The sequence below is a fragment of the Dysosmobacter sp. Sow4_B12 genome (assembly GCF_052116665.1).
Lineage (GTDB): Bacteria > Bacillota > Clostridia > Oscillospirales > Oscillospiraceae > Oscillibacter.
On record NZ_JBQKKR010000015.1, the window covers coordinates 1 to 52,417 of the forward strand.

General features: G+C 63.7%; 56 protein-coding genes, 1 pseudogene and 1 riboswitch. Of the genes and pseudogenes, 17 read left to right on the forward strand and 40 right to left on the reverse strand.

The window, feature by feature from the left end:
* Nucleotides 1-57: 57 nt before the first annotated feature.
* A complete protein-coding gene (locus ACTQ4R_RS11250) occupies nt 58-261 on the reverse strand; it encodes a hypothetical protein (protein WP_441628715.1) in 204 nt (67 codons plus the stop codon).
* Between the two features lie 3 nt (nt 262-264).
* Complete coding sequence (spoVAC, locus tag ACTQ4R_RS11255) at nt 265-702, reverse strand: stage V sporulation protein AC (RefSeq protein ID WP_441628823.1); 438 nt, start codon at nt 700-702, stop codon at nt 265-267.
* A gap of 125 nt (nt 703-827) precedes the next feature.
* Between spoVAC and hemW the strand changes: the two genes are divergently transcribed.
* Nucleotides 828-2,039 carry a radical SAM family heme chaperone HemW gene (hemW, locus tag ACTQ4R_RS11260; protein WP_441628717.1) on the forward strand — a complete coding sequence of 404 codons (1,212 nt, stop codon included), beginning with the start codon at nt 828-830 and terminating at the stop codon, nt 2,037-2,039.
* A 42-nt stretch (nt 2,040-2,081) separates the two neighbouring features.
* Here the strand turns inward: hemW and ACTQ4R_RS11265 are convergent, their stop codons facing one another.
* Nucleotides 2,082-2,267, reverse strand: a complete 186-nt coding sequence (locus tag ACTQ4R_RS11265; RefSeq protein WP_441628719.1) for a ferredoxin — start codon at nt 2,265-2,267, stop codon at nt 2,082-2,084.
* Between the two features lie 231 nt (nt 2,268-2,498).
* Between ACTQ4R_RS11265 and ACTQ4R_RS11270 the strand changes: the two genes are divergently transcribed.
* Both ACTQ4R_RS11270 and ACTQ4R_RS11275 read left to right on the forward strand, forming a co-directional pair.
* Entirely contained in the window at nt 2,499-5,570 is a 3,072-nt protein-coding gene (locus ACTQ4R_RS11270) for an S-layer homology domain-containing protein (protein WP_441628721.1), read from the forward strand.
* A 140-nt stretch (nt 5,571-5,710) separates the two neighbouring features.
* The gene (locus ACTQ4R_RS11275; protein WP_441628723.1) at nt 5,711-6,742 is read left to right on the forward strand and encodes a putative ABC transporter permease; all 1,032 of its coding nucleotides are present in this window, start codon (nt 5,711-5,713) and stop codon (nt 6,740-6,742) included.
* A gap of 60 nt (nt 6,743-6,802) precedes the next feature.
* Here ACTQ4R_RS11275 and ACTQ4R_RS11280 read toward each other — a convergent pair whose 3' ends face one another.
* Genes ACTQ4R_RS11280 through mutY form a run of 7 tightly spaced genes read right to left on the reverse strand, consistent with a single transcriptional unit; the run spans nt 6,803 to nt 11,002 of the window.
* Complete coding sequence (locus tag ACTQ4R_RS11280) at nt 6,803-7,249, reverse strand: hypothetical protein (protein WP_441628725.1); 447 nt, start codon at nt 7,247-7,249, stop codon at nt 6,803-6,805.
* 3 nt (nt 7,250-7,252) lie between these two features.
* Complete coding sequence (locus tag ACTQ4R_RS11285) at nt 7,253-8,125, reverse strand: radical SAM protein (protein WP_441628726.1); 873 nt, start codon at nt 8,123-8,125, stop codon at nt 7,253-7,255.
* Nucleotides 8,122-8,709 carry a thymidine kinase gene (locus ACTQ4R_RS11290; RefSeq protein ID WP_441628728.1) on the reverse strand — a complete coding sequence of 196 codons (588 nt, stop codon included), beginning with the start codon at nt 8,707-8,709 and terminating at the stop codon, nt 8,122-8,124. Before ACTQ4R_RS11290 ends, ACTQ4R_RS11285 begins: the two co-directional genes overlap by 4 nt.
* 15 nt (nt 8,710-8,724) lie before the next feature.
* The gene (locus ACTQ4R_RS11295) at nt 8,725-8,934 is read right to left on the reverse strand and encodes a hypothetical protein (protein ID WP_441628730.1); all 210 of its coding nucleotides are present in this window, start codon (nt 8,932-8,934) and stop codon (nt 8,725-8,727) included.
* Nucleotide 8,935: 1 nt separating this feature from the next.
* On the reverse strand, nt 8,936-9,175 hold the full coding sequence (locus ACTQ4R_RS11300) for a hypothetical protein (protein WP_441628732.1): 240 nt from the start codon (nt 9,173-9,175) through the stop codon (nt 8,936-8,938).
* Between the two features lie 12 nt (nt 9,176-9,187).
* The gene (locus ACTQ4R_RS11305) at nt 9,188-9,919 is read right to left on the reverse strand and encodes a hypothetical protein (protein WP_441628734.1); all 732 of its coding nucleotides are present in this window, start codon (nt 9,917-9,919) and stop codon (nt 9,188-9,190) included.
* A gap of 3 nt (nt 9,920-9,922) precedes the next feature.
* Entirely contained in the window at nt 9,923-11,002 is a 1,080-nt protein-coding gene (mutY, locus tag ACTQ4R_RS11310; protein WP_441628736.1) for an A/G-specific adenine glycosylase, read from the reverse strand.
* A 110-nt stretch (nt 11,003-11,112) separates the two neighbouring features.
* Between mutY and ACTQ4R_RS11315 the strand changes: the two genes are divergently transcribed.
* From ACTQ4R_RS11315 to ACTQ4R_RS11330, 4 genes are read left to right on the forward strand one after another with little or no spacing between them, the layout of a single operon-like run.
* Entirely contained in the window at nt 11,113-11,775 is a 663-nt protein-coding gene (locus tag ACTQ4R_RS11315) for a MerR family transcriptional regulator (protein ID WP_441628738.1), read from the forward strand.
* Between the two features lie 29 nt (nt 11,776-11,804).
* Nucleotides 11,805-12,116 (forward strand): YbjQ family protein, encoded by a 312-nt coding sequence (locus ACTQ4R_RS11320; RefSeq protein WP_441628740.1) that lies wholly within the window; start codon nt 11,805-11,807, stop codon nt 12,114-12,116.
* Entirely contained in the window at nt 12,116-12,832 is a 717-nt protein-coding gene (locus ACTQ4R_RS11325; protein ID WP_441628742.1) for an MBL fold metallo-hydrolase, read from the forward strand. Before ACTQ4R_RS11320 ends, ACTQ4R_RS11325 begins: the two co-directional genes overlap by 1 nt.
* A complete protein-coding gene (locus tag ACTQ4R_RS11330) occupies nt 12,829-13,128 on the forward strand; it encodes an LPS biosynthesis protein (RefSeq protein WP_441628744.1) in 300 nt (99 codons plus the stop codon). Before ACTQ4R_RS11325 ends, ACTQ4R_RS11330 begins: the two co-directional genes overlap by 4 nt.
* Before the next feature lie 38 nt (nt 13,129-13,166).
* Here ACTQ4R_RS11330 and ACTQ4R_RS11335 read toward each other — a convergent pair whose 3' ends face one another.
* The 14 genes from ACTQ4R_RS11335 to rsxC form a co-directional block, all read right to left on the reverse strand.
* Complete coding sequence (locus ACTQ4R_RS11335) at nt 13,167-14,210, reverse strand: putative glycoside hydrolase (protein ID WP_441628746.1); 1,044 nt, start codon at nt 14,208-14,210, stop codon at nt 13,167-13,169.
* Nucleotides 14,211-14,244: 34 nt separating this feature from the next.
* Nucleotides 14,245-14,682, reverse strand: a complete 438-nt coding sequence (rpiB, locus tag ACTQ4R_RS11340) for a ribose 5-phosphate isomerase B (RefSeq protein ID WP_441628748.1) — start codon at nt 14,680-14,682, stop codon at nt 14,245-14,247.
* Between the two features lie 60 nt (nt 14,683-14,742).
* Nucleotides 14,743-15,555: a histidinol-phosphatase HisJ family protein gene (locus tag ACTQ4R_RS11345; protein ID WP_441628750.1), complete on the reverse strand. Its 813-nt coding sequence runs from the start codon at nt 15,553-15,555 to the stop codon at nt 14,743-14,745.
* Nucleotides 15,556-15,563: 8 nt separating this feature from the next.
* Nucleotides 15,564-16,700: a molecular chaperone DnaJ gene (dnaJ, locus tag ACTQ4R_RS11350; RefSeq protein WP_441628751.1), complete on the reverse strand. Its 1,137-nt coding sequence runs from the start codon at nt 16,698-16,700 to the stop codon at nt 15,564-15,566.
* 83 nt (nt 16,701-16,783) lie between these two features.
* Nucleotides 16,784-18,637, reverse strand: a complete 1,854-nt coding sequence (gene dnaK / locus ACTQ4R_RS11355) for a molecular chaperone DnaK (RefSeq protein WP_441628753.1) — start codon at nt 18,635-18,637, stop codon at nt 16,784-16,786.
* Nucleotides 18,638-18,685: 48 nt separating this feature from the next.
* On the reverse strand, nt 18,686-19,291 hold the full coding sequence (locus ACTQ4R_RS11360; RefSeq protein WP_441628755.1) for a nucleotide exchange factor GrpE: 606 nt from the start codon (nt 19,289-19,291) through the stop codon (nt 18,686-18,688).
* Nucleotides 19,288-20,334, reverse strand: a complete 1,047-nt coding sequence (gene hrcA / locus ACTQ4R_RS11365) for a heat-inducible transcriptional repressor HrcA (protein ID WP_441628757.1) — start codon at nt 20,332-20,334, stop codon at nt 19,288-19,290. Before hrcA ends, ACTQ4R_RS11360 begins: the two co-directional genes overlap by 4 nt.
* Before the next feature lie 226 nt (nt 20,335-20,560).
* The gene (locus tag ACTQ4R_RS11370) at nt 20,561-21,160 is read right to left on the reverse strand and encodes a folate family ECF transporter S component (RefSeq protein WP_441628759.1); all 600 of its coding nucleotides are present in this window, start codon (nt 21,158-21,160) and stop codon (nt 20,561-20,563) included.
* 82 nt (nt 21,161-21,242) lie between these two features.
* A riboswitch (THF riboswitch) is annotated at nt 21,243-21,351 on the reverse strand.
* A gap of 95 nt (nt 21,352-21,446) precedes the next feature.
* On the reverse strand, nt 21,447-22,355 hold the full coding sequence (locus ACTQ4R_RS11375; RefSeq protein WP_441628761.1) for an RnfABCDGE type electron transport complex subunit B: 909 nt from the start codon (nt 22,353-22,355) through the stop codon (nt 21,447-21,449).
* 13 nt (nt 22,356-22,368) lie between these two features.
* Nucleotides 22,369-22,959, reverse strand: coding sequence for an electron transport complex subunit RsxA (rsxA, locus tag ACTQ4R_RS11380; protein WP_441628763.1), 591 nt, complete (start codon nt 22,957-22,959; stop codon nt 22,369-22,371).
* Between the two features lie 15 nt (nt 22,960-22,974).
* Nucleotides 22,975-23,595: an electron transport complex subunit RsxE gene (gene rsxE, locus ACTQ4R_RS11385; protein ID WP_441628765.1), complete on the reverse strand. Its 621-nt coding sequence runs from the start codon at nt 23,593-23,595 to the stop codon at nt 22,975-22,977.
* 20 nt (nt 23,596-23,615) lie between these two features.
* A complete protein-coding gene (locus tag ACTQ4R_RS11390; RefSeq protein WP_441628767.1) occupies nt 23,616-24,233 on the reverse strand; it encodes an RnfABCDGE type electron transport complex subunit G in 618 nt (205 codons plus the stop codon).
* A complete protein-coding gene (locus ACTQ4R_RS11395) occupies nt 24,230-25,267 on the reverse strand; it encodes an RnfABCDGE type electron transport complex subunit D (RefSeq protein WP_441628769.1) in 1,038 nt (345 codons plus the stop codon). Before ACTQ4R_RS11395 ends, ACTQ4R_RS11390 begins: the two co-directional genes overlap by 4 nt.
* Complete coding sequence (gene rsxC, locus ACTQ4R_RS11400) at nt 25,264-26,637, reverse strand: electron transport complex subunit RsxC (RefSeq protein WP_441628771.1); 1,374 nt, start codon at nt 26,635-26,637, stop codon at nt 25,264-25,266. The genes ACTQ4R_RS11395 and rsxC overlap by 4 nt, the downstream gene beginning before the upstream one ends.
* A gap of 314 nt (nt 26,638-26,951) precedes the next feature.
* Between rsxC and ACTQ4R_RS11405 the strand changes: the two genes are divergently transcribed.
* The gene (locus ACTQ4R_RS11405; protein ID WP_441628773.1) at nt 26,952-27,800 is read left to right on the forward strand and encodes a DUF975 family protein; all 849 of its coding nucleotides are present in this window, start codon (nt 26,952-26,954) and stop codon (nt 27,798-27,800) included.
* A gap of 181 nt (nt 27,801-27,981) precedes the next feature.
* Here ACTQ4R_RS11405 and ACTQ4R_RS11410 read toward each other — a convergent pair whose 3' ends face one another.
* From ACTQ4R_RS11410 to ACTQ4R_RS11425, 4 genes are all read right to left on the reverse strand, one after another.
* The gene (locus tag ACTQ4R_RS11410; RefSeq protein WP_441628775.1) at nt 27,982-28,206 is read right to left on the reverse strand and encodes a hypothetical protein; all 225 of its coding nucleotides are present in this window, start codon (nt 28,204-28,206) and stop codon (nt 27,982-27,984) included.
* Nucleotides 28,207-28,554: 348 nt separating this feature from the next.
* The gene (locus ACTQ4R_RS11415; protein WP_441628777.1) at nt 28,555-28,881 is read right to left on the reverse strand and encodes an HNH endonuclease; all 327 of its coding nucleotides are present in this window, start codon (nt 28,879-28,881) and stop codon (nt 28,555-28,557) included.
* Nucleotides 28,882-29,052: 171 nt separating this feature from the next.
* Nucleotides 29,053-29,232, reverse strand: a complete 180-nt coding sequence (locus ACTQ4R_RS11420; protein ID WP_441628779.1) for a hypothetical protein — start codon at nt 29,230-29,232, stop codon at nt 29,053-29,055.
* A 299-nt stretch (nt 29,233-29,531) separates the two neighbouring features.
* On the reverse strand, nt 29,532-30,077 hold the full coding sequence (locus tag ACTQ4R_RS11425; protein ID WP_441628781.1) for an ECF transporter S component: 546 nt from the start codon (nt 30,075-30,077) through the stop codon (nt 29,532-29,534).
* 111 nt (nt 30,078-30,188) lie between these two features.
* Between ACTQ4R_RS11425 and pdxR the strand changes: the two genes are divergently transcribed.
* Nucleotides 30,189-31,577: a MocR-like pyridoxine biosynthesis transcription factor PdxR gene (pdxR, locus tag ACTQ4R_RS11430; RefSeq protein WP_441628783.1), complete on the forward strand. Its 1,389-nt coding sequence runs from the start codon at nt 30,189-30,191 to the stop codon at nt 31,575-31,577.
* 45 nt (nt 31,578-31,622) lie between these two features.
* Here the strand turns inward: pdxR and recR are convergent, their stop codons facing one another.
* The 3 genes from recR to rpe all read right to left on the reverse strand — a co-directional run bounded on the left by recR (nt 31,623) and on the right by rpe (nt 33,910).
* Nucleotides 31,623-32,222, reverse strand: a complete 600-nt coding sequence (recR, locus tag ACTQ4R_RS11435) for a recombination mediator RecR (RefSeq protein WP_441628785.1) — start codon at nt 32,220-32,222, stop codon at nt 31,623-31,625.
* A 77-nt stretch (nt 32,223-32,299) separates the two neighbouring features.
* Nucleotides 32,300-33,259, reverse strand: a complete 960-nt coding sequence (locus ACTQ4R_RS11440; protein WP_441628787.1) for a 1-aminocyclopropane-1-carboxylate deaminase/D-cysteine desulfhydrase — start codon at nt 33,257-33,259, stop codon at nt 32,300-32,302.
* Nucleotides 33,260-33,265: 6 nt separating this feature from the next.
* On the reverse strand, nt 33,266-33,910 hold the full coding sequence (rpe, locus tag ACTQ4R_RS11445) for a ribulose-phosphate 3-epimerase (protein WP_441628789.1): 645 nt from the start codon (nt 33,908-33,910) through the stop codon (nt 33,266-33,268).
* 354 nt (nt 33,911-34,264) lie between these two features.
* On the opposite strand from rpe, the gene ACTQ4R_RS11450 reads away from it, so the two are divergent.
* The 3 genes from ACTQ4R_RS11450 to trxA are packed head-to-tail and all read left to right on the forward strand — an operon-like array spanning nt 34,265 to nt 35,722.
* A complete protein-coding gene (locus tag ACTQ4R_RS11450) occupies nt 34,265-34,564 on the forward strand; it encodes an ArsR/SmtB family transcription factor (protein ID WP_441628791.1) in 300 nt (99 codons plus the stop codon).
* Complete coding sequence (locus ACTQ4R_RS11455) at nt 34,554-35,375, forward strand: NAD(P)/FAD-dependent oxidoreductase (RefSeq protein WP_441628793.1); 822 nt, start codon at nt 34,554-34,556, stop codon at nt 35,373-35,375. The genes ACTQ4R_RS11450 and ACTQ4R_RS11455 overlap by 11 nt, the downstream gene beginning before the upstream one ends.
* Before the next feature lie 29 nt (nt 35,376-35,404).
* Nucleotides 35,405-35,722 carry a thioredoxin gene (gene trxA / locus ACTQ4R_RS11460; RefSeq protein ID WP_441628795.1) on the forward strand — a complete coding sequence of 106 codons (318 nt, stop codon included), beginning with the start codon at nt 35,405-35,407 and terminating at the stop codon, nt 35,720-35,722.
* A gap of 113 nt (nt 35,723-35,835) precedes the next feature.
* Here trxA and ACTQ4R_RS11465 read toward each other — a convergent pair whose 3' ends face one another.
* The 7 genes from ACTQ4R_RS11465 to ACTQ4R_RS11495 form a co-directional block, all read right to left on the reverse strand.
* The gene (locus ACTQ4R_RS11465; RefSeq protein WP_441628797.1) at nt 35,836-37,092 is read right to left on the reverse strand and encodes an acetyl-CoA C-acetyltransferase; all 1,257 of its coding nucleotides are present in this window, start codon (nt 37,090-37,092) and stop codon (nt 35,836-35,838) included.
* A gap of 292 nt (nt 37,093-37,384) precedes the next feature.
* Nucleotides 37,385-38,398 carry a peptidyl-prolyl cis-trans isomerase gene (locus ACTQ4R_RS11470; RefSeq protein WP_441628799.1) on the reverse strand — a complete coding sequence of 338 codons (1,014 nt, stop codon included), beginning with the start codon at nt 38,396-38,398 and terminating at the stop codon, nt 37,385-37,387.
* A 52-nt stretch (nt 38,399-38,450) separates the two neighbouring features.
* A complete protein-coding gene (gene mfd / locus ACTQ4R_RS11475) occupies nt 38,451-41,960 on the reverse strand; it encodes a transcription-repair coupling factor (protein WP_441628801.1) in 3,510 nt (1,169 codons plus the stop codon).
* Nucleotides 41,961-42,109: 149 nt separating this feature from the next.
* The gene (gene pth, locus ACTQ4R_RS11480; protein WP_441628803.1) at nt 42,110-42,700 is read right to left on the reverse strand and encodes an aminoacyl-tRNA hydrolase; all 591 of its coding nucleotides are present in this window, start codon (nt 42,698-42,700) and stop codon (nt 42,110-42,112) included.
* Nucleotides 42,701-42,786: 86 nt separating this feature from the next.
* Nucleotides 42,787-43,746: a ribose-phosphate pyrophosphokinase gene (locus ACTQ4R_RS11485; RefSeq protein ID WP_441628805.1), complete on the reverse strand. Its 960-nt coding sequence runs from the start codon at nt 43,744-43,746 to the stop codon at nt 42,787-42,789.
* A gap of 52 nt (nt 43,747-43,798) precedes the next feature.
* Nucleotides 43,799-44,923 (reverse strand): DapH/DapD/GlmU-related protein, encoded by a 1,125-nt coding sequence (locus ACTQ4R_RS11490; RefSeq protein WP_441628807.1) that lies wholly within the window; start codon nt 44,921-44,923, stop codon nt 43,799-43,801.
* Between the two features lie 108 nt (nt 44,924-45,031).
* The gene (locus tag ACTQ4R_RS11495; RefSeq protein WP_441628809.1) at nt 45,032-45,247 is read right to left on the reverse strand and encodes a hypothetical protein; all 216 of its coding nucleotides are present in this window, start codon (nt 45,245-45,247) and stop codon (nt 45,032-45,034) included.
* 25 nt (nt 45,248-45,272) lie between these two features.
* On the opposite strand from ACTQ4R_RS11495, the gene ACTQ4R_RS11500 reads away from it, so the two are divergent.
* The 5 genes from ACTQ4R_RS11500 (at nt 45,273) to ACTQ4R_RS11520 (ending at nt 50,774) form a co-directional block, all read left to right on the forward strand.
* Nucleotides 45,273-45,764, forward strand: coding sequence for a tRNA (cytidine(34)-2'-O)-methyltransferase (locus ACTQ4R_RS11500; RefSeq protein ID WP_441628811.1), 492 nt, complete (start codon nt 45,273-45,275; stop codon nt 45,762-45,764).
* Nucleotides 45,765-45,843: 79 nt separating this feature from the next.
* Entirely contained in the window at nt 45,844-47,112 is a 1,269-nt protein-coding gene (locus tag ACTQ4R_RS11505) for a phosphoglycerate kinase (protein WP_441628813.1), read from the forward strand.
* Between the two features lie 202 nt (nt 47,113-47,314).
* Nucleotides 47,315-48,088 carry a triose-phosphate isomerase gene (gene tpiA, locus ACTQ4R_RS11510; RefSeq protein WP_441628815.1) on the forward strand — a complete coding sequence of 258 codons (774 nt, stop codon included), beginning with the start codon at nt 47,315-47,317 and terminating at the stop codon, nt 48,086-48,088.
* A gap of 147 nt (nt 48,089-48,235) precedes the next feature.
* Nucleotides 48,236-49,753 (forward strand): 2,3-bisphosphoglycerate-independent phosphoglycerate mutase, encoded by a 1,518-nt coding sequence (gene gpmI, locus ACTQ4R_RS11515; RefSeq protein WP_441628817.1) that lies wholly within the window; start codon nt 48,236-48,238, stop codon nt 49,751-49,753.
* Between the two features lie 304 nt (nt 49,754-50,057).
* Nucleotides 50,058-50,774, forward strand: coding sequence for a peptidoglycan DD-metalloendopeptidase family protein (locus ACTQ4R_RS11520; protein ID WP_441628819.1), 717 nt, complete (start codon nt 50,058-50,060; stop codon nt 50,772-50,774).
* Nucleotides 50,775-50,826: 52 nt separating this feature from the next.
* On the opposite strand, the gene ACTQ4R_RS11525 is transcribed toward ACTQ4R_RS11520, so the two are convergent.
* Together ACTQ4R_RS11525 and prfB are read right to left on the reverse strand one after the other, a co-directional pair.
* Nucleotides 50,827-52,221, reverse strand: coding sequence for an MATE family efflux transporter (locus ACTQ4R_RS11525; protein WP_441628821.1), 1,395 nt, complete (start codon nt 52,219-52,221; stop codon nt 50,827-50,829).
* A 78-nt stretch (nt 52,222-52,299) separates the two neighbouring features.
* Nucleotides 52,300-52,417 (reverse strand): annotated as a pseudogene (prfB, locus tag ACTQ4R_RS11530) (peptide chain release factor 2); the annotation flags it as partial.

The following is a 52,417-nucleotide window of genomic DNA, read 5'->3' on the forward strand; positions in this document are numbered from 1 at the left end:
CCGGGTCCGCTTCGCTGGGGCCCGGTGGGGCTCCCCGCACCGTGTCCGGGCCACCTTCTATCCCACCAGCATCAAGATCACACCGTAGATCACCGACGCCAGCGTGCCGAACACAATGACCGGCCCGGCCTCGTCGTCGCAAAGTCCGCTTTGCTCCGTTTTGCCTTCGTCAAAACTTCTCCCGCTCCCTTGCTCCTCCTCTCCCCACCGGGTCCGCTTCGCTGGGGCCCGGTGGGGCTCCCCGCACCGTGTCCGGGCCACCTTCTATCCCACCAGCATCAAGATCACACCGTAGATCACCGACGCCAGCGTGCCGAATACAATGACCGGCCCGGCCACGGTGAACATCTTGGCGGCCATGCCGGTGATGAAGCCCTCGCTTTTGAAGTCGATGGCCGGGGACACCACGGAGTTTGCAAAGCCCGTGATGGGCACCAGGGTGCCGGCGCCGCCGAAGCGGCCCAGCTTGTTATAGAGGTTCAGCCCCGTCAGCAGGGCCGACAAAAACACCAGCGTGCAGGAGGTGGCGGTGCCCGCCGCCTCCTTGTCCAGTCCCGCGCCGGTCCAGCCGTCCTGGATGGCCTGGCCCAGCACACAGATGGCGCCGCCGATGACGAAGGCCAGCGCCGTGTCCTTCACAATGGGGGATTTTTTCGCCTTGCTCTTCACATATGCCTGGTACTCCTTGGGTGACATGTCCATATCCATTCCTCGCTTCCTAACGGTTTTCCCTAGGATTCCCCGAAAAGGGAAGATCATACGCCCTTGCAAAGGCGGCGCCGGCGGGGTACACTGATAGGGACATTCCACACAATGGAGGAACCGACATGAAAGCCCCCCTAAAGCCTCTGGGTCTATATATCCATATCCCCTTCTGCAAGCAAAAATGCGTCTACTGCGATTTTTACTCCCTGCCCCGGGAGGAGGGCCGCATGGATGACTACGTGGACGCCCTGTGCGCCCACCTCACCGAAACGGCCCCCTTCGCCGCCGGCCACCAAGTGGACACCGTCTACTTCGGCGGCGGCACCCCCAGCTACCTGGGGGAAAAGCGGCTTGTCAAGATTTTAAAGACCGTTTTAAAGCGTTACCAGGTGGCCCGGGACGCGGAGATCACCCTGGAGGCCAACCCGGACTCCGCCGGGGACTGGAAGGCCTTGAAAGTCCTGCGGAAGGCAGGCTTCAACCGCATCTCCCTGGGCATGCAGTCCGCTTGTGATGAGGAGCTGCAAAGCATCGGCCGGGTCCACACCATGGACCAGGTGCGCTTGGCGGTGGAGGCCGCCCGAAAGGCGAAGTTCGATAACCTCTCTCTGGACCTCATCTACGGCCTGCCCCGCCAGACTATCCAGCGCTGGGCGGAGAACCTGGCCGCCGCCGTGGACTTGGCGCCGGAGCATTTAAGCTGCTACGGGCTGAAGGTGGAGGAGGGCACGCCCCTTTTCGCCCAGAGGGACGAGGCGGACCTTCCCGGCGACGAGGAGCAGGCGGACATGTACCTGTTCACCGTGGATTACCTGCTGCGCCACGGCTACCGGCAGTACGAGATCTCCAACTTTGCCCGGACGGGCCGGGCATCCCGCCACAATCTGAAATACTGGACCCTGGGGGAGTACGCCGGCTTCGGTCCCGGCGCCCACTCGGACTTCGGCGGCGTCCGCTACGCCTACGAAAAGGACCTGGAGGGCTACATCCGGGGCGTCCGGGACCACACGCCCATGCTGTCGGAAAACGACCGCATCCCGGACCTGGACCGGGACACGGAGTGGGTGATGCTGGGCCTGCGTACCGTGCGGGGCCTGGACCCCAAGGAATTTGAGCGACGCTTCCGCCGCCGGTTCGACTGCTTTTTGCCCTTCCTGGGCCAGTGCGTCCAGGCGGGCTACGCCGTGGAGGAGGGTGGCCGCTGGCACTTGACGCCCCGGGGCTTCCTGGTATCCAACCAGATCATCGGCGGCATGCTGGACGCCCTGGCGGAGGACAAGCGCCGCCGGGCGGAGGCCGCCGCCCGGGGCGACTTCCGGGTGGACCTCCCTTGAGTTGTGAAAAACAGGCGCGTGCGGCTTGCACGCGCCTGTTTTTTACCGGGCGACCTGGATGGCGTTCACCGGGCAGCCATTGGCCGCGTCAAAGGCCCGGCTCTCCTGGGCCTTTGACGGCTGGGCGCACACGGTGGAGACCCCCTCCACCACCCGGAACACCCCCGGCACCGCCGCCTGGCACATGCCGCAGCCGATGCAGCGGCTGCCGTCCACGGAAACTCGCATGGCTCTCCCTCCTCACGGTCGTTGTTACGACACATTATAACTGTTCCGCCGCCAAAGCGCAAGGCGCCCGCCGGAGGGAACCTTTTCCCGCCCCGTGCCGTCTTTTCTCCGGGGCGGAAATTTCCTGTCCCGCCAGATTTTTGTTTCCGCTTTGGCATTTACTTTTTCAGCGCTTTGTGCTATTCTGGTAAGACGTTATGTAGACTACCCTTGGCTTTTTTGGAGGCAAACATGAAAAAATTCCTGCGCCGCACCCTGTCGCTCCTGCTGAGCTTGAGCCTGGTGTCCTCCCTGGCGGTGACCGCCGCCGCGTCGGAGGCCCTGGGCGAGGATCTCACCACCCAGGAGACCCTTTTGAACCAGGAGACCCAGCTCTCCACCAACGTGTTCTGGAGCACCGCCTATTCGGACCTCCGGACGGAAAACCTCATTACATACACCCCCAATGACGACGTGACGCCCATCGTCACCTACGGCGACACCCTCACCGCCTGCTCCACCCTCACCACCGCCGCCAAACGGCTGGAGGGGGAGGGCTACCGGGTGGTGGCCGGCATCAACGGGGACTTCTTCAACTTCGGCACGGGCCTGCCCATCGGCCTGGTGGTGACGGAGGGCCAGCTGCGCAGCAGCGACGGCGGCTATTACGCCATCGGCTTTCTGGAGGACGGCTCCGCCGTCCTGGGCAAGCCCGGGCTGAAGGTCACCGCGGACCTGGGCTACCAGGTGGACGACGGCTACGGCACCTTGACCAGGGTGGTCCGCCAGCTGTCCGGCGTCAACAAGGCCCGGGTGTCCTCCGGCGGCATCTACCTCTACACCTACGATTTCAACGCCAAGCACACCACCGGCAACACGGAGCCCGGCGTGGACGTGGTGTGCACCGTTGAGGACGGGGAGCTCGCCATCGGCGGGGCACTGACCCTCACCGTGGAGCAGGTGGTGGAAGCCACCGCCGCCACCGCCATCGCCCCGGACCAGGTGGTGCTGTCCGTGAACCTCCAGTCCAACAGCTTTTACATTGACGCCCTGCGGAACCTGCCGGTGGGCTCCACCGTCACCGTCTCCGCCGAGGCCGCAGACGAACGTTGGAACGAAGTGCGCTATGCCCTGGGCGCCCTGTACTCCCTGGTGGAGGACGGCGCCGTGGTGTCCGGCCTGCCCAGCGGCGCCGACCCCCGCACCGCCGTGGGCCAGAAGCGGGACGGCACGCTGGTGTTTTACACCATTGACGGCCGCAAGTCCGGCCACTCCATCGGCGCCACCCTGCAGCAGGTGGCCCAGCGGCTCATTGAACTGGGCTGCGAGACGGCGCTGTGCCTGGACGGCGGCGGCTCCACCACGCTGACGGTGACAGAACCCGACGACACCGCCGCCCAGACCATCAACACCCCCTCCGGCGGCAGCGAGCGCTCCGTCAGCAACCAGATCTTCCTGGTGGCGGACAGCGAGCCCTCCGGCAAGCTCAGCCACTTCTACGTGAAGGCCGACAGCCAGTATGTCCTGGCGGGCAGCAAGGTGAACATCTCCGCCGCCGCTGTGGACACCAACTTCATTCCCATGGAGGATGCGCGCTTCGACCTGGAGGCCGACGACGGCGATTTGGACGGGAACGTTCTGCTGACCCCGGATTACGGCTGTGACATCACCGTCACCGCCGACCACCGGGGCAAGACCGGCTCCACCGTGGTCCACGTCATTGAGACCCCTGACGACGTGGCTATCCGCGGCGGCGACAATTCCATTCTCACCGCCCTCACCGCCGTCCCCGGCTCCACCGTGCAGCTGCGGGCCACCGCCGCTTACCAGCACATGCCCCTAAAGGCGGACAATGCGGCCTTCCGCTGGTCTGTGGACGGCGGCGTCGGCACCATCACCGCCGACGGCCAGTTCACCGCTACCGCCCCCGGCACCGGCACCATCACCGTCTCCGCCGGCGGCAAGCGGGTCTCCATCCCCGTCACTGTTTCCAAGCTGGCCTTGAACGTGGTGGAGGACTTTGAATCCGCCCGTACCGTTTTTGACGGCAATGGCACTGGCGGCCTCACCTTCACTCGGACCACCGCCGCCGACGCCGTGAGGTACGGCCGCACCGCCGGCAGGCTGGATTACACCCTGGATGCCGGCACAGGCTACGCGGCGCAGTGGCTGTCCGATGCGTCCACGGACATTGACAACCGCATTTACACCAGCCTGAGCATGTGGGTCTATGGCGACGGCTCCGGCAACCAGCTGGAGCTGGTATACAGCGACAGCTTCGGCGACACCCTCACCCGGACCGTCACCACCCTGGACTTTAGCGGCTGGCGGCAGGTCTCCGTCTCCACCCAGGGCGACGGCTTTGCCCTCCTGGGCTTCCGGGTCAGCGCCGGCGAGAGCGTCACCTATGACGACGGCTTCGGCACCATCATCGTGGAGTATCCCAGCACCACCCGGACCGGCACCGTGTATATTGACCAGATCGTGGCCTCCTACAACGGCATCATGGACAGTGCGGTCCCCACCGTCACCCTCAGCACCAACGGCCTGACCCTGACCGCCGCCATCTCCGATGATGTGGACGGTGTGCTTCCCCGGGAGGCTGTCACCGTCACCTGGGACGGCAAGGCGCAGGACTTCACCTACAACACCTCTACCGGCACCCTCACCACCCCCCTCATCTCCGACGGCAATCCCCACCGCGTCACCATCACCGCCCGGGACGCCTCCGGCAACATTGGCCGGGCTTCCTACGATGTGCCTGTGGCGGCTGACTGGACCCCCGTGTTTACCGACACCCGGGATTACTGGGCAGCGGCCTACGTGGATTTCCTCTACCAGTCCGGCATCACCACCGGCTACGCTGACGGCACCTTCCGTCCCAACGACAACATCACCCGGGCCCAGTTCTCCGTGATGCTGTACCGCTACCTGGGATTGGAGGAGAGCAAGTACGCCGACGTGACGCTGCCCTTTGCGGACCTCAAGAGCATTCCCGATTACGCCCTGCCCGCCATCCGGGCGCTGTACACCGAGGGCGTCATCAACGGCTCCACCGGCAAGGACGGGCGGCTGTACTTCAACCCCGGCGCCAGCCTGACCCGCGCCCAGGCGGCCACCATGATCGGCCGCACCCAGGAAAAGGGCTACGCCGCCGCGGCGCTCACCTTCTCCGACAGCGCCAAGATCCCCGCCTACGCCGCCTATTACATCCAGACCATGGCGGCCCAGGGCATCATCGGCGGCTACGCCGACGGCACCTTCCGTCCCGGCAACAACATCACCCGGGGCCAGATGGCCAAGATCCTCTACAACCTGCTGTAACACGAACGCCCCCGGCGCGCCGCGCCGGGGGCGGTTTTCTGCAGCAGCAGGCTACTTTTTCGACACATTTCGCTGTTTGCCCGTTGTTCCGCCGGGAGGATGCTGGTATAATGAGCTTGTTTTTTCGAAAGGAGCTGCCTATGCACGTTTATACCACAGGCCAATGGGTCCTGCTGTTTTTCTTTTACTGCTTCTGCGGCTGGGTGTGGGAGAGCTGCTATGTCTCCCTCCGGCAGCGCCGGTGGGTGAACCGGGGCTTTCTCCACGGACCGCTGCTGCCCATTTACGGCTCCGGCGCCATCATCATCCTGTTCGTCACACTGCCGGTGGAGGAGGACCTCTTTCTGGTGTGGCTCATGGGCATGCTGGCCGCCACGGCGCTGGAATACGTCACCGGCGTCGTCATGGAGCGGCTGTTCCAGGTGCGCTACTGGGACTACTCCAGCCAAAAGTTCAACCTGAACGGCCACATCTGCCTGTCCAGCTCCATCGCCTGGGGCTTTTTCTCCATTCTTCTGGTGCGGTTCCTGCACCCGCCGGTGGGACGTCTGCTGGCGGATGTGCCCGCCTGGCTGGTGGACCCGGCGGCCATCGTTCTCACCGCCGTCTTTTCCGCCGATGTGGTCCGCTCCGTCCAGGACGCCTTGGACCTCAAGGAGATCCTCACCCGGGTGGCGGAGGAGAACGAGGACCTGCGGCGCCTGGCCAAGCGGGCCGAGGTGGCCGCCGCCTTTGCCGAGGACGACCTGCGAAAATTCCGGGAGCGCACGGAGGTGGAAAAGCTGCTGCTGCAAAAGCGTATTGAGGATGAGCTGGAGGAGCATCGCCAGGCCCGGCAGGACCGGAAGCTCCGCCGCCGGGAGGTGGCCGAAGCCGCTCTGCGCCGCCGTACCGCCGCCAAGCTGGAGGCCCTGCGGAACATCGCCCAGGTGCTGGAGGACGCCCGGGACAATCTGGAGGACGCCATGGACAGCAGTGAGGGCCTTGCCGCCGGGACCCGCCAGGAGTTGGAGGAGGCCATCGCGCGGCTCCACCGCTGGGAGAGCGCCATTCAGTCCCGGGGCACCCGGGTCTACCACCGCTCTTTGCGCATCCTGCGGGCCAACCCCTCCGCCCGCGTCCGGGAGGAGCTGGCCGAGGTGCTGGAGACCCTGCGAAAGCTGGGCGAGTGACCGTCAAAAAAACGCCGCTGCCAGGAATGGCAGCGGCGTCTTTTTCGCGTTTCGCCATTTTTATTCTCCCCGCAGGGCGGACAGGATGTCCCGGTTCAAAGCGGTGCCCCGCCGGGAGCCCAGATAGCCCACCCGGTACACCCGGCCGTCCACAAAGATGCGGGCGGTGCCGTTGGAAATGAGGCTCTGGGCGCTGACATTATACAGGTGTATGCTGTTGTCCGTGCCGCCCTTGCCGTCGATGGCGTTTTCCCCGGTCAGCGTATCCAGGCACAGGTGATAGGAATACTCCTCCAGCACCTCCCGCAAACGGGCGCAGCCCTCTTCCAGGTCGTACTGTTCGCTGGTGTCCATCCAGGACTTTCCGTCCCGGACGCCGGAGACCGTCACGCTGGCCGCCAGGCCCTGCTCCGCGTCAAAGGCCTTCGCCAAAGACCGGGGCCACAGCATCCAGGCGGCAAACACCGCCGCCACCGCCAAAAGTGCCGCCTTTTTCCGCTTCCCCATCGGTCACACTCCTCTCAGATCAAACGCCGGGGTGTACTCCTCCTTCGCCGAGGTCCGCTCCTGGGTGTACCCATCGGTGACACCGCAGTTTTCCATGTACTCCACCGCCGCCCGGTATTCCGCCTTCGTCACATGGCGTTTGAGGTTCCCCATGGCACCGCTCTGGGGGGTGTACTGGCTCATGAGAGAGAACAGAACGTCCCCGGGGCGGAAGGTGCGGGCCACGAAATCGATGACCGCCTTCGTGTTTTCCAGCTCTCCCGGCAGCAGCAGGTGCCGGATGAGGACGCCCCGTTTCAGAAGGCCGTTTTCCATTTGGTACGGTCCCGTCTGGCGGAACATCTCCAGCAGGGCGGGGCCTGCCCAATCGAAGTAATCCTCCGCCGCGGAATATTTTTTCGCCGGGCCCGGCAGGGCGTATTTCAGGTCCGGCAGGTATACCTGCACCTTCCCCTCCAAGCGCCGCAATGTCTCGGCTTTTTCATAACCGCCGCTGTTCCACACCACCGGCACCGGCCACATTTCCTCCCCCAGCGCCTCCAGAATGACAGGGGTAAAGTGGGTGGGGGTCACCAGGTCGATACAGGCGGCGCCTTGGTCGACGAGCTCATGAAAGATCTCCCGCAGCCGCGCCGCCGTGATGGGCCGTCCCAGGCCCTGCTGGGAGATGGGCGTATTCTGGCAGAAGCAGCAGCGGAGGTTGCAGCCGGTAAAAAACACGGTACCGGCACCCTTCTCCCCCACAAGACAGGGCTCCTCCCACTGGTGGAGCATGGCCCGGGCCGCCACGGGGACGGCAGGCTCCCGGCAAAAGCCGCCGGCTTTGCTGTCCGTCCGCTCCGCACGGCAGTTTCGCGGACAAAGTTCGCAAATCATAGGCGCTCCACATCAAAGTCCGGGCCCAGGTCGCCGCTGCGCCAGTGCTTGCGGCAAAGGCCGATGTACTGGTCGTTGGCTCCCAGCACCACCTGGGCGCCCTCCTTGAGGACCTTGCCGGAGGAATCGAACCGGGCGTTGAAAATGGCCTTTTTGCCGCACCAGCAGATGGTCTTGACCTCCTCCAGCTTGTCCGCCATGATAAGCAGGGCCTCGCTGCCGGGGAACAGGTCTCCCTTGAAGTCCGCCCGCAGGCCGTAGCAGATGACAGGGATGCCCAGGTCGTCCACGATGTACACCAGGTACATGACCTCCTCCCGGGTCAAGAACTGGGCCTCGTCCACGATGATGCAGGCGTTTTGCTGCAGCTCCATGATGGAGAGCTTCTGCAGCTCGTCAAAGTAGATGCAGGGGTATTTCAGCCCGATGCGGGAGACCACCATGTGGTCCCCGTCCCGGGTGTCCAGCCGGGGCTTCACCAGCAGCGTCTGCTGGCCCCGCTCCTCATAGTTGAAGCGGGTCATCAGGGCGTTGGCCGTTTTGCTGGAGCCCATGGCTCCGTATTTGAAATAAAGCTGTGCCATTGATCTTGTTCTCCCTCACTCTGATTTCGTATGGCGGGGCGCGGTCTCCTCCTTGTCCCGCCGGATGTGTCCTTCGAAGGTCTCCCCTGTGCGCCGCGGGAAAAGGGAAATAGGCGCCGGGGTCTCCCGGCCATGATAGTAGCACCACAGCCACTGGAAGCACCACACCAGCTTCCGCAGCAAAAGCAGCAGCAGCGCCGCCAAAAGCAGATTCAAAAGCTCCATATCATTCTCCTTCCTTCGGAGGGTCCTCATCTTTTACGTCCTCATAGTCCACAGTGTACACCGGGCCGTCGAACTCCGGCTCTTTCGGCGCTTCATGCACCGCGGGGCCCTCCTCCCGGCGGCGCCGCAGCGCCAGCAGAAGCCGCCGCGCCAGCCACAGCACCACCAGCGGCCACAAAAACCGCAGCAGCACGAATACGATGTGAAACAGCTTTAAAGGCAGTCCCACCAGCAGTCCCATGTTGTTCTCCTTTCATACGGTACAAAGCCACCCGGTGGAGGGCGGATACGTTGTTTTCTCAAACCGGGGGGACACGCCCCAGGCAGCGGCAATATTCAGCACGTCTTCCTCACAGGGATCGTTCTCACCGTCGTCCGCCTGTCCCGCTTTCGGAAAGCGGTCAAAGCCCAGGGCCAGTTCCTCCGGGGTCAGGGGGCCAATATCGGCGAACACAGTATCTTCCTCTTCCGCCTCGTAGGCGTACTTCCGTACCGTTTCACCGTTCATCTGCTTCATCCATCCATAGCTGTCAGAGAGCCGGTAATTACAAAACATCTGTACCTGCGTGTGCAGGTCTTCCCATGTTTCAGGCGGTACATAGGCGCCGATCACCAGCACAAATCCGTCCAGGCAGGGCGAAACAAACACACCGGAGGGCTCCGCGTATGCCGCGGCCAGACCCGTGGACCAGTTTGCGGCTTGACGGCTCCGGGGCTTCAGCGCCGCGATGACCCGCTCCGGGTCCTCGCAGCGGACCGCCGTCCAACAGGTCTTATAGCCAAAGGGCACCGGCCCGTCCGGCTCCGTGGAAATCTCCTTGGGCTCCGCCGGTTTTTTCCGCACTTTCCCGGTGTCCACTGTCCCGCCGTAAACGCCCAGCTCCTTCAGCTGGCCTACCAGCTTTCGGTGGTCTCTCCATGCCTGAAGCCTCTGCCACAGCTTGCTCAGCAGCCAGCCAAGGGCGACAAAAAACAGTATCCGCATATCCTACCGCTCCTTCAGCTGCCGCTGCGCCTCCGCGTAGTATTTGGCGAAGGCCGAGGGCACCGCGTGACTCTTCAGTCCTTCCGCGTCCACCCACGCAAAATTCGCCGGACCGGTGCCGGTCACCTCCAGGGTGTAGCCGGTCATGTGCCACTCCACATGGGTGAACACATGCTTGGCTGTCAGTTTATTTTCCCAGTTTTTCGGCTCCAGGCTCCAGGCGGCCACCGCCGCCGGGGCGGCAGCTTCGCCCAAAGCGCCCTCCACATTGGGAAACTCCCACAGCCCCGCCAGAAGCCCCGTGCCGGGGCGGCGGCGCAGGGCGGTTTTTCCCTCCCGCAGCAGGAGGAACACGGTTTTTTCCTCCACCCGGCGGGCCTTTTTCGCCGCCTTCACCGGCAGTGCTTCCGCCGTACCCCGGTCATAGCCCCGGCACAGCGCCCGCACCGGGCATGCGCCGCACCTGGGCGGGCCGTTTGGGACGCACACCGTGGCTCCCAGCTCCATCATGGCCTGGTTGAACACCCGGATGTCCGCCATTTCATAGGGCATGGCCTCCTGGACCCAGGCCCGGACGGCCTTTTTTGTCCTTGGGTCGGAAATATCGTCATGGCAGTCCGCCAGCCGGGACACCACCCGCAGCACATTTCCGTCCACCGCCGCCTCCCGCCGACCAAAGGCCGCCGAGGCGATGGCGCTGGCGGTATAGTCCCCGATGCCCGGCAGGGCCAGCAGCCCCTCATAGGTGTCCGGAAAGCCGCCCAGCTCCGCCACCCGGGCCGCCGCCTTCTGCAGGTTCCGGGCACGGCTGTAATAGCCCAGGCCCTCCCACAGCTTCATGAGCCGGTCCTCCGGCGCCTCCGCCAGGGCTTCCACCGTGGGGAAGGTCTCCAGAAAGCGGGCATAGTAACCAAGGACCGCCGCCACACGGGTCTGCTGGAGCATGATCTCCGACACCCAGATGCGGTAGGGGTCCTCCGTCTCCCGCCAGGGCAGGGTCCTGGCGTTGGCCCGGTACCAGGGCAAAAGCGCCTCCGCCAGCCGGGCCTGTATATTTTCCATTGTCAGCTTTGAATGTTCCATGGTATGATTATACCATACAGTGGGGGCTCTTCCCACCCCCACACATATTTTTTTCAAAAACCTCTTGACCTTCCCCTTTCTGGAAGGTATATGCTGGCAGCAGAAATGAGGTGGACGGCTTGAAGATCAATGAAGTGGAGGCCCTGGTGGGCATCACGAAAAAGAACATCCGCTTTTACGAGGCGGAGGGCCTGCTCTGTCCCCGGCGGAACAGCGAAAACGGCTACCGGGACTACGGCGAGGCGGAGGTGGAGGTGCTGCGGCGCATCAAGCTCATGCGAAAGCTGGGCGTTCCTCTGGATGAGATCCGCCAGATGCTGGATGGCGTCCACACGGTGGGGGACGGCATGCGCCGCCACCTGGTGACGCTGGAGCGGGACCAGCACAACATTCAAGAGGCCATCCGCTTTTGCTCCGGCCTCACGGACTGCCGGGAAAAGCTGGAAAGCCTGGACGCCGCGGCGCTTCTTTCAAAAATGGAACTGCTGGAACAGGAGGGAACCACATTTATGGATAAGCAAAAGCAGGACACAAAGCGCCGGCGCTACGCGGCGCCGGTGGCCGTCACCGTGTTGATGGCCCTTTTGATGGCCGGACTCATCTGGCTGTTCCTGTGGGCCTTTGAAACAGACCCCGCCGGCGCGCCGCCGCTGCCGCTGCTGGCATTGTTCATCGCCATTCCGGCCGTGGTGGCCCTGGGCGTGATCATTGCCCTGATCCTGCGCATCCGGGAGATCGGGCGGGGCGAAGAGGACGACGCCAGACAATACTGACCACAGACCCACATAAAAGGAGGACACATATGAAAATTCTGACCATTGAGACCATTCCCAACCGGAATTACGAGGCGCTGGACATTGTCAAGGGGACGGTGGTATACAGCAAAAACTTCGGCCGTGACTTCATGGCCGGCATGAAGACCCTGGTGGGCGGCGAGATCGTGGGCTACACGGAAATGCTCAACGAGGCCCGTCAGATCGCCACCAAGCGCATGGTGGACGCCGCCGAGGCCCTGGGAGCCGACGCCATCGTGGGCGCCCGGTACGCCTCCTCCTCCGTGATGCAGGGGGCCGCCGAGGTGGTAGCCTACGGCACGGCGGTGAAATTTCTGTGATGCGGGCCGCCTTTCTGGCCCACAGCGGCTTTCTGGTGGAGCTGCCGTCGGTCACGCTGTTATTTGACTGGTGGAACGGGGAACTCCCGGTCCTGCGGCCGGGGGTCCCCCTTCTGGTCTTTTCCAGCCACCGCCATGAGGACCACTTCAAGCCGGAAATCTTCGCCTTGAACGCCCAGGCCTTCCTGCTGGGGAAGGACATCAGCCTGTCCGCCAGGAACCGGGCGCGCTGGGGCTTATCCGATGAAACGGCGGACAAGTGCACCGTATTGGGCGGCGGCGAGGCGGTCTCTCCCCTGCCCGGCGTCCGGGTGGAGGCGCTGCCCTCCACCGACGAGGGCGTGGCCTTTCTGGTGACGGCGGACGGCACCGCCGTCTTTCACGCCGGAGATCTGAACTGGTGGCACTGGGAGGGCGAGGCAGAAGGCTGGAACCGGAACATGGAGGTCAATTTCAAGCGGTACGCCGAGCCTCTGCGCGGGCGCCGCATCGACCTTGCCATGCTGCCTCTGGACCCCCGCCTGGGTGATGACGGCTTCCGGGGGCCGGCGTATTTCCTGGAGCTGGCGGACATCCGCCGTTTTCTGCCCATGCATCAGTGGGGAGAATTTGGCTTTACAGACAACTTTCTGACCCGGTATCCCGGCTTCGCGGACCGGACGGTGCCCGTCTGCCGGGAGGGGCAGATATTTGATTTCAAGGAGGAGCATCTATGAAAATCGACGGCAATGAGCTGGCTATCCGCCAAAACGACCTGGACCGGGAGGGCCGCCACGAGGAGGCCATGTCCATCAAGAAGGAATTTTTGAAGCAGGTGCGTGAGAGCGGAGACCACTGTCCCTGCCAGGAGGCCTGTCCCCACCACGGCAACTGCTTTGAGTGTGTCACCCTCCACCGGGGCCATCGGGACCACCTACCCATGTGCATGTGGGACATGGTGAACGAGCGGCTCCACAAGCTGTCCCTCATGACGGAGGGGACCCTCCGCGACTACGAGGACCGTCTGAAATAAAAAAACAGTGCCTGGCCCATTGGGTCAGGCACTTGTTTTTATCCCCGCAAAAGCAGGTAGCTTTGATATTCCGTGGTAGTGGGCACGGCGGTCAGTTCCGGAATCAGAACGCCCTCCTCCATATCTGTCACCATAGCGTCCACCCGGTCCTCCGCGGTGGGCACATAGACCCGGTCCAGCCGGGCCATCAGCGTGTTCCACAGGTCAATGCCCGCCGTCTCGTCCACGCCGTCGTTGCCCATCACCGCCTCCGAAAGCTCCAGGGACAGCTTCACGTCCCGGTCTCCCAGGGCATCCTTCACCGCCGCCAGCAGATTCGCGATCTGCTCCGTGTTATAGGCGGCCTGGGTCCCGTAAGCGGGGTCGGAGCCGTAGGCAATCTTGTCCAGCTTGCCCACCGTGGGATAGGTCAAGTCTGTCAGCAAGATCTCGTCAAAGCCCAGGTCGGCGCACTCCACCGCCAACGCGCAGAGGTAATCCCTGGTGGCCTGCTTGGACGGGTCCAGCCAGTTTTCGTTGTTCCCGTCGTAGAAGATATAGCCGCCGGTGTTTTTCAAACCCATGGTCTCCACATTGCTCCGGGCCACACCGCCGTCCCGCAGGCAGGAGATGCGTGCGATGACGTACCGTCCCCCCTCCAGCAGAGCCGGCAGGGCCTCCGCCGCCGCGGCGGCCGTTTTCGCCGCCGACGCGCCGCTGACCGCCGATGCCTCCGCAAAGGGGTAGCGCAACTGGCCGCCGGGGGCCTTCACCGTAACGGCAAAGGCGTTTTGTCCGCCAGCCGCCTCCACCTCCGCCAGCCAGGCCGCCGGGTCATCGCCCAGCTGCACCGCCTGGAGCCGCTGGTTCTTCTCCGTCTGCTGGATGGTGATGTTCACCGGCTCTTCCTCCGGCGGCGGGTCTTCCTTTTTCTTCTCCGGAACCATCAAGTGGGGCGTCCCCGTCTCATCGTAGACAATGCGCTCCTGCACCATCATAAAGCCGACGGAGCCCAGGATGACCAGCACCAGAAGCACTGCCAGCACGATCTTCCACTTGGGACTGCGGCCGCGGTAGCTGTGATACCCTCTGGGGCCTGCCATCTCTTTCACCTCTTTTCGCTGATTCGGGAGGGGCTCAGCCCTCCAGGGCCATCATCTTATCCACGCGGCGGGCATGGCGGCCGCCCTCAAACTCGGTGCTCAAGAACACCTCCACCATGCGCTCGGCCATGTTCTTGCCAGTGAAGCCGGCGCCGATGGCCATCATATTGGCGTCGTTGTGGCGGCGAGTCATCTCCGCCTCCAGGCAGTCGGCGCAGTGGGCGCAGCGGATGCCCTTGATCTTGTTGGCGGCGATGGAGATGCCGATGCCGGTGGTACAGATGACAATGCCCCGATCGCACTTGCCCTCTGCCACGGCCCGGGCGGCGGCGGCGCCGAAATCGGGGTAGTCGCAGCTGTCCAGATTGTAGCATCCAAAGTCCTCATACTCATGGCCCAGCTTCTCCAGCACCTTGATGACGTGCTGCTTCAGCTCGTAGCCGCCGTGGTCACAGCCCAATGCAATTTTCATGGTAGGTCCTCCCGTTTTTTAAAGTAGCCTTATTATATGCCCGCTGTTTTCAAAAATCAATCACAGTTCGTGCCATACCGGCTCCATCCGCCGGAACGTGCAGAACCGCCGGAAGCCGCACCGGCGCAGCAGCTCCTGCCGCTCCCGGATGGCGCAGCCCACATACGTGGGGTCGTGGGCGTCGGTGCCCAGGGTGATGATCTCGCCTCCCAGGTCCCGGTACATCCGCAGCCATTTCTCATCCGGCAGGGGCGTGTGGCCCCGGTTGGTGTTCAGCTCGATGCCCCGGCCCTTTTGGATGAGGATGCGGAGGATCTCCTCGATCTCCGCCTCAAAGCCATCGAAGGTCAGCTGGAAGCCCCGGTTCTCATTGAGATACCGCAGGGGCAGCGTCAAGTGGCCCAGGACGGAATAGGTCCCGTCCCAATTGGCCAGCTGCCGCACCAGCTCCAGGTAATCCGCCATGCCCCGGCGGGCCGCCGCGTCGTCAGCGGGGTCAAAGTAATAGAGGTCCGTGCAGCCGTAGGCGGCGGAGAGCATGTGGATGGAGCCGATGATGAAGTCCAGCTGCGGCGCGTCCGCCATCAATCGCTCCGTATGGGCAAAGTCCCAGGGGGCGTCTCCCAGCTCCACGCCCAGCCGCAGGGTGATGCGGCCGCCCACAGCCGCCTGGGCCCTGGCGAATTCCTCCGTCAGGGCCTGCCAGTCATAGGGGCCCCGGGGCTGGGTCGTGGCCCAGACGATGGGCTCCACATGGTCCGTGAAGCACAGCTCATCCAGCCCCGCGGCGATGGCCGCCTCCGCCATGTCCGCCATGGGGGAACGGGCGTCCGGAGAGATACGGGAATGGGTATGGTAATCAGCCAGATACATGGCGGACCTCACTTTTTGAATTTCTTGAAGAATTTCTTCCGCTCCTCATAGTTGCCCTCGCCCACACTCTCGGCAAACTTTTTCAGAGCCTCTTTCTGCTCCTTGTTCAGGTTCCGGGGGGTCTCGATATAGACCGTGACGTATTGGTCGCCCCGGCCCCGGCCGTTGATGGAGGGGATGCCCTTGCCCTTGAGGCGGAAGGTAGTGCCGGACTGGGTGCCCTCCGGCAGGGTGTATTTCACCTTGCCGTCGATGGTGGGGATCTCCAGCTCTGCGCCCAGGACCGCCTGGGTGAAGGTGATGGGTGCCTCACACAGCACGCTGGTGCCCTCCCGGCGGAACAGCTCATGGGGCCGCACAGTGATGGTGATGAGCAGGTCGCCGGCGGGGCCGCCGTTCTTGCCGGCGTGGCCCTGGCCCCGGATGGAAATGGTCTGGCCGTTGTCGATGCCGGCGGGGATGGTGGCCTGGATGGTCTTGCGGCGGCGGACGGTGCCGCTGCCGTGGCAGTCCTTGCAGGGCTGGTGGATGATCTGGCCCTTGCCGCCGCACTTGGGGCAGGGGGAACTGGTGGCGAAAACGCCCATGGGCGTCTGCCGCCGCACCTGCACCTGGCCGGTGCCCCGGCAGTCCGGGCATACCTCCGGCGTGGTGCCGGGGGCGCAGCCGCTGCCGTGGCAGGTGTCGCACTGCTCCGTGCGTTCCACGGTGACGGCCTTTTCGCAGCCGAAGGCCGCCTCCTCGAAGCTGATGGCCAGGGACATGCGGATGCTCTCGCCCCGCTGGGGCGCGTTGGGATTGGTGCGCCGTCCGCCGCCGCCGAAGCCGCCGCCGAAGAAGCTGCCGAAAATATCGCCCAGGTCGCCGAAGTCGAAGCTGCCGTCGAATCCGGCGCCGCCGGCGCCGAAGTTGGGGTCCACGCCGGCGTGGCCGTACTGGTCATACCGGGCCTTCTTGTTGGGGTCCGACAGGACCTCATAGGCCTCGTTGACCTCCTTGAAGCTCTCCTCGGCGGCCTTGTCTCCCGGGTTTAGGTCAGGATGGTACTTCCGGGCCATTTTCTTATAAGCTTTTTTGATCTCGTCCTCTGAGGCGCCCTTGGAAACGCCCAGGACCTCGTAATAATCACGCTTGCTCTCTGCCATATTGAAAACTCCTCATATTCCGAAACGCCGTATCAGGGACAGGCGGCACGCACTGTCCCTGATACGTTTTATGAGAGGGTCGCTCACTTGTTCTTGTTGTCATCCTCGTCCACGACCTTGTAGTCAGCGTCGTAGTACTGGCCGCCCTGGGTGCCGGCGTCGGCGCCGGGCTGCTGGGCACCCGCCTGGGCGCCGCCCTGGGGGTTGGCCTGCTGGTACAGCTTCTCGCTGACGGCGTAGAAGGCCTGGGTCAGCTCGTCGGTAGCGGCCTTGATGGCGGCGGTATCCTGGCCCTTCAAGGTCTCCTTCAGCTTGTCGATACCGGCCTGGACCTTGTTCTTGTCGTCGGCGGGGATCTTGTCGCCCATCTCGGCCAGGGTCTTTTCGCTCTGGTAGACCATCTGGTCGGCCTGGTTGCGGGTCTCCACTTCTTCCTTCAGCTTCTTGTCCTGGGCGGCATACTGCTCGGCTTCCTTCACAGCCTTCTCAATGTCCTCCTTGCTCATGTTGGAGGAGGAGGTGATGGTGATGTGCTGCTCCTTGCCGGTGCCCAGGTCCTTAGCGGAGACGTTGACGATGCCGTTGGCGTCGATGTCGAAGGTCACCTCGATCTGGGGCACGCCCCGGCGGGCGGGAGCGATGCCGTCCAGGTGGAAGCGGCCCAGGCTCTTGTTGGCGGCAGCCATTTCACGCTCGCCCTGGAGGACGTTGACCTCCACGCTGGTCTGGTTATCGGCGGCGGTGGAGAAGATCTGGCTCTTCTTCACGGGGATGGTGGTGTTGCGGTCGATGAGCTTGGTGAACACGCCGCCCATGGTCTCGATGCCCAGGGACAGGGGGGTGACATCCAGCAGCAGCAGGCCCTTGACGTCGCCGGTCAGCACGCCGGCCTGGAGGGCGGCGCCCATGGCCACGCACTCATCGGGGTTGATACCCTTGAAGGGCTCGGAGCCGGTGAAGTTCTTCACGGCCTCCTGCACGGCGGGGATACGGCTGGAGCCGCCCACCAGCAGGACCTTGGAAAGGTCGGAGGGACGCAGGCCGGCGTCGGACATAGCCTGGCGCACGGGGCCCATGGTGGCATCCACCAGATGAGCGGTCAGCTCGTTGAACTTGGCCCGGGTGAGGGTCACGTCCAGGTGCTTGGGGCCGGTGGCGTCGGCGGTGATATAGGGCAGGTTGATGTTGGAGGTGGTGACGCCGGAGAGCTCGATCTTGGCCTTCTCGGCGGCCTCCTTCAGCCGCTGCATGGCGACCTTGTCGCCGCTGAGGTCCACACCGTCGGTGCGCTTGAACTCAGATACCAGGTACTTCATGACACACTCGTCGAAGTCGTCGCCGCCCAGGCGGTTGTTGCCGGCGGTGGCCAGGACCTCGATGACGCCGTCGTCGATCTCCAGGATGGAGACATCGAAGGTGCCGCCGCCCAGGTCGTAGACCATGATCTTCTGGGACTGCTCCTTATCCACGCCGTAGGCCAGGGCCGCGGCGGTGGGCTCGTTGATGATGCGCTTGACATCCAGGCCGGCGATCTTGCCGGCATCCTTGGTGGCCTGACGCTGGGCGTCGGTGAAGTAAGCGGGAACGGTGATGACGGCCTCGGTGACGGTCTGGCCCAGGTAGGCCTCGGCGTCCGCCTTCAGCTTCTGCAGGATCATGGCGCTGATCTCCTGGGGGGTGTATGCCTTGCCGTCCACGGTGACCTTGTAGTCGCTGCCCATCTCACGCTTGATGGAGGAGATGGTGCGGTCGGGGTTGGTGATGGCCTGGCGCTTTGCCACCTGGCCCACCATGCGCTCGCCGGTCTTGGAGAACGCCACCACGGACGGGGTGGTGCGGTTGCCTTCCGCGTTGGGGATGACGACTGCCTCGCCGCCTTCCATGACGGCCACGCAGGAGTTGGTAGTACCAAGGTCGATACCGATTACTTTAGACATAAATGATTCCTCCTAAATATATCGAAAACGTTTTGTTTACTCTCTATGTTAATTGGCCACCTGGACGATGGCGTGGCGGATGACCTTGTCACCCAGCATGAAGCCCGCCTGGAACACCTGGGCCACCTCGTTCTCCCCTAGATTTTCGTCGTCGATGTGCATGACGGCGTTCATTTTCTCCGGGTCAAAGGGCTTGCCCTGGGCCTCGATCTCCGTGACGCCCTGCTTTTGCAGAATGTCCTTAAACTGGGTGAAGATCATCTCCAGTCCCTTTTTGTGGGGGGAGTCCTCTCCGCCCTCGCTGGCGGCGGCACGCTCCAGATTGTCGTACACCGCCAAAAAGGCGCTGATGGTGTCCGCCTTGGCATCCTGGTACAGGCTATCCTTCTCCTTGGCAGTTCGCTTGCGGTAGTTGTCATATTCCGCGGTGAGGCGGACGAACTGGTCCTTCACGGACTCCAGCTGCTTGGCGGCCAGCTCCGCGGCCTCCATCTGCTGCTGGGTCAGGGTATAGGTTTTCTCCTTTTCCTTTTTCTTCTTGCCTTTGCCGGTCTTTTCCGTCTGCTCCTGGGCGGTCTGTTCCGCGGTCTGCTCCGCCCCCGCCTGGGTCTCCGGGGTCTCCTCAGCGGTGGGCTGCTTCGTCTCTTCGCTCATTCCTTCGTATCCTCCTTCGGGGGTAATTCCTGTTTTCCAAACAGCCGTGTCAGCCCGTCGGCAAAGCCGGAGAGCCGCGCGGCCACCGCCGCGTAATCCATGCGGGTGGGACCCACCACGCCGATGAGGCCCCGCATATTGTCGCCGATGTCGTAGCTGGCCACCACGACGCTGGCGTTTTTCAGCGCGTCGCTGACGTTTTCCGGCCCGATGAGGATCTTCATAGGCCCCTCGTCCGGCAGCGGCAGGTTCTCCTTGCTGTCCGTCATAAAGCTCATCAGCTGATGGGCCTTGTCGGCGTCCCGGAACTCCGGCAGCTTCAAAAGCTCCTTGGTCCCGGCGGTGACGATCTCCCGCTGGCTGGCCTCCTCCAGGGAGTCCGCCGCGTAGGAAATGGTCTGGGACAGCAGCAAAAACAGCTGGGGCGGGATCTGCTCCGCCACGTTCATAAGGCGCTGGTTCATCTCCGACGGGGAGATGTTGGTGAAATGCCCGTTCAGCAGGCTCACCAGGGTGGGCAGCTGCTCCAGGTCCACCTTCAGCTGCAGGCGCAGCAGCTGGCTTTTCACCCGGTCGTCGCTCATCATCATGACCACGATGCAGCTGCGCTCATCCACCGGCAGCAGCTCGAAGCGCTTGGCGGTGAGGCTCTTGCGGCCGGTGACGCTCATGTAGGCGGGATAGTTCACAAAGGAGCTGACCGCCCGGCCCGCCTGGGAGAGGATGTGGTCCAGCTCCTCCATTTTCAGCTGCAGGGACTGGTTGATCTTTTCCGTTTCCGCCAGGCTCAGCCGCTGCCGCTCCATCAGCTCGTTGACATACAGCCGGTAGCCCTTGGGGGACGGCACCCGGCCGGCGGAGGTGTGGGGCTGCTCCAGATAGCCCAGATCCACCAGGTCCGCCAGCTCGTTGCGGATGGTGGCGGAGCTGACCTTGCCGCCCATTTCGGCGGCGATGGCCTTGGAGCCCACAGGCTCGGCGGTGCGGATGTAGTCCTCAATGACGACCTTCAGTATTTTCTTTTTCCGGTCCGTCAGTTCCATGGCTCGCTCCCGTTCCGCTGTTCTCTTGTTGGGTTAGCACTCATTTCCCCCGAGTGCTAAAGCGAGTTTACCACCACGGGAAAGTATTGTCAATGGATGCTTATAAACAATTTGTGAACAAACGGAGACAGGTTTTTGAACTTTTGACAGCCGACGGGGTTTTGCGGCCGTTTCCCCTCCAGAGCGCGAAAAAAGGCGGGCCCGCGCCCGCCTTTTTCGCCTGTTTTTACCAGCGGATCTTTCCCGCCGTCTGCCCGGGAATGAGGCCGGCCCGCCGCAGCGCCGGCGCCAGCGCGGCAAACAGCAGCACCAGCAGCGCCGTCTGGAAGGGCAGCATGATGAGGTTCTTGATGGCGCTGCCGGCTGCCATGACGGACCACGCCTTTCCATAGAGGATGGCGGACCACAGGGAGCCCAGCACCACGTTCTGGATGTTGGTCAGCAGCTTTGCCAGGAACACCCGCCGGATGGTGAGCTCCGCCCGGTACAAAAAGAGGGCATAGATCAAAACGCCCAGCATGGTGGTGAGGGTGTAGCCGGGGAAAAAGGGGTATCCGCCGCCGCCCGTGAGGAAAAAGCTGAGGATGTCCTCCGAAAAGCCGAACACCACGCCCAGCACCGGGCCGCACACCAGGGCGCAGAGGGCTCTGGCCAAAAAGCCCCAGGTGATCTTGGCGCCGCCGAACAGGGGCACGGAGGGGATGTGGCCCAGCACCACGCACATGGCGATCATCAGCGCCGCGAAGGTCAGCTTCCGCAGGTCGCGGAGCTCCCGGACAGCGTCCCGCCAATAGCCGGCGGAAAATGGATGGGGATAGAGAGACATAAAAATACCTTCCTTCTGTAAAATTCGGCAGTCCGGTACCGGAGCGCCGCACAGAGGAAGGTCTCACCCATGTCCTATATGCGGCAGCGGGATGCGGAACACACACTGCAAGACCCCAAAGCGGTCCTTTCGTCCGGAAAACAACTCCCCGTTTTTCCGGCACTATTTCACACGTGTGTTCCTACTCTGCCTTACTGATGTCATGATATTCCATTTCCACAAAAATAGCAATGGAAAAGGTCCCTAAATCTTGCGATTCAGGGACCTTTTTTCAGTGGAAAATCAATTACTCAGCCTTGGGAGCCTCAGCGGCCTTGGCAGCGGCTTCCTCGGCGGCCTTCTTGGCGGCGGCAGCCTTCTCAGCCTGGGCCTTCTTAATGGCCTTGTACTTTTCCTTCTCCTCGGCGGTAGCCACGGGGGAGATGGCGTCACGGGGGCAGACCTTGGTGCAGAGCTTGCAGCCCACGCACTTGTCATAGTCGATGACGGCCACGCCGTTCACCACATGGATGGCGTCCTTCTTGCACTCCTTCTGGCACAGGCCGCAGCCGATGCAGGAGTTGGCGCAGACGCTCATGGCGGCCTTGCCCTTATCCTGGTTGGCGCACAGCACGTGGACCTTCTTGGAGGCGGGGACGGAGGTGATCAAATGGCGGGGGCAGGCGTTGGCGCAGGCCATGCAGGCGGTGCACTTCTCGGGGTCCACCACGGCGGCGCCGTTGGGGCCGATGCTCATGGCGCCGAACTGGCAGGCATTGACACAGGAGCCGAAGCCCAGGCAGCCGAAGCTGCACTCCAGGGGGCCGGCGGCAACCTTGGTAGCGGAGATGCAGTCCTTCACGCCCACATACTCAAAGCGCTTCTTGGCGTTGGTGCCGCCGTTGCAGCGGACGAAGGCCACCTGGCGCTCGCCGGTGGGAGCGGCCTGGCCCATGATCTCCGCGATGGCGGCGGCGTTTTCGGCGCCGGCGGGAGCGCAGGCATTCACGGGAGCGTCACCGGCCAGGATGGCGGCAGCGCAGCCGGCGCAGCCGGGATAGCCGCAGCCGCCGCAGTTGGCGCCGGCCAGATGGCTGAGGATGGCTTCCTCGCGGGGGTCTTTCTTCACCTCAAAGATCTTGGAGGCGACGGCCAGGACCAAGCCGAACACAGCGCCCAGCACGCCCAGCACGATAACAGCATATGCAATATTCATCTCAACTGCCTCCTTACCAGATCTTCAAGCCGGAGAAGCCCATGAACGCCAGGGCCATCAGACCGGCGGTGACCAGGGCGATGGGGAAGCCCTCGAACGCCTTGGGATAATCCGCGAACACCAGGCGCTCACGGATGCTGGCGAACAGCACGATGGCCAGCAGGAAGCCCAGGCCGCCGGTGACGCCGTAGACCACGGACTCGATGAAGTTGTAGTTGTTCTGGATGTTCAGCAGAGCCACGCCCAGAACGGCGCAGTTGGTGGTGATCAGGGGCAGATACACGCCCAGGGCGGTGTACAGGGTGGGCATGGCCTTCTGCAGGAACATCTCGATGAACTGCACCAGAGAGGCAATGACCAGGATGAACGCCACGGTCTGCATGTAGCCCAGGTTCAGAGGAACCAGGATAAAGGTGTTGACCAGCCAGGTGATGGCGGAGGCCAGACCCATGACGAAGGTGACGGCCACGCCCATACCGACGGCGGTGTCGACCTTCTTGGAAACGCCCAGGAAGGGGCAGATGCCCAGGAACTGGGAGAAGATGAAGTTGTTCGCCAGAATGGCGCCCAGCGTGATCGCCAGGAGGTTAGTGATCTGTTCCATACGTTCCTATCCTCCTTATTTCTTAGACTTGGACAGCGCCCACTGCATGGCGGCGATGAGGCAGCCAAGCACCAGGAAGCCGCCCACAGGCAGGGTCAGCATACCGGCGGGGAACTGAGCGGGGATGATCTGGATGCCCTTGCCGCCGGCGCCCAGCAGGCCGCCGCCGAAGGTGCCGGCACCCAGCAGCTCGCGGATGATGCACATGGTCAGCAGGACCAGGGTGTAGCCGATGCCCTGGAAGACGCCGTCGAAGAAGGAGGCCACAACGCCGTTCTTATAGGAGAAGGACTCGGCGCGGCCCAGGATGATGCAGTTCACCACGATCAAGGGGATGAACACGCCCAGGGACTCGGCCAGGGCGGGAACGAAGGCCTGCAGGAACAGGTCCACCATGGTGACGAAGCCCGCGATGACCACGATGAACATGGCGATACGGATCTTGTCAGGCACGATCTTGCGGATCGCGGAGATGATGACGTTGGACAGGGTCAGGATGATGGTGACGGCCAGGCCCATGCCCAGACCGTTGAAGAAGGATGTGGTAATGGCCATGGTGGAGCACATACCCAGCACCTGGACCAGAACGGGGTTCTGATACAGGAGGCCATCCATAAACTGTTTTTTCAAATTCATAAGTTTTCGCTCCTCCCTTCTCAGCCCATGACGCCGGCCACGGCCAGCGCTGCGTTGACGCCGGTGGTGACGCCGCGGCTGGACACGGTGGCGCCGGTGATGGCGTCCACGTTCTTGCCCACAGCCAGCGTACCGTCAGCGGCACTCTTGCCGATGAACTGATCCAGAACGCCGTTTTCGTTGCTCATGACCTTGGAGCCGATGCCCGCGGTCTCGGAGTTGTTGACGATGGAGACGCCGGTGACGACGCCCTCGGCGTCCACGCCCACCATCATCTCGATGTTGCCCTGGGAGCCGGAGGCCACGACCTTCAGCGCGTAGCCGGCGGGAGCGCCGCCGGACTGGACCTCGTAGGCCTCGGTGATGGAGCCGCCGGCGGAGGACGCGGCGGCGGTCATGTCGCCGGTGATCTCCAGCGCGTCGGAGAAGGTGCTGCCCTCGGGATCGGCCACGACGGCCTTCATGGCCTCCTCGGTCTTGGCCTTGTTGATCTCAGCGATGGGGCCCTCGGTCACACTGTTGACCAGGCCCAGCAGGCCGGCCACGACCACGCAGGTCACAAACAAAGTCACGGTCAGCTTAATGATGTACTTGGGGTCCATGTTGACCTTTTCCTTGGTCTGCACTTCGTTACTCATTTCGCAGCCGCCTCCTTCTTATCGGATTTTACGACGCCAAAACGAGTGGGCTTGGTGTACTTGTCGATCAGGGCCACGCACAGGTTCATGACCATGATGGAGTAGCAGACGCCTTCGTTATAGGAGCCAAAGTAACGGATGAGCACGGTGAACAGGCCGCAGCCGATGCCGAAGATCAGCTGGCCCTTCTTGGTAACGGGGGAGGTGGCGTAGTCGGTAGCCATGAAGAAGGCGCCCAGGAACAAGCCGCCGCCGAACACGCTGTACAGCATCCAGTCCATGCCGCTGCCGGCCTTGGGGAACAGGAAGGTCAGCACGGCCACGGTGGCGATATAGGCCACGGGGGTCTGCCAGTTGATGACCTTGCGCCAGATGAGGTACACGCCGCCGATGAGCAGCAGCAGGGCGGAAACCTCGCCCAGGGAGCCGCCGGTCTTGCCCAGGAACATATCCACCACGGAATAGGTCTCCTTGAGGCTGGCGAAGCTGGCCTCCAGGTCGGCGCCGGAGCCCTTCATCATACCCAGGGGGGTGGCGCGGGTGACCACGTCAGCCACGGAGCCCATGAGGGGCGCCTTGTTAGCGGCGGGGTCCAGCCAGGTGGTCATGCTGCCGGCATAGCTGCCCAGCAGGAAGGCGCGGCCGGCCAGGGCGGGGTTGACAAAGTTCTTGCCGATGCCGCCGAAGAGCTGCTTGACCACCACGATGGAGAACAGGTCGCCGATGAGGATCATCCAATAGGGAGTGGTCACGGGGCAGACAAACGCCAGCAGCATGCCGGTGACCACGGCGCTGAGGTCGCCCACGGACTGGGGCTTCTTCATGACCTTGCGGTACAGCCACTCAAAGAACACGCAGCCCAGCACAGACACGGCGGTCAGTGTCAAGGCCTTGACGCCGAAGCACACCACGGCCCAGATCAGAGCGGGCACCATGGCGATGATCACGTCCAGCATAATGGAACGGGTGGTCTCTGCGGCGCGGATATGAGGATTGGAAGTGGCAATGAGCTTCAAATTCTTGTAATCCGTCATTTGTTCACAGCCTCCTTCTTCTCTTCCGCGGCCTTTTTGGCCTCTGCGGCGGCCTTGTCGGCAGCCATCTTGTTCTTCACCAGCTGCTTGCCGGTCTTGAACATCTGGGTCAAGTGCATACGGGCGGGGCAGGTATAAGCGCAGGCGCCGCACTCCATGCAGTCCATGATATGGGCGTCGTTCAGCTCATCCACCATGCCCTTTTCGGCGTACTGGTACATGAACAGGGGCTCCAGGTGCACGGGGCAGGCGGCCACGCACTTGCCGCAGCGAATGCACTGGGGATGCTCAACGGTCTGCTCCTCGTTCTCGCAGAAGGCCAGGATGGCGCCGGTGCCCTTGGCCACGGGAATGTCCGCGGTGTACTGGGCCATGCCCATCATGGGGCCGCCGGCGATGAGCTTGTAGGTGCCGTCCTTCACGCCGCCGCAGGCGTCCAGCAGCAGGGACACGGGGGTGCCGATGGGGCACTCGATGTTCTTGGGCTCCACGATGCCGCTGCCGGACACGGTGACGACCTTGTTCACCACGGGCATGCCCTTGGTGATGGCCCGGTAGATGCACACGGTGGTGTTGATGTTGAATACGGCGCAGCCGATGTTGGAGGGCAGGCCTCCGGGAGGCACCTGCTTGCCGGTGATGGCCTGGCAGAGCTGCTTCTCACCGCCCTGGGGGTAACGGCAGCGCAGGGGCTCCACCACCACGGGGGCGTTCTTTTCGGCGATGACCTTGTTCATGGCGTCGATGCCGTTTTGCTTGTTGTCCTCAACGCCGATGACGACCTTATCCACACCGAACATCTTGGCAAGATAGGTGGCGCCGCCGATGATCTCCTCGGGACGCTCCAGCATGGTGCGGTGGTCGCCGGTGATATAGGGCTCGCACTCGGCGCCGTTGATGATGACGGTGTCCACCTTGCCGATACCGCCGGAGATCTTGACGTGGGTGGGGAACGTTGCGCCGCCCATGCCGACGATGCCGGCGTTCTTCACGATCTCCACCATCTCGTCGACCGTGAGGGCGTCGGGGTCCGCAGGGGCCTGGACCTCCTCACTGAGCTCGTCCTGGAAATCGTTCTCGATGACCACGGACACCATGTTGCCGCCCATGGAATAGGGACGGGGCTCAACAGCCTTGACTTTGCCGGAAACACTGGCGTGGATGGGTGCGCCCAAGCCACGGAACTCGCCGATCTTCTGGCCCACCTTTACCTGGTCGCCCACCTTCACAAGGGGGGTACAGGGTGCGCCAAAGTGCATCGACATGGGGATGACCACCTCTGCCGGGGGAGCCAGCTGCTCGATGGCCTTTTCATTGGTCGCGGCCTTCATGTCATGGGGATGAACGCCGCCAAAGAAAGCTTGTGCCATTGTCTTCACCTCATTTTTACTCCTGATAGCGTCCAGGGCACATACCGGCTCCGTCCCGCCGGCACGCGGGCCGGGGCGCAATTCTGCCCTGGCGATACTACCACATACTGCGTTTGATTCTACACCAAAACTCAAATTTTGTCCAGACTGTGAACGACAGTTTTTGCGGAAATAAGCCGTTTTTTTGCGGCGGAATTTGTGATTTTTTACATCTTTTTCGGTGTCCCCTCCCTCCCCGCCGGGCGCTTCCCTTGTCAGCGGCGGAAAACCATGCTATAATGTCCAATCAAAATCTCATTCCGGAGGCATTTACCATGATGGTACAGCAAATTGACCGCAAGCAACTCAAGCGGGACTCCAAGGCCCTGCTGCGCACGGCCCAGGTCTCCCCCATGGCCATGACCGCCCTGTACCTGGGACTCGTCCTGGTGCTGGACGCGGCGGACGTGTTGTCCGGCGGCAGCGCGGCCCTGGGGATCGGGAGCCTTTTGAGCACCTTTGTCTCCGTTCTGACCTGGCTGGTGGGCATGGTGCTCTCCGCCGGCTTCGTCCTGTACTGCATGGCCATCCGCCGGGGTGAGCGGGCGGAATTTCTGACCCTGTTCGACGGCTTCGCCTTCGTGGGCAAGGTCATCGGCTTGAACATCGTCATCACGGTGTTTATCGCCCTGTGGTCCATGCTGTTCGTCATCCCCGGCATCGTGGCCGCCTACCGCTACCGCTTCGCCCTGTACAACCTCTACGAAAACCCCGGCATCGGCATCATGGAGGCTCTGGACATGAGCAAGCGCCAGACCGTCGGCTACAAGGCGCAGCTGTTCCTGCTGGATTTGAGCTATTACGGCTGGGCGTTCCTGGCCGCCCTCCCCTCCGCCGTGCTGGAATGGTGCGTGTCCTACCAGGAGCTCTCCGCGATCGTGGGCCTGGCCGGCACTCCCGCTCTTATCACCTCCCTGCTGGCATTGTCGGATTTTTCGTGGATCCTCATCATCGACCTGTGGAGCCTGGTGGTGTCCCTGTTCTACCTGCCGGTCTACCAGTGCACGGAGCTGGGGTACTTCGAAACCGCCAAGTCCACCTCCGGTGTGGGCTTCGGCGCGGAGCCGCCCCGGCAGGACGGCTGGAACGGCCGCATCCACCCCGACGACCTGGGCGGCTGGTAAGCCCCTATCAACGTACAAGCCCCCGGCGGGTTTTAGAACCCGCCGGGGGCTTCCGTTTGGCAAAAAAGTCTTTTTGCCAAACGGAAGCAAGTTTTTCTGCACTTAAAAAGTTCAGAAAAACTTATGATCAAAAACGAAAGACACCCCTCCTGGGTTTCTTTCGTAACTATCTTCCTTCCCGTTATCCCACGCTTTCCCCCGCCCCCCGGAGGGGGGAGGGGGACAGGGGGCAGGGGGCGAACCTGCCGCAACATCTTGTGCCCAGGAGCAGCGCCAGCACCACATATAGCACCCCCGCCGCCGCAAGCGCCATGGCGAAGGAGTTGCGCCAGCCCAGGGGCGGAGGGGGGCAAGTAAGACCCCCCCGCCCCGGCGGAGCGCCGCCCGCCAGCGCCACGACAAGCACCGCAGAGCGCGCCCCACCGAGGGGGGGAGGCCAGGGCCAGGGCAGGGACCCGGCCCGCCGCCGGGGGGACCCACGCCAGCGCCACGACAACCACGCGCGCGACCGCGACCAGGGCGGCGCGGGCGGCCAGCAAACCGCCCCGGCGCATACTAGCCGGGGCGATTTGCGAACAAGGGGCGGGGCCTCAAGGCCACGACCGGCCGCACACCGACGAAGCCCCGAGCAAGCGTAGCGGCGCAGGGGCGAAGCGGCGGCAAGCGGGGCCGACGATCCCCCGCGAGGAGTGCCCCAATGGCCGCCGCCCCCGTATCGTCAAGCACCGTGCTGCCAAAAGAAAAGCGAGGGCCATCAAGGCCCCCACCGTTGCATGTTTTCTTCCCACGGATTCCAGACGAAGCCCAGGTCCGTGTACAGGTCCGCGACGTATTCCACGCATGCCTGGCAAATCTCCGCTGGCTGCATCATGTCGTATTCCGGGAGCCTGGTCCCGTGCGCTACTGCATGGCACCGCCAGCAGAGGGTTATTAGGTTTTGCGGGAAGTTCGTTCCCCCCTGCCCCCTGCTGACTACGTGGTGAATTTGGAGGCCTTGGTTACTGTCACATAGTGCGCATCTGAAATGGTCTCTCCGGTATACATCGTGTCTTATTTTGCTTCTGACGTTGGCGCTTATCATCGTGTCGCCCTCCTTTCAAAGATACCGCCTGCGCACTATGGCGGTCAAGGACGCGAAGCGCCGACCGCAGTCGGCAAGCCGCAGGCGCAGTCCTTGAGGGCCATGGTATCATGCACCGATAATGGAAAGGAGGGCGACACCCGTTCCGGTAGGAGCCGCGCTCAAGCGCGGTCAGTCCTTGCCATCGTCTGCGACCATCCAGGAGCGTATCATGCTTTGCAGCAGCGCATATGGCGTCGTCCCCCTGGCAACGCACATGGCCTTCAGCTGAAGGTACTCCCGCCGCCGCATCTTCGTGCTGACGGTGGCCATGTTCTCACCGTCCCACTTCGCCTGCCTGTCCCGTTCCACGCACTCACCCCCTCATGTACTGTTGACCCTGCCATTTTAACAAGAAACTTGTGATGGAACAAGTGTTCTATCAAGTTTCCTGCCATTTCCTCGCAGTTTTCCACCAGGTTTTCCACGTCTGCGACCAGTTCCCGCAACTCTGCGCGGATGCGCACCCCGGCTTTAGCACCCCTCCTGGGTTTCTTTCGTAACTATCTTCCTTCCCGTCACAAAAGGTTTCCGGATTTATCGGCAGCATACAAGCCCCCGGCGGGTTTTAGAACCCGCCGGGGGCTTTTCGTGTTTCTTCTCGTGTCTCTTCACAGCTGGGGGAACTGGCTGCGCACATAGCCGTTCTTCTTCAGCGCCATGGCCAGCAGGGTGGACACCACCAGGCCGAAGGCCGCCTGGGTTAGGTTGCTGGGAATACCGGCGGCACCGGCGGCCAGGCTGCCGGAGAGGACGCCGTCATACAGGCAGTAGCCCACCACCATGATGGCCTCCGCCGCCGCGCCGCACACCACCATGGCCCAGTTCTTTTTGCCCAGAGCCCGGTACAAAAGCGCCGCCGTCAAAGCCATGAGGGCTTTGATGACAAGGGTGCCGGGAACATAGACGGCGTAGCCGGACAGCAGGTCCGCCAGGGCGGGGCCGATGCCTCCGGCGACGGCACCGTAAACGGGGCCCAGCAGGTAGGCGCCCAGCAGCACCACCGCGTCGCCCAGGTTCATATAGCCGCCGGTGGGGGAGGGGACCATCAGCACCCTGGTGGCCACATAGCTCAGCGCCGCGAACAGCGCCGTCATCACCAGCAGCTTCGTCCGCTCGTGAGAGGCGGCGGTGTTGTTTTCCATTGTCTTTTCCATGTGTTTGTTCTCCTTTCGGGTGTTTTTCGATGTTGCCATCATATGCCTTATGTGATATGATTGAAATATCCAAAACATGACTTTTTTATAAGGTCAGATAGGAGGCGGCATATGCTGACCTATTCCATGGAGGAGCGGGGGACCCTGCCCCTGTACGAATACCTGTACCGCTGCATCCGGAGCGATATTCTGGACGGCACCCTGGCCGCCGGGGAGCGGCTGCCCTCCAAGCGGCAGCTGGCGGAGCACCTGCGGCTGTCCGTCATCACCGTGGAGGGGGCCTACCAGCAGCTGGAGGCGGAGGGCTACGTGTACACCCTGCCCAAGCGGGGCTTTTTCGTCGCCCCGGTGGAGCGGCTGGCGGCCGCGCCGCCGGCGCCGGTGCCGCTGCCCGCTCCGGCGGTCAAACGCCCCTGGTGCCTGGATCTGAAGAGCAATCAGGTGGACGTGACATGCTTCCCGGTCTCCACCTGGGCCCGGCTCACCCGCCAGGTCCTCAGTGAGGGCGGCGAGGCCCTGCTGCGGCCGGTGCCCCACCAGGGGCTGGAGGCCCTGCGGCAGGCCATTGCCGACGACCTGCGGGACTACAAGGGCATGACCGTTTCCCCGGAGCAGATCGTGGTGGGCGCCGGCGCCGAGTACCTGTATCTGCTGCTGGCCCAGCTGTTGGGGCCGGAGGCGGTGTTCGCCGTGGAGGACCCGGGCTACCCCAAGATCCGCCAGGTGTACGGAAAGTGCGGCGCCGCGTGCCGACCCGTGTCCCTGGACCGGCGGGGCATGGACATCGCCGCCCTCACCGCCTCCGACGCCAGTGTGGTCCACATCTCCCCCTCCCACCACTACCCCACCGGCCTGGTGACTCCCATCGGCCGGCGGCAGGAGCTGCTGCGCTGGGCCCGGCAGCGGGACGGCTTCATCATCGAGGACGACTATGACAGCGAATTCCGCTTCTCCGGCCGCCCCATCCCCACCCTGCAGAGCATTGACCGGGAGGGACGGGTCATCTACATGAACACCTTCTCCCAGACCATCTCCCCCTCCATGCGGGTGGGCTTCATGGTGCTGCCGCCCCGGCTGCTGGAGCGCTACCGCCGGGAGCTGGATTTTTACGCCTGCACCGTTCCCGCCCTGGAGCAGCACGTGCTGGCCCGGTTTCTGGAGCAGGGGTATTACGAGCAGCACCTGTCCCGGATGCGGAAGGAATACCGCCTCCGCCGGGACCGGGTGCTGGAGGCCTTCCGGGCCAGTCCCTTCGCCAAGCGCGTCACCATCTCCGAACAGGACGCCGGCCTCCACTTCCTGCTGCGGCTGAAAACGTCCCTGTCCGACGAGGCCCTGAAGCTGCGGGCGGAGGAGGCGGGCGTCCGCCTGGGCTTTTTGTCGGAGTACGCCGCCGTGCCGGACCCGGCCCACGCCCACACCCTGGTGGTGAACTACGCCGGATTGGACGCGGAAAAGCTGCCGGAGGCCATAGACCTGCTGGCAAAGGTCTTTGCATAAAAAACGAGGCATAGCCTTTTGGCTACGCCTCGTTTTTTGACCGTTTCAAATATCCCGGCGGCCCTCCAGAGCCCGCATAAGGGTGGCGTCGTCGGCGAACTCCAGGTGTCCCCCCACGGGGATGCCGTAGGCCAGGCGGGTCACCCGCACGTCAAAGGGCTTCAGCAGCCGGGCGATGTACATGGCGGTGGCCTCTCCCTCCGTGTCCGGGTTGGTGGCCATGATGACCTCCTGCACGTCTCCCTTGGCCACCCGCTCCACCAGGGACTTGATGGCCAGGTCGTCGGGGCCCACGTGGTTCATGGGAGAGATGACGCCGTGGAGCACGTGGTAGTGGCCGTTGTACTCCCGGCTGCGCTCAATAGCCGCCACGTCCCGGGGGTCCGCCACCACGCAGATGGTGGAGCCGTCCCGCTTGGGAGAGGCGCAGATGGGGCACAGGCCGCCGGCGGTGAAGTTCTGGCACACCGGGCAGCAGGTGACGCTGTGCTTGGCGTCCAGGATGGCGTCGGCAAACTCCCGGGCCTCCTCCTCGGGAAGGCCCAGCACGTAAAAGGCCAGGCGCTGGGCGGACTTGCCGCCGATGCCCGGCAGCCGGGCGAACTGCTCCACCAGCTTTTCCAGCGGCGCGGGAAAGTACTCCATGCTTCGTTGCTCCTTTCATTGCCCGCCGCCGGCAGGCAATGGATTTCAATGATTTTTGACCCAGCCGCCTTGAGCGGTCACGCAAGGTCCATGGCGAACAGTGCCGCCGCGCCGCCGGTGTGGACGAACACGATGTCGCCCCGGCCGGCGAAGCCGCCTTCTTTCAGCAGCTTCAGCATGCCGCTCCAGGCCTTGCCGGTGTAGACAGGGTCCAGCAAAATGCCCTCCATCCGGGCCAGCTCCCGGATGTACGGGGTGTCCTCCGGGTTGGGAACGGCATAGCCCGCGCCCACGTTGTACACCATGCGGAAGTCACCGGGCGCCCGGTCGGCGGAGACCCCCAGCAGTTCCGCCGCGCCATCGGCCAGAACGGGCACGATGTCCTCAAAGGGGTCGTCATCCACGCCCATGCCGGTGACCTGGGCATGGGGCAGATACCATCTGGCGCCCAGCAGCAGTCCGGCGGTGGTGCCACCGGAGCCGGTGGCGGAGACGATGTGGCCCACCTGGGCGCCATGGTCCGGCAGCTGCTCCGCCATCTCCCGAACACAGTCCGCGTAGCCCAGAGCGCCCAAAGGCGTGGAGCCGCCCACGGGGATGTGGAAGGCCTTATGGCCCGCCTTTTCCAGCTCCGCGCCCAGGCGGTCCATCTCGGCGTAAATGTCGTCATAGCTGTCGGTGTCCACAAAGCGCACCTGGGCGCCGTAGATGTCGTCCAGCACCAGATTGCCCCGGCGCTCCGTGACGCCCCGCTTCTTCAGCAGCAGCACGCAGTCCATACCCAGCCGTGCCGCGCAGGCGGCGGTGAGCATGGCGTGGTTGGACTGGGCGCCGCCGGTGGTGAACACCGTGTCGTACCCCTGTGCCCGGGCCTGGGCCAGCAGGTATTCCAGCTTGCGGACCTTGTTGCCGCCCAGGGCCACGCCGCACAGGTCGTCCCGCTTCACCCAGATGCCGCGGCCGTATTTGGCGCTGATATTTTCCAGCTTGTAAAGGGGCGTGGGGTACACGCCCAGGCTCAGCTTTTCCAGCTTCATTTTCCGTTACCCCCTCAGCTCCGCGATGCGGGCGGGAATGTCCGCCGCCTTGTACACGGCGCTGCCCGCCACCAACACGTTGGCGCCGGCGTCGATGCAGGTGCGGCAGGTGTCCGGGGCCACGCCGCCGTCCACCTCCAGCTCGCAGGCGGGGTTCTTCTCGTCGATGTACCCCCGGATGGCCGTCACCTTGGGCATCATGTCCGCCATGAACTTCTGGCCGCCGAAGCCGGGCTCCACGGTCATGACCAGGATGAGCTCCACCTTCTCCACATAGGGCAGCACCGCTTCAGCGGGGGTGCCGGGCTTCAAGACCACGCCGGCCTTTTTGCCCTTGGCGTGGATCTTGTCGATGGCGGCGTGGATATTTTCCGCCGTGTCGGACTCCAGGTGCACCGTCACCAGGTCGGCACCGGCGTCGCAGAACCGCTCCACGTACCGCACCGGCTCCACGATCATCAAGTGCACGTCCAGGAACATGTCCGTCACCTTGCGGATGGACTCCACCACAGGAATGCCAATGGAGATGTTGGGTACGAACACGCCGTCCATCACGTCCACATGGACGTAGTCGGCGTCAGCGATGCGGTGGATGTCCCGCTCCAGATTCGCAAAATCAGCGGAGAGAATAGACGGTGCGATTTTGACCATAAAAAGTCCCTCTTTTCTGTCAGTCCGGCGGCATTTGGATACATTTGGAGGACAGGTCCCCGTGGCGGCGGAGGCTGCCGGCGCATAGGATGGCGCAAGCGGCCCGGCATCTCCTCGGTCTTTGTTCCCCGCAGCATCCGCCCCCCGAGCCGGGGCGCCGCCGCTTTTAAAATAGGGAGCCGGTGGGTCCGTCCGCCGGCTCCCGTTTGATTGCCATTAGTGTATCAAACTCCCGCCCCAAAAGCAACCCGCCGCCCCGCCCGAAATATTTTTTATTTTGTTGCATATATCACTTTTATCATTAAAACATTATGATATTCTAATATTGCAAAACAAATGAAGGACGGTGGAACCATGGAAAACCGGATAGACTATACAGCGCAGGCGGCATTGCTGAAGGCCCTGTCCAATCCCATCCGGCTGCAGATCGTCCACAACCTGCTGCGCAGCGGCTGTCACAATGTCTCCTGTATGGAGAAAAACAGCGGCATGTCGCAGTCCTGCATCTCCCAGCACCTGCAAAAGCTCCGTTCCGCCGGTGTGGTGACCGCCCGACGCAGCGGAAACGAGGTCTATTACTCCGCCGCCTCCCCGGAGGTGGCCCGGCTGATCGCCGCTTTGTTCGGAGAGGAGGCGGACAGCTATGTCCTGTGACATTTTGGTGATCGGCGGCGGCCCCGCGGGCCTCTCCGCCGCGCTGAACGCCCGGGCACGGGGCCGCAGCGTGCTGGTGGTATCCAACCCGCCGGAGGAAAATCCCCTGTGGCGGGCGGGACAGGTGGACAACTATCCGGGTCTCCCCGGCGTCTCCGGGCAGGAGATGCTCCTTGCCATGCGCCGCCAGGCGGAGGAGGCCGGGGCGGAATTTCTCGCCGGACGGGCGCTCAGCGCCCTTTTCATGATGGGCAGCTGGTTCATCAGCGTGGGTCCGGACATGTACAGCGCCAAAGCCGTGGTGCTGGCCGCCGGCGTGGCCCGGGGCAAAAAGTTCCCCGGCGAGGCGGAGTTTTTGGGCCGGGGCGTCAGCTACTGCGCCACCTGTGACGGCATGCTGTATCGGAACAGGCCGGTGGCGGTGCTGGGCTTTTCCGATTCCGCCCGGAAGGAGGCGGATTTCCTGCGGAGCATCGGCTGCGCCGTCACCTACTTTGACCGGCCGAAAAGCTGCGTCATCCAGGGCGGCGAAGCGGTGGAGTCCGTCACCTGCGACGGAAAGACCGCCGCCGTGGACGCGGTGTTCCTGCTGCGGCCCACCGTGGCCCCGGCGGACCTGTTCCAGGGCCTGGAAACAGAGAACGGGTATGTGACGGTGGACCGCCGCATGACCACCAACCTCTCCGGCCTCTTCGCCGCCGGAGACTGTACCGGCGGACCCCTGCAGGTGGCCAAGGCGGTGGGCGAGGGCCTCATCGCCGGCCAAAGCGCCGCTGCCTTTGTGGCGGCAGCGGAGCGAAATAAACCATGATGTAAAAACATGTAAAGGAGATTCCAATTATGGCAGTCAAGCATCTGAAAACGGAAGAATTTGTCGCCGCCGTGGACGCGGCTCCCCTGGCAATGGTGGATTTCTGGGCCTCCTGGTGCGGCCCCTGCAAAATGCTCTCCCCGGTCATTGAGGCCATCGCAGAGCAGTATGACGGCAAGGTGCTGGTGGGCAAGGTCAACGTGGACGAGGAGCCGGCCCTGGCCGCCCAGTTCGGCGTCATGAGCATCCCCACGGTGGTGTTCTTGAAAAACGGCCGGGAGTTCGACCGCAAGGTGGGCGTGATGCCCCCCGACGCCTTCACCTCCGTTCTGGAGAAGAACCTGTAAGCGGCAAAAACCGCCTGTCCCGGTGGGACAGGCGGTTTTCCTTTACACGGAAAGCACGGGGCGCCTTTCGGCGCCCCGTGCTTTTATGTTCGTTTATAGGCTTGCTCCGCGTATCAGCACTTCTCGAAGATGGTGGCAACGCCCATGCCGCCGCCGATGCACAGCGTGGCCAGGCCCTTCTTGGCCTCGGGACGCTTCTGCATCTCGTGCAGCAGCGTGACGATGATACGGGCGCCGGAAGCGCCGACGGGGTGGCCCAGGGAGATGGCGCCGCCGTTGACGTTGACCTTGCTCATATCGAAGTGCAGCTCACGGGCCACAGCGATGGACTGGGCAGCGAAGGCCTCGTTGGCTTCCACCAGGTCGATGTCCTCGATGGTGACGCCGGCCTTCTCCATGGCCTGACGGGAAGCGGGCACGGGGCCGACACCCATGATCTTGGGATCGACGCCGCCCTGGCCCCAGCCGATCAGCTTGGCCATGGGCTTGAGGCCGTACTTCTCCACAGCCTCGCCGGAGGCCAGCACGATGGCGGCGGCGCCGTCATTGATGCCGGAGGCGTTGGCGGCGGTGACGCGCTGGGTGCCCTTGTCGTCGGCATCCTGGGCGCCGGTGACCTCGAAGGTGTGGACGACCTGGGGATTGGGGGACTCGGGGCCCACAGGGAAGGCGCCGCGCAGCTTGGCAATGCCCTCGGCGGTGACGCCGGCCTTGGGGAACTCGTCCTTCTTGAACTCCACGATCTCCTTCTTGACCTTCACGGGCACGGGGACGATCTCATCGTCGAACTTGCCGGCGGCCTGGGCGGCCTCGGTCTTCTGCTGGGAGGCGGCGGCGAACTCGTCCTGCTCCTTGCGGGTGATGCCCCAGATGTCGTTGATGTTCTCGGCGGTGGTGCCCATGTGATAGTTGTTATAGGCGTCCCACAGGCCGTCCTTGATCATGGTGTCCACCAGCTTCTTGTCACCCATGCGGGCGCCCCAGCGGGCGTCGGGAGCGGCAAAGGGAGCGGCGCTCATGTTCTCGGTGCCGCCGCAGACGACCACGTCAGCGTCGCCGGCCAGGATGGAACGGGCACCCTCGATGACGGACTTCATGCCGGAGCCGCAGACCATGCCGACGGTGTAGGCGGGCACGGAATAGGGGATGCCGGCCTTGATGGAGACCTGGCGGGCAACGTTCTGGCCCAGGCCAGCGGTCAGGATGCAGCCGAACATCAGCTCGTCCACCTGCTCGGGCTTCACGCCGGCGCGGTTCAGAGCCTCCTTGACGACGATGGCGCCCAGGTCGGCGGCGGGGGTGTTCTTCAGAGCGCCGCCAAAGGAACCAATTGCGGTTCTGCAGCAATTCACGACATAGAGCTCTTTCATGATAGTCCTCCGTTTTTATAAAAATTTTTTGTTTGGAAGCGGTACGGGCACCAGCCGGTGGCCGCTGCCGCAAATGCTAACCAATGGGACCGGGCGGTGCGTTTTTGGTTTGTCAAACTTTAAACAGGATTGCTAAATTTTTGACAAATCAGTGGATACCTCACCACCCGCAAGTTTGATTATAGTGGGTTTCTCTTCCTCCGTCAATGGAAACCTATGGCATTTTTGAATTTTTGTTAAATCTTTGACAAAACAACGTCCGTTTTCGTCAAGTTGACGAAAACGGACGTTTTCATTTCTCCAGTGCCTCCCGGGAGCGGTCCAGGGCGGCGCAGAAGGCCGCTGTGTCCAAGTTCCGGTACGCTTCCGTGGTCCGGACCTCGGCCCCGTCCGCCGCCGCCTGCAGCCGGTGGTCCAGCAGGTCCTGCCGCACCGCCTCCGTGTCGTCGCGGAGCCGCAGCAGGATGGCCCACCCATCTTCCGTCTCCACGATGCCGCTGAGCTGCCCCTCCGCCAGGGCGGCGGCGGAGGCGGAAAGGCTCTCCGGCAGCGTACCGTCCGTTGGCAGCAGGGTCCTGGGATAGCCGTCCTCGCCGCCGGCGGCGGTGCGCAGGGCGGCGAGATCCGCCTCCGGGCTCCGGCTTGCGTTGAGGCCGGCGAAGGCCTCCGCCGCCCGGTTTTCCCCGTCCTCGCCGGAAAAGGTCACCATATCCACCGTGACATACCCCTGCTGGCGGAAAAATTCCGCCAGCTCTTCCTCCCCGGCCCACAGGGGACTGTTCGGCTCCTCCGCCAGGGCGCACAGGCGGAGGTATAAGTAATGGTCCTCCGACAGCGTTTCGGCGGCGGAGCGGTCCAGCCCCTGCCGGGCGAGGTACGTCTCCTCCCCGCCGGCGGCCGCGGTTTTTTCCGCCCACTCGGCGTCCATGGCGGCACGGTCCTCCGCCGTCAGGGCGCAGCCGTACTTCTCCGCCCAACCTTCCACGGTGGCATACAGGGCGGCGCTGCGAAGGGCCTGGTCCTTGGCGTAGCCGCCCAGGGTGCCGTCCTCCAGCGGCGCCGACCAATCCGGTTCGCCGCCGGCGGACCTGTAATAGTCCCGGATATCGCCGCAGACGGCCGCCAGCCAGTACAGGTACTGCCCGGCGGTGACCTCCCGGCCATCCACCGCGGCCACCACGGTGTCCGCCGCCAGGCCGGCGGTGCCGGAAAGGCCGGTCTCCGCCTCCGGGGCGGTCCGCGCTTTTTCACAGCCGGCCGGCAGCAGGCAGATGATGAGCAGCAGGGGCAGGATGGTTCGTCTCATGGCACTCAGACTCCTTCACGGGATGTCCCATCCTATGCGGCGCGGCTTTGGTTTATGCCCGCTCCTCCGACGCCAGCTTCAAGTCCTCCACCAGCTCCGTGGCGGACGCCAGCACGTCGGCGCCGGGCTTGAGCTTCAGCGTGATGGCCGGCGTGTCCCCGGCGGCCAGGGTCAGCCGCTGGCGGTACTTGGGCAGGCCGCACACCGCCACCAGCGCCTCCGGCCGGAACACGGCCAGCTGCAGCTTCAAAAGGCTGCCCTTCTGGGAGATGTCGCTGACGCCGGCCTTGGCGGCGGCGGAGCGCAGCAGCGCCACGTCCAGCAGGGCCAGCACGCTCTTGGGCGCCTCTCCGTAGCGGTCCAGCATCTCGTCCAGCAGGTCCGAGGCGTCGTCGTCCGTGCGGATGGCGGCGATGCGGCGGTACAGGTCCATCCGCTGCTCCGCCGAGGGAACATAGCGGTCGGGGATGTTGGCATTCACCGTCAGATCGGCGGAGCACTCCGTCTCGATCTTCTTCTCCTCGCCCTTCTCCTCCAGGACCGCCTCCTCCAGCAGCTTCAAATAGAGGTCGTAGCCCACGCTCATGAGGTAGCCGGACTGCTCCGGCCCCAGCAGGTTGCCGGCGCCCCGGATCTCCAGGTCCCGCATGGCGATCTTGAAGCCGGAGCCGAACTCCACATACTCCCGGATGGCCGCCAGGCGCTTGGCGGCGGTCTCCTGGAGCACCTTGCCCCGCCGGTAGGTAAGGTAGGCGTAGGCCCGGCGGGCGCTGCGGCCGATGCGGCCCCGGATCTGGTGGAGCTGAGCCAGGCCCATCTTGTCCGCGTCCTCGATGATGAGGGTGTTCACGTTGGGGATGTCGATGCCGGTCTCAATGATGGTGGTGCACACGAACACATCCGCCTCCCCGTCCACCATGGCCTGCATGGCCCGGGACAGCTCCTGCTCGCTCATCTTGCCGTGTCCGGTGACGATGCGCGCCTCCGGCCCCAGCAGTTTCTGGATGCGGGAGGCGGTGAGGTCGATGCTCTCCACCCGGTTGTGGAGGTAGTACACCTGTCCCCCCCGGCCGATCTCCCTGCGCATGGCGTCCTCGATGACGGCCCAGTCGTGCTCCAGCACGTAGGTCTGCACCGGCTGGCGGTCCTGGGGCGGCTCCTCCAGGGTGGACATGTCCCGCAGGCCCGAGAGGGCCATGTTCAGCGTCCGGGGAATGGGGGTGGCGGACAGGGTCAGCACGTCCACCTGGCGGCTCATCTCCTTGAGCCGCTCCTTGTGGGTGACGCCGAAGCGCTGCTCCTCGTCGATGATGAGCAGGCCCAGGTCGTGGAACTCCATGCTTTTTTGCAGCAGCTTGTGGGTGCCGATGAGCAGGTCCACGGCCCCCCGCTTGGCGGCGTCCAGGATGCGCTTTTGCTCCTTGGCGGGGGTGAAGCGGGAGAGCACCTCGATGCGGACGGGGAAATTCCGGAACCGGCCCACGGCGGTGGCGTAATGCTGCTGGGCCAGGACGGTGGTGGGCACCAGGATGGCGGCCTGCTTCCCGTCCAGGATGCACTTCATGACGGCCCGCAGGGCCACCTCCGTCTTGCCGTAGCCCACGTCGCCGCACAGCAGCCGGTCCATGGGCCGGGGCTTTTCCATGTCGGCCTTGATCTCCGCGATGCAGCGCAGCTGGTCTTCGGTCTCCTCGTAGTCAAAGGCCTCCTCGAACTCCCGCTGCCAGGTGGAATCCGGGGAGAAGGCGAAGCCCGGCTGCCGCTGCCGCTGGGCGTACAGGGCGATGAGCCCCTTGGCCAGGTCCTTGGCGGCTTTTTTCGCCTTGGTCTTCTGCTTGGCCCACTCGGTGCCTCCCAGCTTGTTGAGCTTTGTGCGCTCCTGGTCCTCTCCGCCGCCGATGTACTTGGACACCTGGTCCAGCTGGGTGACGGGGACATACAGGCAGTCGCCGCCGGCGTAGTCGATTTTGATATAGTCCTTTTCCACGCCGTCCACCGGCATTTTCTGGATGCCCGCAAACCGGCCCACGCCGTGGTGAACGTGGACCACCAGGTCGCCGGGAGACAGGTCCGTGTAGGACTGGAGCTTCTGGCGGTTGGAGCTGTTTTTCAGTTTCTGCCGCCTGTGGGGCGCGGCGGTCAGCTGCCCCTCCGTCAGCACGGCCAGCTTCAGCTGGGGCCATTCGCTGCCGGCGGACAGGGCACCCAAGGCCACCCGCACCTCGCCGGGAGCGGGCATGGCGGTGTTGGAAAGGTCCAGCGCCGCGGGGATGTCCCGCTCCTCCAGCAGCCGCTGGAGGTTCCGGGCCCGGGTCTCGCTGCCGCACAGCACCAGCACGGCGCTGCCGCTGGCGCGGTAGTGGGCCATGTCCCCCACGGCGGTCTCCAGGCTGCCGCCGTAGGAGGAGAGCTGCTTGGCGTTCACGGACAAAAGCCCCCGGGGCCGCAGGGGATACCGGGAGGTGGGCAGGGCGTTTTCCATGATGACGGGGAATTCCTCCAGAGCGGCGTACAGCTCCTCGGCGGAGAGGGTCAGCTTCGCCCACTCTCCCGTCAGCGCTCCGGCCTCCAGCAGTGCCTCCGTGTCCTGCTTCTGCTGAAGAAGGGTGGCCTTCACCCGGTCCTCCACCCGGCCGCTCTCGCACAAAAACACCACGCTCTCCCGCGGCAGATAGTGGACGCCTGCCGTCACCTCCGGGTAAATGGCCGCCAGGTAGCGGTCCGCGCCGCCCACGGCGGCGCCGCTGCGCAGACGCTCCGCGTCCTCCCGCAGGGTCTGGACCGTCCGCTCCGTTTTCTGCTTTTTCGCAAGCTTCTCCGCCTGGGCGGCCAGAGTGTCCGCCAGGCCGGTCAAGCCCCCCCGGGCGGTGTGGGGCAGCACTTCCGCCGCCGGCAGCACCAGGGCGGACTTCACATTTTTCACCCGCCGCTGGGTGCCGGGGTCGAACGTGCCCATGGAGTCGATCTCATCGTCGAAAAACTCGCACCGCACCGGCTGCTCCATGAGGGGGGAGAACACGTCCAGGATGCCGCCCCGCAGGGCGAACTGGCCCACGCCCTCCACCTGCTGGCAGCGGGTGTAGCCGGCGCAGACCAGCTGCTCCGCCAGGTCCTGCAGCTCCGCCCGCTGCCCCACCTCCAGCGTCCGGGACAGGGACACCAGCCGCTCCGGCGGCAGGGTCCGGGCGCAGAGGGCGTCGGCGGTGGCCACGATGACCCGGGCCTGTCCCCGGGCCATGGCGTACAGGGCCGCCAGGCGGTTTTGCTCCCAGGCCCGGGAGCTGACGGCGCCGGGCAGCAGCTGCCACTCCCGGCCCAGCAGCGTCACCGGCTCCCCGCCCAGCAGCGTCCGAAGGTCCCCGGAGAGCACCTGGGCCTCCCGCTCATCGCCGCACACGAACACCGCCGGCCGGTCCAGTGCCCGGGCCACGGCAGCGCCCACGCAGGCCCGCTGTACCGGCTGCAGGCCGTTCACCGCCGCCGGGCAGCCGCCCTCCTCCACCCGGCGGATAAGCTCCGCCACCTCCGGGATGGTATTCAGTTTTTGCAGTAACTGTTCCATAGGCAATGATAACCTCTGTTAAAATTTGGAAATTATAGGCAGGAGAAAGCGCATCCCGCCGCCAAGGGAGGGGGATGTGCCGTTCTATCTCTATGCGGGGAGCGCGGCAAATTTGCGTCTCCCGCGCCCGCGCTTTTCCGCCGCGGCCCTCAGTTGAAGTCGTTCATGGCTTTCTGGCAGCCGTTCTCAATGATGCACGCCGCCGCGTCGATGGCCCTTTCAAAGCTCTCCAGCAGCACCTTTTTCTCCGCCTTGGAGGGCTCGCCGATGACCCAGTCGATCATGTCCGCACCGCCGCCGGCGGGGGCGCCGGTGCCGATCTTCACCCGGGGGAAGTCCTGGGTGCCCAGGTGGGCGATGATATTTTTGATGCCGTTGTGGCCGCCGGCGGAGCCGGTGGGCCGCACCCGCAGCTTGCCCACGGGCAGGGACACGTCATCGTAGATCACCAGCACATGGTCGGCGGGGACCTTGTAGAACTGCACGGCCTCCCGGACCGCCTCGCCGGAGAGGTTCATATAGGTCTGGGGCTTCATGACCAGGCACTTGCAGCCGGCAAAATTCAAAATGTTATAGGCGGACTTGAACTTCACCTTGTTCAGCTTCACGCCGGCCTTTTCCGCCAGCAGGTCCACGGTGAGAAAGCCCATGTTGTGGCGGGTGTTGGCGTATTTCTGGCCGGGGTTTCCCAGGCCCACCACCAGCCAGTCCACGGCGGCGGATTTATTTCCAAACAGCATGTGGTTCTCCTTCCGGATAACGCCGCAAGGGCGGGGAAGTGACCTTCCCCGCCTTGCGCGTCAACATTCAGTATCGGTTTTCCGGCTCAGCGGAACAGCTTGGAGATAGAGACCTCCTGGTAGATGCGCTCAATGGCCTCGGCGAACATGGGCGCCACGGGCAGGTACTTGATCTTGTCGCTCTTGGCGGGATCGATGGCGGGGATGGTGTCCAGCAGGGCCAGCTCCACAATGGCGCTGTTGTTCAGCCGGTCGATGGCGGGACCGGACAGCACGCCGTGGGAGGCGCAGGCGTGGACGCTCTTGGCATGGCCCACTTCCATGATGGCCTGGGCGGCGTTGCACAGGGAGCCGGCGGTATCCACCAGGTCGTCGAACAGGATGCAGTCCTTGCCCTCCACGTCGCCGATGACGTTCATGACCTCGCACTGGTTGGCCTTCTGGCGGCGCTTATCCACAATGGCCAGGTTCATGTGGAGCTTCTGGGCAAAGGCGCGGGCACGGGCCACGGAGCCCACGTCGGGAGAGACCACCACCATGTTCTCGCAGTCGGCGCCGAACTTCTTGGCGTAGTAGTCCACAAAAATGGGGTTGCCGGCCAGATTGTCCACGGGAATGTCGAAGAAGCCCTGGATCTGGGCGGCGTGCAGGTCCATGGTCAGCACCCGGTCGGCGCCGGCGGCCACGATCATGTTGGCCACCAGCTTGGCGGTGATGGGGTCCCGGGCCTTGGCTTTGCGGTCCTGGCGGGCATAGCCGAAGTAGGGGATGACGGCGGTGATGCGGCCGGCGGAGGCACGCTTCAGCGCGTCGATCATAATGAGCAGCTCCATCAGGTTGTTGTTGACGGGGGTGCAGGTGGACTGGACCACGAACACGTCGCTGCCGCGGACGGTCTCGTACAGGGAGACGAAGATCTCGCCGTCGGAGAAGGTGCCCACCTCGGATTCGCCCAGCTTGGTGCCCATGAGCTTGCAGATCTCCTCCGCCAGCTTGGGGTTCGCGTTACCGGAAAATACCTTGATATCCTTACCATGAGAAATCATGTTCAACGCCCTCTTTCTCTATCTTGAATTTTTTGTTTATTTCAATTTTTTATTACGCTTTTCCATGCATCCGCCGGCGGCGGGCAGCCCAGTTCTCTTTGTTCTCCTGCCGGGCGCGGGCCACGGCCAGAGCGTCCGGGGGAACGTCCCGGGTGATGGTGGCTCCCGCGGCGATATAGGCGCCCTCGCCCACGGTCACCGGCGACACCAGGTTGGTGTTGCAGCCGATAAAGGCGTTGTCTCCGATGGTGCAGCGGTGCTTTTTGAAGCCGTCGTAATTAGAGGTGACGGTGCCGCAGCCGAAGTTGACGCCGCTGCCCACGTCGGCGTCGCCCACGTAGGTCAAGTGGCTCATCTTGGTGCCCTCGCCCAGCACACAGTTTTTCAGCTGGACAAACGCGCCCACGTGGCACCTGGCGCCCACGGTACAGTTGGGCCGGATGTGGGCGTAAGGGCCCACGTCGCAGCCGTCGCCCAGGGTGCTCTCGTTGACCTGGGAGGCATTGATGGTCACGTCATCGCCCACGGTGCAGCTGTTCACCAGAGCGTTGGGGCCGATCTGGCAGCGGCTGCCGATGCGGCACGGGCCCTGGAGGATGGTGCCCGGCAGCAGCACGGTGCCCGCGCCGATGGTCACCCGGGGGTCGATATAGACGGCGGCGGGGTCCAGCACGCGGACGCCGCCGCGGATATGGGCCTGCACGATGCGCCCGCGCAGCAGCCCCTCCAGCTCGGCGATGGTGTCCGGTCCGTAGACGGGCAGCCAGCCGGGGACCAGCTCCGCGGCGGTGACGGCGTTGGTCATTTTGGTTTTCCAGGCCTCCTGGAGCTCATAGCCGGGAGCGGCATAGACAAAGCCCGCGCCGGCCTCCTCCACAGGCAGGGCCGCCCGGGGCAGCACCAGCACCGGGTCCGGGCTGTTCAAAAATTTCATGAGGTCGCTTTGCTGCTCGGACACGGTCACATCCGCGTCCGCCGGGAAACAGGCCCGGGCCTCCTCCGCGAAGCGGGGGCCGCAGACGACAAAAAACCGCTGCACGCCATCGGCCAGCAACTTCTCACTCATCCATTGCAGGATCGGGCAGAACAAAACGGCTTCCAGCATCAGCGGCTTGGAGTGCTCCGGGACGGAGGAGTCCTCTTCAAAAAAGAAAACTGCACTCTGGGGGCGAACCATGGAAATCTCCTCCCTCTCACAAAAAATCAGACCCAAAGCGGTCAATCATTCGCTTTCGCGGGTCTATTATATCAAACTTTTGTGGGAAATCCAGTGTTTCCGGCGAATTTATTCAAGAAATTTCTCCGAAATCTCTCCGGGATTTTGCCGTTTTTTTGTAACAGGCAACGGTTCCTCTCTTTTTTCGCGTTTATTTTCCTGTTTTTTCGTCGTTTTGCAGAATTTCTCTCGAATTTGTCGTGGTTTTTTCTGAAAATCCGGAATTTTTTTCACATTATAGTTGAATTTGTTCACGCAAAGGATTACAATGATGTTCGCTTGCATGGAAAGGGGCGATTTCACCGAATTTATGCTTAATATTGTATTGGTAGAGCCGGAAATCCCGCAAAATTGCGGCAATATCGCCCGAACCTGCGCGGCCACCGGCAGCCGCCTGCACCTGGTCCGCCCCCTGGGCTTCGACATTTCGGACCGGGCGGTGAAGCGGGCCGGCCTGGATTACTGGCACCTGGTGGAGGTCTTTGACTACGAAAATCTGGAGGACCTGTTCCGCCGCCGCCCCGAGGCCGCCCAAAACGCCTGGCTCACCACCACCAAGGCGCCCCGCTCCTACGAGCAGGCCCGGTTCACCGCTGACAGCTGGCTGTTTTTCGGCAAGGAGACTGCGGGGCTGCCCCTGGCGTTCCGGGAGCGGTTCCGGGACCGCTGCATCCGCCTGCCCATGGTGTCGGAGGCCCGCAGCCTCAACCTCAGCAACACCGTGGCCGTCTGTGTCTACGAGGCCCTGCGCCAGACCGGCTTCCCCGGTCTGCAGGACACGGGAGAGATGGCGGAGATCTGAGGGCATACTATTCGCATCAACCGCAAATCCACGGCGTATCCCGCCGAATACTTGAAATAACCGACGGAGGTAATTTCCCATGAACTACAACAAAAAAACCGTCCGGGACGTGGACGTGGCCGGCAAGAAGGTCCTGCTGCGCTGCGACTTCAACGTGCCCCAGGACAAGGAGACCGGCGCCATCACCAGCGACAAGCGCATCGTGGCGGCCCTGCCCACCATCCGCTACCTGCTGGAAAACGGCGCCGCCGTCATCGCCTGCTCCCACCTGGGCAAGCCTGTGGCCACCTTTGAGTCCTATGTGAAAAAGCAGGTGGAAAAGGGCAAGGACGCGGATTCCATCAAGAAAGAGGATTGGAAGAAATCCCTGAAGAAGCTGAGCCTGGCTCCCGTGGCCCAGCGCCTCAGCGAGCTGCTGGGCCAGGACGTGATCTTTGCCCACGACGTGGTGGGCGAGGACGCGAAGGCCAAGGCCGCCGCCCTGCAGCCCGGTCAGATCCTGCTGCTGGAGAACACCCGTTTTGAAAAGGGCGAGACCAAGAACGATCCCGAGCTGGCAAAGGCTCTGGCCTCCATGGCGGACCTGTATGTGTCCGACGCCTTCGGCGCCGTGCACCGGGCCCACGCCTCCACCGCCGGCGTGGCCGCCTATCTGCCCGCCGTGTCGGGCTTCCTCATTCAGAAGGAGCTGGAGTTTCTGGGCGGCGCCATCGCCAATCCCAAACGGCCCCTGGTGGCCATCCTGGGCGGCAGCAAGGTGTCCTCCAAGATTGGCGTCATCAACAACCTCCTGGAGATCGCCGACACCATCATCATCGGCGGCGGCATGGCCTACACCTTCTCCGCCGCCATGGGCGGCAAGGTGGGCAACAGCCTGCTGGAGGCCGACTGGATGGACTATTCCAAGGACATGATTGAAAAGGCCAAGGCCAAGGGCGTGAAGCTGCTGCTGCCGGTGGACACCGTCTGCGCCGATGCCTTTGCTCCCGACGCCAACAGCCAGGTGGTCAAGGCCGGTGAGATCCCCGATGGCTGGGAGGGTCTGGACATTGGTCCCGAGACCGTGAAGCTGTACTGTGACGCCGTGGCCGACGCCGGCACCGTCATCTGGAACGGCCCCATGGGCGTGTTCGAGTTCCCCGCCTTCGCCAAGGGCACCGAGGCCGTGGCCGAGGCTCTCAGCCGCACCAGCGCCATCACCATCATCGGCGGCGGCGACAGCGCGGCGGCTGTGGAGCAGCTGGGCTATGCCGACAAGATGACCCACATCTCCACCGGCGGCGGCGCCTCCCTGGAATTCCTGGAGGGCAAGGAGCTCCCTGGTGTAGCCTGCCTGCTGGACGCCTAAAGGGCCCCGCGCCGGAAAAACAGGAAAATTTTTCTCTCCTCCCTTGAAAGGGTTGACAAATGTTCCGGTTTTTTGTATAAAATAGTAGTTTGCGCATCACAGGGGGCCGGATGAGGGCAATTTTCTCCCGCCGCGCCCCTCTGAACAAAAAATATCCACGCTGTTCGACCATACCGATACAGACATAAAGGAGACAAAAGACATGAATCGCAGATATCGCAAGACTGTCATCGCCGGCAACTGGAAGATGAACATGACCGCCACCGAGACCAAGAAATTCGCTGAGGACATCAAGAAGATCATGCCCCGCGCCAAGTGGTGCGAGACGCTGATCTGCGTCCCCGCCTGCAATATCCAGACCGCCGCCAAGGCCTTCAAGGACCTGCGCATCTCCGTGGGCGCCGAGAACGTCTACTTTGAGGAGAAGGGCGCCTACACCGGCGAGGTGTCCGCCGACATGCTGAAGGACCTGGGCGTGAAGTACGTCATCGTTGGCCACAGCGAGCGCCGCCAGTACTTCTGCGAGACCGACGCCACCGTCAACAAGAAGGTCCACGCCGTTCTGAACGCCGGCATGAACCCCATCATCTGCGTGGGCGAGAGCCTGGAGCAGCGTGAGACCGGCGTCACCAACGAGTGGATCGCCCTGCAGGTGAAGAGCGCCCTGTACGGCGTGCCCGCCGACAAGCTGCGCCGCTGCATCATCGCCTACGAGCCCATCTGGGCCATCGGCACCGGCAAGACCGCCACCGCCGAGCAGGCCGGCGAGGTCTGCTCCAACATCCGCGCCACCATCCGCGCCCTGTACGGCGCCCGCGTGGCCCGCGCCGTCACCATCCAGTACGGCGGCTCCATGAATCCCAAGAACGCCGCCGAGCTGCTGGCCCAGCCCGACATCGACGGCGGCCTCATCGGCGGTGCCGCTCTGAAGCCCGAGCAGTTCGTGGACATCATCAACGCCGCGAATCAGGAATAATTCTGTGGGAGGGAGTTTGCTCCCTCCCGGCCTCCCCCGCTGACCGGGACGGCCCGGTCCATACATTTTCGGCAGGCGCGCGTCCTGCCGAAAATGATTTCACCGGCTTCCCGCGGAGAGGGAGGGCTTGCGCGAAACGAGGTTTTTATGAACAAAACACCGACTACCCTTATCATCATGGACGGCTTCGGCCTCACCGGCGGCGTCACCGGCAACGCGGTCCGCGCCGCCCGGACACCCCGTCTGGACCAGTTTTTCGAGGAATTCGCCAACACCACGCTGAAGGCCTCCGGCCTGGACGTGGGCCTGCCCGACGGGCAGATGGGCAACAGCGAGGTGGGCCACACCAACATCGGCGCGGGCCGGGTGGTGTTCCAGGACCTGCCCCGCATCACCAAGTCCATCGCCGACGGTGATTTCTTCCGGAATCCCGCCTATATCCACGCCATGGACGCCTGCAAGGCCAAGGACACGGCCCTGCATTTGATGGGTCTTTTGTCCGACGGCGGCGTCCACTCCCACCTGGACCACCTGTTCGCTCTTTTGAAGATGGCCAAGGAACGGGGCTTGGAAAAGGTCTATATCCACGCCTTCCTGGACGGGCGGGACGTGTCCCCCACCTCCGGCGCCGACTTTGTGGCCCGGACCGTGGAGGCCTGCCGCTCCGCCGGCGTGGGCAAGATCGCCACCGTCATGGGCCGGTACTACGCCATGGACCGCGACAAGCGCTGGGACCGGGTGGAGCAGGCCTATGACGCCATGGTCTACGGCGAGAGCGCCCACTTCAACCCCGTGCCCGTGGCCGCCGTGAAGGACTCCTACGCCGCCGGCATCACCGACGAGTTCGTGGAGCCTGTGGTGTGCGACCCGGAGGGCACCATCTCCGACAACGACAGCGTCATTTTCTTCAACTTCCGCCCCGACCGGGCCCGGGAGATCACCCGGACCCTGGTGGACCCCACTTTTGACGGCTTCACCCGCCAGTACTTCCCCGTCACCTTCGTGTGCAACACGGAGTACGACGCCACCATGCCCAACGTGGAGGTAGCTTTCCCCCGGAACACCGTCCGCAACGGCCTGGGCGAGTACCTCAGCCAGATGGGCATGACCCAGCTGCGCATCGCCGAAACGGAGAAGTACGCCCACGTGACCTTCTTCTTCAACGGCGGCAGCGAAACCGTGTTCCCCGGCGAGGACCGGGTGCTGGTGGCCTCTCCCAAGGTGGCCACCTATGACCTCCAGCCGGAGATGAGCGCCTATGAGGTGTGCGACAAGTGCGTGGAGCGCATCGAGTCCGGTGCCTACGACGTCATCATCCTCAACTACGCCAACTGCGACATGGTGGGCCACACCGGCGTGTTCGACGCCGCCGTGCGGGCCGTGGAGACCGTGGACACCTGCGTGGGCCGCGTGGTGGACGCCACGCTGAAAATGGGCGGCATCGCCATGATCACCGCCGACCACGGCAACGCCGAGCAGATGGAGGAGGCCGATGGCTCCCCCATGACCGCCCACACCACCAATCCCGTGCCCTTCATCCTCTGCGGCGCCGGCACGGAGCTGCGCAAGGACGGCCGCCTGGCGGACATCGCCCCCACCATTCTGGATGTGATGGGCCTGGCCTGCCCCGCCGAGATGGACGGCAAGACCCTCATTGTGAAATAACGCTTCTTTCCAATCGTGAAAAGCGGCGCCCGGCGGGCGCCGCTTTCAGCTTGTCGAAAAAGTCTTTTCGACAAGCTGAAAGCAAGTTTTTTGAACTTTAAAAAGTTCAAAAAAACTTATGATTTAAAACGAAAGACACCCCTCCTGGGTTTCTTTCGTAACTATCTTCCTTCCCGTCGCACAAAGTTTTTTGTTTATTGACAGTCTGAAAGCGGCGCCCGGCGGGCGCCGCTTTTTTCTTGTATGAAATCCGGAAAATTTGTCCATACTTCCCTCAGACTTCATATTCTAGGGAGGGAAGATCATGGCAAATAAATTCAAGGACAGCCTGTCCGGCGCCGGCTTTTACGTCACCCTGGGCGTCTGCCTGGTGACAGCGGCGGTGTGCGGATGGTATTTGCTGCTGGACGATGACGACGGCAGCCAGGAGCCGCAGGCGCCGCCGGTGGAGGCCGCGGCGCCTGCGGAGGTCCCGGCGGAGGCCCCGGAGGCGCCGCCGGAGCCAGAAGCGGAGCCGGAGCCGCCGTCTGAGCCGGAGGCCGAGATACCCGCCGCCGTCATGCCGGAAGCGGTCATCACGGAGCCCGACGTGCCGGTGGTGGCGGAAGCGCCCCAGTTGGTGGTGTCGCCCCTCAGCGGCAAGGTGGTCACCGCCTTTTCCGTGGACCACCTGGTGTACAGCGAGACCATGGGGGACTGGCGGACCCATGACGGCATCGACATCTCCGCCCAGGCGGGCACCAGGGTCCTGGCCGCCAGCGCTGGCACGGTCCTGGCGGTGGAGAACGACGCCCTCATGGGCACCACGGTGACCCTGGGCCACAGCGGCGGCTACCAGACCACCTACGCCTGCCTCCAGGCCACCCCCGCCGTGGAGCAGGGTGATACCGTCACCGCCGGGCAGGTCATCGGCGCCGTGGGCACCACCGCCGCGGCGGAAAGCGCCCAGGGCCCCCACCTGCACTTCTCTGTCACCAAGGACGGTGACGCGGTGGACCCGGAGGTGTATCTGAACAAGTGAGCGCAAAGGCGCCCCGGAGCTTTCGCTTCGGGGCGCCCGGTTTTTCCCATGTTCAGTTCTTCAGTCCCTTCATCCGGGCGTTGGCGCTGCGGACGGTGCGCCGCAGGAAAATGGTGCTGAGGGTGACGGAGGCGATCTCCGCGATGGGGAAGGACCACCACACCAGCTCCAGCCGCCCCGTCCGGGACAGGAGCCACGCCGCGGGCAGCAGCACCACCAGCTGGCGGCACACGGACACCACCATGCTGTACAGGGGATTTCCGATGGCCTGACACACGGAGCCGGCGATGATGCAGAAACCCGCCAGCAGGAAGGAGATGCTGATGGTCCGCAGGGCGGGTACGCCGATGGCCGTCATCTCGGCGGAGGCGTCAAACAGGGACAGCAGCACATCCGGAATGGTCTGGAAGGCCAGAAAGCCCAGGCACATGATACCCACGGCGGTGAAAATCGTCAGCCGCACGGTCTTCCACACCCGGTCCGGCCGGGCGGCGCCGTAGTTATAGGAAATGATGGGCACCATGCCGTTGTTGAGGCCGAACACCGGCATGAAAATGAAGCTCTGGATCTTGAAGTAGGCGCCGAACACCGCCGTGGCGGTGGGCGTGAACACAAAGAGGATCTTGTTCATGCCGAAGGTCATGACGGAGCCAATGGACTGCATGACGATAGAGGGAACACCCACCCGGTAGATCTCCCGGGCCACCGTCTTGTCCCAACGGATGAGCCGGGGGCGGATATGGATGTCGGGATTTTTCTTCAGATTCATCACGATGGCCAGCACCGCCGCTACCATCTGGCCCAGCACCGTGGCCACCGCCGCGCCGGTCACCCCCAGCCGGGGCATGCCGCACAGGCCGAAGATGAAAACGGGGTCCAGCACGATGTTGATAACGGCGCCCACCAGCTGGGTGGTCATGGCCAGAACGGTCCGCCCGGTGGACTGGAGCAGCCGTTCAAAGCAGAACTGGCTGAACAGGCCCACGGACAGTCCCAGGCAGATGCGGGTATAGGCGGTGCCCATCTCCACGATCTCCGGCACGCTTTTGGCCTGGGCCATGAAGAACGCCCGAGAGAGGAAAATGCCGATGCAGGCGAATACCACGGCGTTGCACAGCGACAAAAAGATGCCGGTGCCGGCGGCCCGGTCGGCCATGTCCTGGCGCTTTTCGCCCAGGGAGCGGGACAGCAGGGCGTTGATGCCCACGGCGGTGCCGGCGCCCACGGCGATCATCAGGTTTTGAAGGGGAAACGCCAGGCTCACAGCGTTGAGGGCATTTTCGCTGATGCGGGAGACAAACACGCTGTCCACCACATTGTACATGGCCTGGACCAGCATGGAGATCATCATGGGAATAGCCATGCTGGCCAGCAGCCGGCCCACGGGCAGAACGCCCATCTTGTTTTCCCGGGGTGCCGCGCCTGCGGCGGAGGTCTGATCGTTCATCTTTACAGTTCCTTTCTCTATTATAGATCGGCAGAAAAAGGACGCGGCTCTTGCAGCCGCGCCTTTTTGCAGGTGCTTTTACTTCTTCAGCTCGCCGGTGGCCAGCTGCGTTAGGTAGGCGTTTAAGAATCCGTCCAGGTCGCCGTCCATGACACCGTCGATGTTGCTGGCGCACCCCACACGCCTGCGGCGTGCG

What these genes read in the sequence shown, in the direction of transcription:
- spoVAC (WP_441628823.1), bottom strand. Translation starts at nt 702, where the DNA reads ATGGACATGTCACCCAAGGAGTACCAGGCATATGTGAAGAGCAAGGCG.
- hemW (WP_441628717.1), top strand. Translation starts at nt 828, where the DNA reads ATGAAAGCCCCCCTAAAGCCTCTGGGTCTATATATCCATATCCCCTTC.
- ACTQ4R_RS11265 (WP_441628719.1), bottom strand. Translation starts at nt 2,267, where the DNA reads ATGCGAGTTTCCGTGGACGGCAGCCGCTGCATCGGCTGCGGCATGTGC.
- ACTQ4R_RS11270 (WP_441628721.1), top strand. Translation starts at nt 2,499, where the DNA reads ATGAAAAAATTCCTGCGCCGCACCCTGTCGCTCCTGCTGAGCTTGAGC.
- ACTQ4R_RS11275 (WP_441628723.1), top strand. Translation starts at nt 5,711, where the DNA reads ATGCACGTTTATACCACAGGCCAATGGGTCCTGCTGTTTTTCTTTTAC.
- ACTQ4R_RS11280 (WP_441628725.1), bottom strand. Translation starts at nt 7,249, where the DNA reads ATGGGGAAGCGGAAAAAGGCGGCACTTTTGGCGGTGGCGGCGGTGTTT.
- ACTQ4R_RS11285 (WP_441628726.1), bottom strand. Translation starts at nt 8,125, where the DNA reads ATGATTTGCGAACTTTGTCCGCGAAACTGCCGTGCGGAGCGGACGGAC.
- ACTQ4R_RS11290 (WP_441628728.1), bottom strand. Translation starts at nt 8,709, where the DNA reads ATGGCACAGCTTTATTTCAAATACGGAGCCATGGGCTCCAGCAAAACG.
- ACTQ4R_RS11295 (WP_441628730.1), bottom strand. Translation starts at nt 8,934, where the DNA reads ATGGAGCTTTTGAATCTGCTTTTGGCGGCGCTGCTGCTGCTTTTGCTG.
- ACTQ4R_RS11300 (WP_441628732.1), bottom strand. Translation starts at nt 9,175, where the DNA reads ATGGGACTGCTGGTGGGACTGCCTTTAAAGCTGTTTCACATCGTATTC.
- ACTQ4R_RS11305 (WP_441628734.1), bottom strand. Translation starts at nt 9,919, where the DNA reads ATGCGGATACTGTTTTTTGTCGCCCTTGGCTGGCTGCTGAGCAAGCTG.
- mutY (WP_441628736.1), bottom strand. Translation starts at nt 11,002, where the DNA reads ATGGAACATTCAAAGCTGACAATGGAAAATATACAGGCCCGGCTGGCG.
- ACTQ4R_RS11320 (WP_441628740.1), top strand. Translation starts at nt 11,805, where the DNA reads ATGAAAATTCTGACCATTGAGACCATTCCCAACCGGAATTACGAGGCG.
- ACTQ4R_RS11325 (WP_441628742.1), top strand. Translation starts at nt 12,116, where the DNA reads ATGCGGGCCGCCTTTCTGGCCCACAGCGGCTTTCTGGTGGAGCTGCCG.
- ACTQ4R_RS11330 (WP_441628744.1), top strand. Translation starts at nt 12,829, where the DNA reads ATGAAAATCGACGGCAATGAGCTGGCTATCCGCCAAAACGACCTGGAC.
- ACTQ4R_RS11335 (WP_441628746.1), bottom strand. Translation starts at nt 14,210, where the DNA reads ATGGCAGGCCCCAGAGGGTATCACAGCTACCGCGGCCGCAGTCCCAAG.
- rpiB (WP_441628748.1), bottom strand. Translation starts at nt 14,682, where the DNA reads ATGAAAATTGCATTGGGCTGTGACCACGGCGGCTACGAGCTGAAGCAG.
- ACTQ4R_RS11345 (WP_441628750.1), bottom strand. Translation starts at nt 15,555, where the DNA reads ATGTATCTGGCTGATTACCATACCCATTCCCGTATCTCTCCGGACGCC.
- dnaJ (WP_441628751.1), bottom strand. Translation starts at nt 16,700, where the DNA reads ATGGCAGAGAGCAAGCGTGATTATTACGAGGTCCTGGGCGTTTCCAAG.
- dnaK (WP_441628753.1), bottom strand. Translation starts at nt 18,637, where the DNA reads ATGTCTAAAGTAATCGGTATCGACCTTGGTACTACCAACTCCTGCGTG.
- ACTQ4R_RS11360 (WP_441628755.1), bottom strand. Translation starts at nt 19,291, where the DNA reads ATGAGCGAAGAGACGAAGCAGCCCACCGCTGAGGAGACCCCGGAGACC.
- hrcA (WP_441628757.1), bottom strand. Translation starts at nt 20,334, where the DNA reads ATGGAACTGACGGACCGGAAAAAGAAAATACTGAAGGTCGTCATTGAG.
- ACTQ4R_RS11370 (WP_441628759.1), bottom strand. Translation starts at nt 21,160, where the DNA reads ATGTCTCTCTATCCCCATCCATTTTCCGCCGGCTATTGGCGGGACGCT.
- ACTQ4R_RS11375 (WP_441628761.1), bottom strand. Translation starts at nt 22,355, where the DNA reads ATGAATATTGCATATGCTGTTATCGTGCTGGGCGTGCTGGGCGCTGTG.
- rsxA (WP_441628763.1), bottom strand. Translation starts at nt 22,959, where the DNA reads ATGGAACAGATCACTAACCTCCTGGCGATCACGCTGGGCGCCATTCTG.
- rsxE (WP_441628765.1), bottom strand. Translation starts at nt 23,595, where the DNA reads ATGAATTTGAAAAAACAGTTTATGGATGGCCTCCTGTATCAGAACCCC.
- ACTQ4R_RS11390 (WP_441628767.1), bottom strand. Translation starts at nt 24,233, where the DNA reads ATGAGTAACGAAGTGCAGACCAAGGAAAAGGTCAACATGGACCCCAAG.
- ACTQ4R_RS11395 (WP_441628769.1), bottom strand. Translation starts at nt 25,267, where the DNA reads ATGACGGATTACAAGAATTTGAAGCTCATTGCCACTTCCAATCCTCAT.
- rsxC (WP_441628771.1), bottom strand. Translation starts at nt 26,637, where the DNA reads ATGGCACAAGCTTTCTTTGGCGGCGTTCATCCCCATGACATGAAGGCC.
- ACTQ4R_RS11405 (WP_441628773.1), top strand. Translation starts at nt 26,952, where the DNA reads ATGATGGTACAGCAAATTGACCGCAAGCAACTCAAGCGGGACTCCAAG.
- ACTQ4R_RS11415 (WP_441628777.1), bottom strand. Translation starts at nt 28,881, where the DNA reads ATGATAAGCGCCAACGTCAGAAGCAAAATAAGACACGATGTATACCGG.
- ACTQ4R_RS11425 (WP_441628781.1), bottom strand. Translation starts at nt 30,077, where the DNA reads ATGGAAAAGACAATGGAAAACAACACCGCCGCCTCTCACGAGCGGACG.
- pdxR (WP_441628783.1), top strand. Translation starts at nt 30,189, where the DNA reads ATGCTGACCTATTCCATGGAGGAGCGGGGGACCCTGCCCCTGTACGAA.
- recR (WP_441628785.1), bottom strand. Translation starts at nt 32,222, where the DNA reads ATGGAGTACTTTCCCGCGCCGCTGGAAAAGCTGGTGGAGCAGTTCGCC.
- ACTQ4R_RS11440 (WP_441628787.1), bottom strand. Translation starts at nt 33,259, where the DNA reads ATGAAGCTGGAAAAGCTGAGCCTGGGCGTGTACCCCACGCCCCTTTAC.
- rpe (WP_441628789.1), bottom strand. Translation starts at nt 33,910, where the DNA reads ATGGTCAAAATCGCACCGTCTATTCTCTCCGCTGATTTTGCGAATCTG.
- ACTQ4R_RS11450 (WP_441628791.1), top strand. Translation starts at nt 34,265, where the DNA reads ATGGAAAACCGGATAGACTATACAGCGCAGGCGGCATTGCTGAAGGCC.
- ACTQ4R_RS11455 (WP_441628793.1), top strand. Translation starts at nt 34,554, where the DNA reads ATGTCCTGTGACATTTTGGTGATCGGCGGCGGCCCCGCGGGCCTCTCC.
- trxA (WP_441628795.1), top strand. Translation starts at nt 35,405, where the DNA reads ATGGCAGTCAAGCATCTGAAAACGGAAGAATTTGTCGCCGCCGTGGAC.
- ACTQ4R_RS11465 (WP_441628797.1), bottom strand. Translation starts at nt 37,092, where the DNA reads ATGAAAGAGCTCTATGTCGTGAATTGCTGCAGAACCGCAATTGGTTCC.
- ACTQ4R_RS11470 (WP_441628799.1), bottom strand. Translation starts at nt 38,398, where the DNA reads ATGAGACGAACCATCCTGCCCCTGCTGCTCATCATCTGCCTGCTGCCG.
- mfd (WP_441628801.1), bottom strand. Translation starts at nt 41,960, where the DNA reads ATGGAACAGTTACTGCAAAAACTGAATACCATCCCGGAGGTGGCGGAG.
- pth (WP_441628803.1), bottom strand. Translation starts at nt 42,700, where the DNA reads ATGCTGTTTGGAAATAAATCCGCCGCCGTGGACTGGCTGGTGGTGGGC.
- ACTQ4R_RS11485 (WP_441628805.1), bottom strand. Translation starts at nt 43,746, where the DNA reads ATGATTTCTCATGGTAAGGATATCAAGGTATTTTCCGGTAACGCGAAC.
- ACTQ4R_RS11490 (WP_441628807.1), bottom strand. Translation starts at nt 44,923, where the DNA reads ATGGTTCGCCCCCAGAGTGCAGTTTTCTTTTTTGAAGAGGACTCCTCC.
- ACTQ4R_RS11495 (WP_441628809.1), bottom strand. Translation starts at nt 45,247, where the DNA reads ATGCAAGCGAACATCATTGTAATCCTTTGCGTGAACAAATTCAACTAT.
- ACTQ4R_RS11500 (WP_441628811.1), top strand. Translation starts at nt 45,273, where the DNA reads ATGCTTAATATTGTATTGGTAGAGCCGGAAATCCCGCAAAATTGCGGC.
- ACTQ4R_RS11505 (WP_441628813.1), top strand. Translation starts at nt 45,844, where the DNA reads ATGAACTACAACAAAAAAACCGTCCGGGACGTGGACGTGGCCGGCAAG.
- tpiA (WP_441628815.1), top strand. Translation starts at nt 47,315, where the DNA reads ATGAATCGCAGATATCGCAAGACTGTCATCGCCGGCAACTGGAAGATG.
- gpmI (WP_441628817.1), top strand. Translation starts at nt 48,236, where the DNA reads ATGAACAAAACACCGACTACCCTTATCATCATGGACGGCTTCGGCCTC.
- ACTQ4R_RS11520 (WP_441628819.1), top strand. Translation starts at nt 50,058, where the DNA reads ATGGCAAATAAATTCAAGGACAGCCTGTCCGGCGCCGGCTTTTACGTC.
- ACTQ4R_RS11525 (WP_441628821.1), bottom strand. Translation starts at nt 52,221, where the DNA reads ATGAACGATCAGACCTCCGCCGCAGGCGCGGCACCCCGGGAAAACAAG.